Genomic DNA, 57671 nt, shown 5'->3' with positions numbered 1-57671 from the left:
AAATCATCTACACTCAAATCATCTAACGTGCCTATAACCGGGAATCTTCCAACAAATTCTGGCATCAATCCGTATTGGACAAGGTCATCTGGGGTAACGTGCTGTAAAATTTCACCTAATCTCATTTGTTCTTTGCTTTTGACAGGCGCGTTGAATCCTATTGTGCTTCCTTCAATTCTTCTTTTGATTATCTCATCAAGACCATCAAAAGCTCCACCAACAATAAATAATATGTTTGTTGTGTCAACTTTTATGAATTCTTGGTATGGGTGTTTTCTACCACCTTGTGGTGGAACGTTTGCGATAGTTCCCTCAACGATTTTTAGTAATCCTTTTTGCACGCCTTCACCACTTACATCCCTTGTAATAGATGGATTTGGTGATTTTCTGGCTATTTTATCTATTTCATCGATGTAAATGATTCCATACTGTGCCCTTTCAACGTCGAAATTTGTTACTTCGAGTAATCTAAGTACTACGTTTTCAACATCTTCACCGACATAGCCAGCTTCCGTTAATGGTGTTGCATCTGCTATCGCGAATGGAACATCAAGGATTTTAGCCAGAATTCTTGCCATAAGCGTTTTACCGCTTCCGGTAGGACCGATGAGTATTATATTTGATTTTTCGATTTCAACGTCATTGGTGTCCTTACCGAAGAATACTCTTTTGTAATGGTTGTACACAGCTACCGATAGTATTTTCTTTACTCTCTCTTGGCCTATAACGTATTTGTCCAATTCTTGCTTTATCTTTGATGGTGTTGGCAGTTCTCTTCGGTCTTTTGGTCCAAAACCCATCGGTTTTATTTTTTTGTCACTTTGTAATATGTCGTGAAATAGCTCAACACATTCACTACATATATACACATTTCCAGGCCCTGCTATAAGTTTTTCAACTTTGTCTGATGCTCTTCCACAGAATGAACAAAACTTTTGTGCCATGAAATACCTCCTTATTCAACCTTGCCCAATCTTTTTTATATTATTCAACTGTTACGCTTTTCGCAAGGTTTCTTGGTTTATCCGGGTCGTAACCACGCTTGTCAGCTATGTAGTATGCGAATAGTTGGATTACCGGTGCGATTATTAACGGATATAAATCTTCATGTGCTTCTGGGATGTATATCACGTCATGCGATATTTTTTTGATTTCTTCATCGCCTTCTGTTGCTATTGAAAGTATTCTTGCGTTTCTTGCCCTCGATTCTTCGATATTGCTTCTCATTTTTTCATACAAGCTGTCTTTTGGTGCAATCGCGAAGACTGGGAAAGTTGGATCAAGTAATGCTATTGGTCCGTGTTTTAATTCGCCTGCTGGGTACGCTACTGCGTTTATGTAACTTATCTCTTTTAGTTTCAATGCACCTTCCATTGCTGTTGCTGTATTTATTCCACGACCTATGTACATGAAATGATGGTAGTTTTTGTAATAATCAGCTAGTTGATTTATTTTTTCGTTGTTAATTATCTTTCTAACAATTTTTGGTGATTCATTCAATTGTTTTGATATTATATTATGTTCTTCTGACCAGATCCCTCTTTTTTTCATCATGTACAAACCTAGTGTGTATAGAATTATTAGTTGGTTAACGTAAGTTTTTGAAGCAGCAACTCCTATCTCTGGTCCTGCGTTCATGAACAATGTTATGTCACTTTCTCTTGTTATCGTTGAACCAACAACATTGGTTATTGCGATAACTTTACCACCTGCTTTTTTAACTGCTCTCACACTCTCAAGAGTATCCGCCGTTTCACCAGATTGGGAGATAGCTATTGTTAACGTATTATCATCTATCCTTATAGGTCTATATCTAAACTCTGATGCAACATCTATAAGTACATCAACATCGAGATATTTTTCCGCAAAGTATTTGAACACAAGACCCGCGTGATAACTTGTACCGCATGCAACAAGGAGTATCCTTTTAACTTTTTCTAGATTGAATTCATCAAGTTCTTTAAGATTTGGTTTTAAATCTTCATCAAATCTTCCGACAAGTGCGCTTTCTATAGCTTCTGGAACTTCGTGTATTTCTTTGAGCATAAAGTGTTTAAATCCGCCTTTTTCTGCAGCTGATTCGTCCCAAGAAATGTGCGTGTGTTTTCTGATGACAACATTTCCAGAAAAGTCTGTTACCTTTGCTTTATTCCCCTCTATGTAAACAACATCACCATCTTCAAGGAATATAACGTCACGAGTGTATTTAATTATAGGAGTAACGTCTGATGCAAGTATGCATCTCTCATCGTTGCAACCTAAAACGAGTGGACTACCTTTTCTTGCACCTACCATGATATTTGGAATATCCGAGTGTATTACTGCAATCGCGAATGCCCCTTTTAGTTTTTTCAATGCTTCCAAAACTGCTTTGTATAAATCGCCTTGAAAGTTTTCTTCGATGAGGTGACTTATAACTTCTGTATCTGTGTCTGATTTAAATTTGTGCCCCTTTTCTATTAATTCATTTTTCAATTCTTGGTAATTTTCTATTATTCCGTTGTGTACAACCGCGATTTTTCCACTACAATCGGTATGAGGATGAGCGTTTTTATCACTTGGTGCACCATGTGTTGCCCACCTTGTGTGCGCAATACCTCCATGGACTACTTTCTCAGTTTCAACAACGCTTTTCAAATTATCTATCCTACCGACACTTTTGCTAACGTAAAGACCATTTTGGTCTATAACAGCAACTCCTGCTGAATCATATCCACGGTACTCAAGTTTTTTAAGACCATCTATTAAATCACTTACTTTAAATTCATGACCAATTATTCCAACGATACCACACATTTTAAATCACTCCTTTAAAAATTGCTTTGAAGACATAGAAGAGCTTTATTTATTATACACTTTTAATCTTTCATTTAATTGTTCTACCAGTTTACCTTCCACACCTCTGACTGCTACGTCTATGGCGTTGTATATAGCTATTCTATCTGAATTCCCATGCGCTTTTACAACAATTCCATCTACTCCTAAGAAGAACGAACCACCGTATGTTCTTGGGTCGAGTTTTTTCTTTAATTTCTTTAAAGTTCTTGAGAATAGCAAAGCACCTAAAATTCCATCCAAGCTTTTTTTGGCTTCTTGCTTAATTGTATGTGAAATGAGTTTTGCAACTCCTTCCATTGTTTTCATAGCTATGTTACCAGAAAATCCGTTAGTTACAACAACGTCAACAGTACCAATATTTATATCGTTTCCTTCGACATTTCCATAAAAACTTTCATTGAAAGCTTGTTTTAGTAATTGGTACGCTTGTTTTTCTAATTCTGTACCCTTGTTTTCTTCAGTTCCAACGTTCAATAATCCAACTTTTGGATTTCTCTTGCCAAGTATTTTAGCGTACTCTATACCCATTGCGGCAAATTGGATTAACCATTCATGTTTGACTTCGGCATTTGCTCCAGCGTCTATGAGTATAGTAAAATCATTTAAACTCGGTACAGGTACTGCCAAAGCCGGTCTATCTACACCTGGTAATCTTCCAACAACGAGTGTTGCACAGGATAGTAAAGCACCTGTGTTACCAGCGCTGACGATAGCTTCTGCTTTCTTTTCTTTTACTAACTGAGATGCTATATACATCGAACTATTTTTTCTTCTTAATGCATCCGTTGGTTTTACATCCATTGGCAAGGCTTCTTGTGCTTCAACAAGTTCTACTAATCCTTCACTTTTAAAATGTTCAAATTCTTTTAGAGTATCAGCTAAACCAACAAGCACGAGTTGGACTTTTCGACCAGTTTTTTTCACATTTTGCAAATACATAAGAGCGCCGGCTTTTATTTCCTCCGGCGCCCTATCTCCGCCCATTAAGTCCAGCGCTATGCGAATCATTTCGCTACCTCAAACACCTGCTTCTTACCGTAATAGCCACATCTTAAGCAAACTCTATGTGGTTGTTTTGGTGCGCCACAGTTTGGACATGTGGTTACCGCAACGCTGAATGCTTTGTAAATCTTTGCTCTTTTGTGGTGTGTTCTGCTGCTTGAACGCTTCTGCTTTGGTACTGCCATAGTTATCCCTCCTGTGTATGCTTGATTTTAAGTAATATTTCGAATCTTGGATCAATTTTCTCTTCCATTTTATCACATTTATGGTCAGGCTCTTCATTTAAGTCCGCACCACAATATGGGCACAAACCTTTGCAGTCTTCACTACATACAAAAACATCTGGTGCACTGCTAACTATTCCTTCAATTATTCTTTCCTCAAGGTCTATTATATCATCTGTAATCAATATTTCATTCGATAAATCTTTAAGCTCTTCTGTTTTGTGAGTAATTTTCTTCTCAAAAGTATACACTGCTTCGACGATTCCGTCAATGTACATTTCTGAAATTTTTAAACACCTGTCACATGGACGTTCTACGTATCCTCTTGCGTATCCACCAAGTAGTATTTTATTATCGGCGTAAGTAAGTACTAATTTTACTTTGAAGCTACCATTAACAACCTTGTAAGTTCCTGTATGCAATTCTATCTCATCAATTGCATAAATATCTTCTATGATTTTTCTTTTTTCATTAATTAATTCCTTAACGCTAATTTTCCACATTGCAATCACCTCGGGACTTTGGTATTATAATTATAGTACTTTTTCGAAAAATGTTAACTTACAAAAAATTAATATAGTGTAAATTTTTGTATATTTGTATGGTATAATTTTTAAGTGAGCCCTTTTGCTGATTTTATCAAACTATTGCAATTTGGGGTGAATTGATGTGGATTGGTTTAGGAAATTTGTAGATTGGTTTGCAAAGTTTCCTGAAAAATGGAAAGCTTTGCAAAAAGGACAAAAATTAGTGATTATAATGATAATAGCATCTGTGATTTTGGCTATAATTCTTCTTGCCATTGTAAATGCACCAAAGTATGTTTTGCTTTTGACAACGCGAACAGAACAAGATGCTGGAAGTGTTATACAACAACTTGAAACATTGGGAATACCCTACAAAGTTGAAGCTGGTAACAGGATATTGATCCCATCGAGTTATAACGTTTACGAAGTTAGAATGAGATTGGCTTCTACTGGAATTCTTTCTGGTTCTTCAAGAGGATTTGAAATTCTTGATCAGACTTCACTTGGTGCAACAAGTTTTGATAAGCAGGTCAGATATCAAATAGCACTTCAAGGTGAATTAGAAAGAACTATTTCAACGATAAAAGGTGTACAAAGTTCAAGGGTTGTACTTACACTTCCGAAATATACTTACTATGTACGTGGTGAAATGTCGGAGCCGAGAGCTTCGGTTATGGTTGTTATGGATCCCGGTCAAAGTCTAAGTAAAGAACAAGTAAAGGGTATTGTTTCATTGATCCAGGGAGCTGTTGAAGGGATAAAGACTGAAAACATAAAGATTATCGATCAAACGGGACAAGACCTAACCGCTATGTTGAATTTGGATCAATCAACTGCGCTTGCCTCCACAAAAATGGAACTTAAAGTTAACCTTGAAAATTATTATAAGCAAAAGATAAAAGTTCCACTTGAAAATATTTTTGGGCCAGGTAGAGTGGAAGTTATACCAGACGTTAAATTAAATTGGGAAAAAGTTGAAAAACAGATAACCACATACACTGCTCCAAATAAAAAAGAGGGATTGGTAAGGAGTAAAGAAACGGAATCTGAGTATTCTACAACAAGTCAAGGAGCTGGCGGCCCCGTTGGTACAGAGTCTAATATTCCACCAACAACTTACGAATCAACTGAAGGAACAGGAGTAACTACCTATCAAAAAAGCCATGAGATAGTTAATTACGAACTTAATCAAGTTATTGAGAACATTGTTAAAAATACTGAAGGAGAAATAGAAAATATAACGGTATCTGTTGTTATAGATTCATCTTCCACAGTTCTTGAAAGGACCTCAAAGGATGAAGTGCAAAATTACATTAAAACCATCATCGAAAAGAGTATATCAGCTAATACTCCAAACGGTAGCGTAACTTATGCTGTTGCATTTTTGCCATTTAGTAGAGAAATCCAAGAACAGTTTTATAAAGAATTGCAAACTACTACTGAAATACAAAAACTTAGAACAAGGTTGATATTGGTATTACTTGCTTCTATACTTATATTCTTCGCTTCTTACCTTGGTCTTATTCAATTTAGAAAAATAAAAGCAAGGAAGATGATTCAAGAAAGGTACAAATTGTTACAAGAAGAAGCACAACGAGCATTGGAAGCCATTGAACAAGCAGAAGAGGTACAACCAGGCGGAGAGGAAGAGGCTATACTTGAGCAACTCAAAGAATACTTACAACAGGTTTCCGAAGTTTCTCCAGAAGAAGTTGCTACCGTGCTAAAGGTATGGATAAGTGAGAAATAAAGAGAAATTGATTAAGTGAGCATTTGAAGGAAGGAAGAGATTATGGCCGAAAGAAAAACACTTAATGGAAGGAGAAAAGCGGCGATATTGCTTGTAACTATGGGACCTGAGAGGGCTGCAAAGGTTCTCAAAAACCTCGAAGATTCGGAAGTTGAAGCATTGACAGTAGAGATAGCTAATCTTGGTAAGGTAAGCAATGAAGAAAGAAGAATAGTCTTAGAAGAATTTCAGAATCTTACTAAGGCACGTGAGCTTTTAATTACTGGTGGTATAGACTACGCAAAAGAGATGCTAATAAAAGCATTTGGGCCAGAAAAGGCTATGCAAATCATCGAAAGATTGGTATCGAACCTTGCTGTAAAACCTTTTGAATTTATGAGAACAGCCGATGTTGTTCAAATAGTGAACTTCCTTCAATCTGAGCATCCACAGACAATAGCGTTGGTACTTAGCTTTCTTGATCCAAGAACGGCTGCACAGGTTCTTGGAGCGTTACCTGAAAACTTACAAATTGAAGTTATAAAAAGGATATCACTACTTGAACGTGCTTCTCCAGATGTTGTAAAAGAAGTTGAGAAATTACTCGAAAAGAAATTTGCTGGTGTTGCGACACAGACAATGAGTGCTGTTGGCGGACTAGACACAGCTGCTGAAATTATGAACAGTTTAGATCGTTCAACTGAAAAGACAATTATGGAACGTCTTACTTATGAATCACCAGAACTTGCAGAAGAAATTAGAAGAAGAATGTTTGTCTTTGAAGATATCCTCAAAATTGACGATAGAGCTGTACAGCTTGTTCTTAGAGAAGTCAATATGCAAGATTTGGCGGTTGCGCTCAAAGGCGCTTCAGAAGAACTAAAGCAAAAGATTCTGAACAATATGTCAAAACGTGCCCAACAGTTACTCAAAGACGAAATGGAATTTATGGGACCTGTGAGAGTTAAAGATGTTGAGGAAGCTCAGCAGAAGATAATAAATATAATAAGAAGGCTAGAAGAAGCTGGAGAAATTGTTATCTCCCGTGGTGGTGGTGAAGAGCTTATCACATAGTAATATATAGTAATATTAATTTTAATATTAATTGTAGCGATTTGTCTCAGTATAACATTCAAAAATGTTATAATATCTAAGAAAGGAACATCGTACATGTGGGACGAGAATGTTTATTGTTGTGTTGATATAGAAACTACCGGTATTGACCCTTCAATAGGTGATAGGATCATTGAAATCGCAATAATACCGATTTATAAAGGGAAGATCGTTAAAGAATGGGTGTATACTTCGTTAGTTAATCCAAAAGTTAATATCCAAGCATATGCTCAAAGTGTTCACAAGATAAGTAACTCAGATATTGAAAACGCGCCAGAACTTGATGAAATAATTTCTGTTGTTAGGAAATACTCAAAAGACACAATTTTGGTATTTCATAATGCTAAGTTTGACCTCACTTTTCTTGACTATGCAGCAAAAGAAGTTGGACAATTGCCGTTAGATGTGTATTATATCGATACTCTTGATATATCAAAGGCGGTTTACGGCAGGAGAAGAAAACTTGAGAGTTTAGCTCAAGAGATGAAAATACAACATAAAGTTACTCATAGAGCTTACGACGACGCTTTTGTAACCGCAAATGTTTTTATTAGGTTTTTCGATATGTTGGGTTGGGAAGTTATCCATGAGTTCCTCAAACGTTGGATGGGAAGGGAGTATTGATAAAATGGTTAAAAATTTTATACTTGATACAAATGTGCTTATACACGATCCAGAAGCTATATATTCATTCGAAGATAACAATATATTTATACCGCTCCCTGTGATTGAAGAATTAGATAAGCTTAAGAGAGAACAAGGAAGAGTTGGTAAAAATGCTAGATTGGCGATACGTGTACTCGATGAAGTAAGAAAAACTGGCGATATACACCAAGGAGTAAAACTTAGGAGTGGTGGGACTTTAACGATACCTGTGTTAAACGAGTCTGACTTTGATAAGCATCAAGTAAAATTCCTTTTTGAAAAATATGTTGATAATTGGATAATCGCATATTCTATGTATCTGAAAAGTCATCGACCGGAACCAACAATTATAGTTTCAAAGGATATAAGTTTAAGAATTAAAGCTGCTGCTTTGGGAATACCTGCCGAAGATTATCTCACTGACAAAAATGACCTTTCTTTACTGTCGCCTGGTTATATTACCGTTAAAAATCTTAAGGGTGTTGATACGAGTAAAATTTTTCCAAACGAATATATTGAATGCGAGAATGGTTATTATAGATTTGATGGAGAGAATTTTGTTGAGGTTAATCCAAAAATTAAAGTTTTTAACGTTAGTCCAAGGAATAAAGAACAACTATTCAGCCTTGATGCACTTTTAAATGATGATATTAAGGTGGTTTCTCTGATAGGTATAGCAGGTACCGGTAAGACTTTCTTAGCATTAGCTGCTGCTTTGCAAAAGACATTACAAGAAGGGGTGTATGATAATATCGTTGTAGCAAGACCATTGGTGCCAATGGGTGGAAAGGATATTGGTTATCTACCCGGAGCGCTTGAAGAGAAGATTTCTCCATGGATGGGCGGTATTATGGATAATTTGGAGTATCTATGTAGATTAAATAATCTTAGTTTCAAAGAGATAATGAAGAAGGAAATAATCGAATTGGAAGCTTTGACTTACATAAGAGGGCGTTCCATTCCGAGACAGTATATAATAATTGACGAAGCTCAAAATCTAACGCCTCTTGAAGTAAAAACGATACTTACAAGAGCTGGCGAAGGAACAAAAGTCGTTTTAACAGGTGATCCATATCAGATAGATACACCATATCTTGACGAAAGTAGCAATGGTCTTGTCCATGCAGCTTCAAAATTCCGTGGGCAAAAAATATCATGCCATATTATACTAAGTAAAGGCGAAAGATCTGAATTGGCAACAATAGCCGCTGAAATTTTATAAATTTTACAAATTTTGTAATTAGGGGGAATCTTAGGTGATCGTAGAAGTAAATAATCTGGCTTTGTATGAACACTACAGCGGTTTTGAAAAGTTTAGAGATAATATTTTTAGGTGTAAGGTAAATTTACTTGCACACCTTTCTAAAACATTTACCGATGCGAAGTTTGTTTTTTACAACGCATTAGGTGAATTTGGACTTATTGAAGACCTTGAGGAGGTCTTGGAAGGTTTTTTTCACGAATTTGAAGTTATTTATAAGGAAATAGACCTAGATTTCAACTCTTCGCCTGTAAACAATGTTCCACAAATTAGGATGGATGGCGTGGTCAAAAAATTGGATGAAGCTGAAACGATAGGACTTTATAGACTGCCAATGGCAAGTAATCTAAAGTGTGACTACACGAATTGTTTCTACTTAATTGAAAATTTCTTAACTGAAGATATGGGAGAAAATACACTTAGTTATGTTGTTGATGTAAAACCGAGAAACTTTGCTGAATCTAATATTACAAGCAATCTTAATACTATTGCTGAAAAGTACGTAGTTTTGAAACTTATTAGAGGTGAAGAGTTATGTTTCTAAAAAAAGCTAAGATAAATGGATTTGGCAAGCTAATAGATAGGCAATTTAATTTTACGCCAGGAATGAATATAGTATTTGGTCCAAATGAGAGTGGCAAGACTACGCTTGCCAGATTTATACTTTACACACTTTCTAATCCAAGCAACGAGGCACTTAAATATAAACCTTGGAACGGTGAAGAATTTGGTGGATTGCTGGAAACTTCAGAGGGGACATTTGTCTTTGGTGAGACTTCGGAACAAAAGCAAGATAAAGATTTCTTAGAGAGTATAGCTTTCCTTATGGAAGACGACGAACTTGAGAGTTTGAAAATAGATAAAAGTATAATCGAAAGTTCTCTTAAGAAAAAGAGCGAGAAAACAGAGATGGGAAGAATTATAAAAGGGGTCATGAAAGGTCTTGAAGAATTTCAAATAGATAAGTGTGTAAATAAAATTTCCTCTGATTTGAATGACGTAAAAGCGGAAATTGAAAAAGTAAAATCAATTATAGTTGTTAGAAATAAGCTATATTTAGAGAAGAATGATATTTCAAAACGTTTAGAAAAAGCACATGACGAACTGGAAAACTTGCAAGTTGAGTTAGAAAATCTAAGAAAAAAGAAAAAAGAAGAATTGAAAAACGAAATAACCAAAGTTCAGATGAAAATCGATGAAATAAAATCGAAACTTTCAAAATTGTCTTGGGTGGAACGTATAGATCAGAATGTTGTGTTCGAAATCTATGGATTAATTAAAAAAATAGATAATGTGAAAGAAGAAATTGATAAATTGGAAGAAGAGGAAAAATCTCTTGTAGAGATTATTAATACCAAAGACAATGAGATAAATTCAAAGCTTAAATTGTTAGGAGCAACGTCTGAAAAGGATTTAGAAAGCATAAGTTTGAGGTTAAAACATCTTTCTCTACTTTCAAAGATGTATGGTGAGGGAATTAGTCAAACTGAAGAAGAAGAACCTCTTTGGCATATCTTTATTCAGGATCCATCTATAATTGAACGTGCTGAAGATGAAGAACAAAAATATCAAGAAATAAAAAATGCTATCGAGAAAGAAAAAATAGACATTCAAAATCAAATAGAAAAACTTGAGGGAAGCGCGAAATATTCAAAGGATTTATCTATACTATCAGGTATAGCAGGCGTAGTGTTGTTAGCGCTTGGTTTATTGTTTAATAAAATAGCTTTATTTATGTATTTGCCATCGGTTTTGTTTTTGGGCTTTGCTGTTTTGCTTTTACTAAAATCTAGGAATAATATTTCAAAGCTATCGGTTCTTCAAGAAAGACTTATGGAAATAATGATGCATCGAGTTGAGCAACCTCAAGTTTGGAAATTGCTCGGCCAATACGGTGTTAAGAATATTAGGGATTTGCGGAAGAAATATTCAGAATTTCTCGAATGGAAAGCAGCGAATGTTGAAAAGCAAAAGAAAATTATAGAATTGAAAGAGATAGAACAGGAGATTATAAAAGAGCTTTCCAAGTTTAATGTAAATGGTTACGCTCAAATGGTTGTTTCCGCAGTCGAGAATTTACAAAGGACATTTAATGAAGTTCAAGAACTTATTTATGAAAAAGAAACTCTCGAAAGGAAGCTTACACAGGTTCGTGGCGAATATGTTTCTAAACAGAAAGAACTTAATCTGTTGCATAATCATCTTGAAGAATCACTAAAGACAAATGGTGTTTCTAAACAAGATATAGAAAATTATCGTACCGATTTTGAAAATTATCTAAAACTTAAGTCAGAACTTTCAGAGAATATTACCACATTAAAAGATTTGGAAAACAATCTTGAAAACGAAGATTTAGATAGAGATATTCATTCATACAAATTGTCTGTCGAAAATCAAATTAAGATTATCAATGAACTTGAGCAAATGTATCAAGATATTTGTAAAAAAATTGAAGAAAATAGTGTCAACAAAGAACTTCTCTCTGAACTCTTAGTAAGGAAGGATGAATTAGAGTTTAAGTTATCACTGATAAATTTGATAGGGAGTTATATCCCAAGGCTTTTTGAACACCTGAAAGACAGTTATTCAAAATTTGTTGAAAGCTATTACAAAAATTTCAGTGATGAATTTATTAAATTTTTCAATTATGTTTCTGGACAAACTAAGAATTTCTTTGTAACCCCGGAACTTTCTGTGAAGATATTGGTTGAAGGGGATTTAAAAGATCCTTCTGAATACCTGAGTGGGTCCACTAAAGACCTTCTAATTTTTGGTATTAAGAACGCACTTTACAAATCATTTTATGATGGAAACATTCCTCTTGTTATAGATAACACGTTAATTCGTTTTGATGACGAGAGACTCAAAAGAATTTGTGAATATCTTAAGGAGGAGTCAAATTATAGGCAGATAATACTTTTAACGAGCGATAAGAGAATAATTAAACATTTTGATAAAAACACAAATGTATTATACTTGGAGGGGTAATAATGTACAAAAGAGTTCTCTTAAAATTAAGTGGCGAAGTTCTAAGCGGAGAGGATCAAAAAGGATTCAACGAAGAGCATGTTGAATATCTTATTAAGGAAATAAAGGGTATATCCGAATATGGAACAAAGCTTGGAATAGTTATAGGCGCTGGGAATATTTTCAGGGGAAGGGATTTTGAGGGTCTTAGGCCAACTATTTCTGATCAGATAGGGATGCTCGGTACTGTTATAAACGCGCTTTATCTTAAAGATAGATTTGAGAATGCTGGCATTAGGACTGTTATTGTGTCGCAGATAGTAACATTACCTTCAGTTAAATTAATCAATTATGACGATATTGACCTTTACTTTGACGCAGGTTACGTAGTTATATTTGCGGGTGGTACAAGCAATCCTTTCTTTACAACAGACACTGGTGCTGCACTAAGGGCAGTTGAGATGAAAGCAGAACTTTTGATTAAAGGTACGAAGGTCTGTGGTATATATGATAAGGATCCTAAAAAATACAGCGATGCAAAAAAATATAACGTTATAACTTACGACGAAGCCATAGAAAAGAATCTAAAGATAATGGATACAGAAGCTTTTTCTATATGTAAGAGATATAATATGAAGATACTTGTTATGAATTTCTTTGAAAATGGGAATCTTCTTAAAGCTATAAAAGGTGAAAATGTAGGTACACTTGTTGTTCCAAAAGTTTAAAAGTTTTTAAGGGATGTGTGGTAGATAAATGGATAACGATAAGGTAAGCGCATGGTATCCTGGGCATGTGCAGAAAGCGAAAAGACAGATAAGAGAAAATTTAAAGAAGATAGATATAGTTATTTTTGTCCTAGACGCAAGAGCACCAGTCACGACGACAAGTTTTGAGATGAATATTTTTAGGGATAAAGAAAAGATAATTGTTCTTAATAAATCTGACCTTGCCAATAAAGATTACAATATTTTGTGGAAAAACGAGATATCGAAATCTTTTCCTGTTTTGCTCATGAGTAAGGAAACGAGTGGGAAGAGCATAATAAATCTTGTAAAAACTTCTTCAAAAAAAGGGAATCCACATTTAGCGGTGGTCGGTGTTCCTAATGTTGGAAAATCTACAATTATAAATAAAATTATAGGAAGACACCGCGCGAAAACAGGTTCCCAGCCTGGTATTACCCGCGGAGTTCAGTGGGTTAGTGTTGATGGTATAGTGGTATTGGATTCGCCAGGTATTTTGTATTCTGAGATATATTCGAAAGAAATAGCTGCAAAATTATTACTTATTGGTTCTATACCTGTTGAAAACTTAAATGATGAGATATATGATATAGCTTTTAACATCTACAAAAACGTGGCAGGAATTGATAAGGATTTCTACACTTTCTTGGAGGAATTTGGTAAAAAAAGAGGTTTGTTAAAAAAGGGTGGAACCGTTGACTTTGAAAAAGCAAAAAATTTATTCTTCAAGGAATTGTCAGATGGCAAAATAGGACAGTTTACTTACGATACAGACTTTAATAAATTTTGGGAGGTTGTGAAAAATGGTTGATGTGAGGATTATAAACTCTGTTTTGGCATCAGCGCAAAATACTTACGAAATGGTACTTCAACTGAAAGCGAATTTTGGTAAACCACAAGCAGTAAAGGATGTTGTACCAAAATACAACATAGTAACGGTTATAGGCTTCACTGGAGATATTGAGGGAAATTTTATATACTCTTTTAGTGAAACAACAGCATTAAAAATAGTTTCAAGGATGATGGGAATGGAATATGGGGCATTGGATGATCTTGCTCTTAGCGCGATAGGTGAGCTTGGGAATATGACTTCTGGAAGTATTGCCATGAATCTTGAGAAACTTGGTTACAAAATAGATATAACACCTCCGACAGTTATAACTGGTGAAGGAATGAAAATAACAACTGAGGGAATGATTATAAGACTTCCAGTGAATCTTTTTGAAGAAGACGATTTGGAACTTCACATTGGTGTTCGTGGAGGCAAATAAATAGTTAAAAAATTGAGGTGGAGATAAGATGGTAGTTGTAACCGGTGTACTTAAGGAAGAAATAATAGGCGTTTTCAGGGAATTGCTCCCGCTTCTTGAAAACGGCGAATTGATTAAAAGAAATTTTTCAAGGGGAATCATTGGTGGGAATGAAGTTGTAACGATATATGGTTTTATAGGTAAAGTTGAAAGTGCGATGATAACTCAGGCGATAATAGATAAATTTAATCCTAAGTATATTATACATTGTGGTTCTGCTGGAGCGATAGACCCAAATTTAAAGATAGGTGATATTGTATGTGGTACCACCTATTACGAGCATGATTTTCAAGGTGGTAACATTATGCCGATAGAAGCTTCACACATACTTCTTGAGAAAATTGCTGATGTTTATAAATACGTTGCTTTTGGTCCAATGGTTAGTGGGGATCTTATTGTAAGTGATAAAAAAATGAAGGAGATGCTTTATGATAAATACAAAGCTTTAGCAGTCGATATGGATAGCGCTGCAATGTCAAAGGTATGTAAAGAAAATGGGGTAGAATTTTGCTCTCTAAAGGTTATCGTTGATACTAGTGAAGAACAGGCTCACATTGAATACGAACAAAATTTCAGAAAATTTTCAAGCCTTCCGTCGACAATAGTTTCTGAGCTTTTGGATAAACACATATTATAGTTTATGCATAGTGAAAGTAGGTGCTTTCCTTGAAAGAGAGGGATAATAGAAACGATTTACAAAATAATTCCAATGTAAAAGTTTGGACTGTAAATGAGAGCAATTACTTTTCAAGAGTAGATAAATTTTTAAGAAAAATGCTGAAGAATGTACCATTAAGTGCAATTTACAAGTTTTTACGTACAGGTAAGGTAAAAATAAACGGTAAAAAGGTAAAAGACCCTTCAACCAAGTTAAACATTGGTGATGTTATAGAATTAATTGAAGAGTCTTTAGATAATTACAGTCGAGAATACTTAGAGTTAAAGCCTGTAAAAATGGATTTAGATATTATTTACGAAGATGAGCTTATAATTGCTATAAATAAGCCTGCCGGGGTATCAGTACATCCAGGAAAGAATGTTAATAAACCTTCTATTATCGAAGGGCTTATGCATTACGGCAAGGAAAATGGCTTCGAGCCTTTCCTTGTACACAGGTTAGATAAAGAGACATCCGGTGTGTTAATTGTTGCAAAGGATAGAAATGTGGCAAGAGAGCTAAGTGAAATTATCTCTTCACGAAATGTTGAAAAAATATATAATGCTTTGGTTTTTGGTAAGGTGCAGAAAGTTACAATAAACACGCCTATAGATGGCCAAGATGCTGTAAGCCACATAATTCCAATCGAATATTTTAGAGTTAAATTGAATGGTATAAGTGTTGAGTTAAGTTTCCTTGAAGTTGAAATAGAAACGGGAAGGAAGCACCAAATTAGAAAACACCTTTCATCAGTAAATTGTCCAATAGTTGGCGATAAAGATTATGGAAATTTCAGATTAAACAGAGAATTTTCAAAGAATTTTGGTTTGAAAAGGCATTTTCTTCATTGTAAACAGATGAAATTTGTTTTCAATGGAAGAAATTATAATATCTTGGCCCAGCTTCCCAAAGATCTTACCACAGTTATTAAATATCTTAATGCGGAGAGTGGTAAAGATTGAAGATACACATCTTTCCAAAAAACGAGAAATATGTCGAAATACTGATTACAGTGTTTTCCGTTATTTTATTACTCTCTATATTCTTTCGAGTTCCAATAGATAAAGAAAACACCGCTGTTACTTTTTTCTTTGAAGATGATAGCCGCGTACTTTTTTACACGGGCAATGAAAAAATAGAAGATAACGTTGAGTTAGTAATTCCAGTTGGTAATATCAAAGAATCTCCGCAGGATTTCTTAAAGAAGGTAAACGGTAAATACGTTGGGAATATGGAATTTTACGGCACGACAGATTTTGTCAAAGAATTTTACAAAAAGACAGGTTACAAGAAAATTGTAAAGGTTCATTATATAAAGCCCGAAGAAATACCAAAGTATGATACTTACAGACTTTTCAAAAGATTTTGGAGGGCGGTTGTTGAAAGAAGTGTTGAGGTTATAGTTGTACCAAATTCTGAGACTTCTGTAGAAGCGTACAAAATCTTTAGTAATTTCTTTCAAGTGAGTATGCGAATACCTAAACCAGACGATACGACTTGGAATAATAAGATTTTTGGAATATTGTTAGGAATATACGTAACACTTCAAATGCCTTTTGCAGTTTTGTCTTTTCTTTTCTTTAAGGATTATTGGTTTTACGTTAGTTTAGTGAGTATACTTGGAACTATTGGTTGTTATTTTTCGGCAAAAAATAATTTCTTTAGAATAGTGAACTTTGCTTTATTAGGAATCCTTACTAACTTTTCTTTGTATTCATTTCAATATCTTAATGACCTTGAAATTTACCGTGGGGTAAAAATTTCACTTGTATTGTTACCATCGTTATTGGCTGTGATTATTTTTACGAAGTTAGGTAAAGAGAATATTTTCAAAAAAAGTCACATTATAACTTTTTCAATAATTGGCTTACTGAGTATTTCGTATATGATTTTAAGAAGTGGAAATTATGGTTTTGTAACAAAGTTTGAAGAAGATATTAGACTTCTACTGGAGAATATATTCATCGTAAGGCCGCGAACAAAAGAAATTATTTTCATTCCTATATTATTGTTATCAACGGAGTTTGAAAATGCATTTACAAAAGCACTATTCTCATTTTTTGGAACTTTTGCTCTTGTTTCAATTTTTAATTCGTTTTGTCACATAAAGGCGCCAATATATGTTTTGGCTTACCGTGAAACTATTACAATACTAATTGGCGTAACTATTTACTTTTTCGTAGTTACTTTTATAAAACTTATAAATATTTGGACAGGTAAAGAGTGAAAAAACTTAAGCTTGTTTAAAATTAAAAAGCCCGTAATTTTTTAATTACGGGCTTTTTATTTCAATTTGGTGGGTGTGGTAGGAATTGAACCTACGACCCCTTCCTCGTGAGGGAAGTGCTCTTCCACTGAGCTACACACCCGATGATTAAACACAAACAAAAAACTTCTTCTGAAAAACAAGGAAGCTTATATATTTTAACATATTATTTGGTTTATTTCAAGATAATTCTCTATTTTTTATTAAATATTTGCGAGCGCAAGTTTTTCTTCACTTGTTAGTAGATTATCAACCTCGAGAGTTAAAATCATTTCGTTCTCTAATTTTATAACTCCAGAGATAAATTTTACATTTGACATACCACCGATGTGCGCAGGAGGCTCATCTATTTTATCTTCTGTAACTGTTAGTACTTCTCTAACATCATCGACAAGAAAACCTACTTTCTTATTATTTTCCAATTTTACAACTATTATCTTAGTTTTTTCTTTATTTTCGAAATCCGGTAGCATAAATTTTTTGCGAAGGTTTATTATTGGAACAATCTCACCCATTAAGTTTATGATTCCTTCAACGTATTCAGCTATATTTGGCATTTTTGTTGTTTTTTCGTACTCTTTTACCCTTTCTACCTTCATTATGTTAATTGCAAAAATTTCTTTGCCTAAATGGAATGTTAGAAATTTAAGTTCCATACAATCACCCCCAGATTTTAATAAGTTCTGTAAAATATTTTATCATGTATTTGTGGTTTTTGTACATTTAAAATTTATAAATAAATACCTAAAATTTGAAAAAAGAAAATAATATTGAAAGAGTCAATAATCCTAATGATATTATTAACCACCTAAAACCAAGAGCATTGCTTTCTTTTGATTTTTTCTCGTTGCTTTTTCTGAAAGCTCTTAATCCTATTTCAAAAAATATTATCGTAATAGCAAGCGCTATAACAAAAGCTATGAAGAAGATATTTGAAATGACAAAAGATATCTTCATAAAAACCTCCTCGGTTGAATTAATTAACTAATGAAATTTAAAAGCTCAAATTAATTCTTGGCTTGTTAACATCTATCTGACTTGCGGTACTTCCAGCAAGTTTCATAGCCTCTCGCCAAGTGGAGAGTAAATCTGAGAGGAGCGTTTTTACATCATCAATCATATCTTTGTCTTTTTTTATATTAGCCTCTACGAGTGTTCTGTACATATAATTGTACAGAGCGCGAAGGCTTTTTGCGATATCTCCACCTTTTTCCAAATCGAGCGCCAAATTAAGTTCCATAACTATATCTTGTGCTCTAACGATTTTTTCGTTAGCCTTTACGTAATCTTTTTCATCAATAAAAACTTTTGCTTCTTCAAGCACACTTATAGCTTTTTCAATCAAAAGTTCTATAAGTTTAGCAGGGCTTGCTGTCATTACCATCTGTTCCAAATAATCCATGAAGTTGCCTCCTTCTTTCTTATAATTCAATCTTATAATTCAATTAACATTTTTGAGTGCTTCTAAGATTTTAGTGAAGTATTCTATGTAATAGTCTAAAACATCTGGTATTTTGTTTTCAACGATATCTGATATTTCAATGTTATCCCGGTTACTCAGAGAATTTAGTAGCTCTCTAAGAGTATTAGCTATTTCTTCTCTATTTTTTGATAAATTAAGTTCTTCTTCCGATAGTTTTGTTATCTGCTGTGTGGAATTTCTCAAATTTTCCATAGCTGCTAATCCGTCGGAAAGGTCTGTGATTGCCTTCCAACCACTTTCGTTTCCGACTATTAAGCTACTAGCAACTTGTGGGAGTAAAACTTTAACGTTGTTTATGTATCCAAGTACATCGTTAAGAGTCTCTTTGAGGAATTCCACAGTATTTACAAACTCCATTTCTATTTTTATGTCTTCATCTATTTTAGCTCCTTTTAGCTCTTCTACAAATGAAATTGGTATATCTTTATCATTTATTTTCAAACTCTTCAAAACCATACCGCTTGGCAACATTTTACTTAAAAACGCGCCAAAATTTTCAAAGTCATTAGAATTATAGACTTTTTCTTCTCCGTTGATGATAGCTCTTATCATTACTTCTCACCTCTTAATTTAAAATATGCTCTCATAATCCCTACTATTGTTTTGACATCGGTTATCTCTCCATTAATACATTTCTGTACTGTCTCATCGAAATCCTTAATGTGTACCTTTAAAATTTCATCCTCATCAGGATCCATAGTGCCTTTGTAAAGTTTTCTTGCTAAGTATAAATGAATAACTTCATTAGAGAAGCCTGGTGTTGTGTGTATATATCCGAGGTACGTGTATTCTTGAGCTCTGTAGCCCGTTTCTTCTTCCAATTCTCTCTTTGCGCATTCCAACGGATTTTCTCCAGGCTTATCAAATTTCCCTGCGGGAATCTCTAAGAGCATCTGTTTTATTGGGTATCTGTATTGCTCAACTAGTATTATCTTTCCATCGTCAGTTACCGGTACAACTGCTACTGCGCCAGGATGTTGAACGTATTCCCTTGTTGTTACAACGCCATTTTCGAGTACAACTTCATCTTTTAAAACCCTTAGTAACATACCGTTAAATATCACCGAAGTAGTTATCGTCTTTTCCATAGATTTCCTTACCCCCTAATAAAAAATATTTTGGAAATTTTATTTTACAACGATAATTCTTTCTCCATTTGTTGTTATTATCTCGCCGGTTAAATCTGAGATTGCTATTGAAAGAATTGATTGCCTAAAATTTGAATATTCCATAATAAGTTTGAAATCATTATTCCATATTTTAATCGTATTGTCAGACCCAGCCGTTACTATATTATTTCTAAAAATCATAATTTTAAATACCGTAGAATTATGACACTTATGTGTTTTAATTACTTCTAAATCTCTATTTAAAACATAAACATTTCCATCCCATCCAGCTGTGTAGATATTTACTATTTTACCACTAAAGCTATCTATAGACCATAGTGTATCTTTAGATATTTTTTTCTTAACGATACCATTTGGGGAAACTTTTGCAACGTAACCTTCTAATGAAGATACATATATTTCATCTTTAGAATTTGACCAAATATCGGTTATAGAAAACCCTGTTTCGTAAATTTTCACTGGTTTGTAACTATTGATATCCCATACTATGACCCTTCCGTCCCACCCTCCGCTAATTAAATAATCACCAGTAATATATAAGCTCCAAACATAGCCTTTATGACCAGCTAATGTGTTTAATAATTTCCCACTTTTTAGGTCCCATACTTTTATCGTCCTATCACTTGAGGCAGAGAATATCTTATCTTTGTATTTTACGATTTTCTTCACACTATCTAAATGGTCATCCAAAATTTTAGTGATAACGTAATTACCATCTTTATCCTTCTCCCATACGGCGATTTTACCATCCTCGTGACCAGATATAACTATTTCACCTGCAAATAGCGTGGAAATCTTACCAATTTGTGATGAGAACTGGCGAACCGGATTGTAATTTTGCATTTCTATAACTCTTCCATTTGATAAGCCAATGTATATTGAACTTTTACTAGCAACGATACTAACTATCTGTGATTCAAAATTTATTTCTTTGTTGTCAATTTTTAGGTTTTCACCTACTAAAACAAGTTTTGAATTTTCTAAAATGCCATCGTAAAGTGGGAGAACACTTGATTTGTAAGATTTAATATTGTCTTTATTTATTTCAGCAACAGTTCCATCAAGGTAAAGAGCAATTATTGAACTATTTTTATACATCAACTTGACTACAACACTTGGCAATTGGAATATTTCAGAAAGCTTTTTTGTTTTCAGATTGTATTCAAATATCTCGCCCGTATTTGTGCCAATAAATAACTTGTCTGAAATAGTTTTATCATAATCAAGAGCGGTTATCCATTTATTTTTCAACTCAAGGATTTTATCTAACTTACCAGCTGAATAGCTGTACAATATTTCATAACCGCCTATAATCAAATTATCGTTATACTGAATCATCGAGATACCGACGTTGTTTAGCTTAATTAACTGTGTGATTTTCCCGTTATTTAAAAGCGCTAACTCGCCGTTAGATGTTGTAACTGCGATATTTTGCTTGTAAACACAAATACTTCTTATTGGAGTACTGAACTGATAATTCCATATCTTCTTGCTTGTATTTCTCTCGTAGGATTCTAATAAACCATTCTCTCTTGCGACGTATAAATATTTTTCATCTAATGCTAATTTCATAGCGGAATAAAAGTGCCTTGAGGATTTTGAAATATACTTTCCTTCCGGTGTGTATGCGAAAATTTCGCCTTGACGGTTGGATAAGAAAAGAAGATTATCGAGGTAAGTGATTGAGGTTATTTCTGAAGGAGAAACGGAGAATTTTTTAATCTCTTTTAAGGTATTTAAATCAATTACCATAACGTCACCAAGCTGAGAAATGAATAGTTTATTATCTATTACGTGAATTGCGTATATATCATTCTCAAGTTTTTTCAGCAAACTTATTTTAAGATTTTTCAGTTCAACTTTGTACAGCTCTCCATTAGACGTTCCAATGAAGATATTATCATTAAATGAAATAAAAGATATTATCATACTTTTTAGTTCATACGTCTTAAGCAATTTAAAATTTTTAAAATCAACGATATTTAATCGGCCGTTCTCATCACCACTAATTAATTTATCGTTGATTACAGATACTTTCCTTACCCAACTATCGTGTATTTTCAAAATTTTCATTATTTTAAAATCTTTCCAAATAATTATACTGTTATCTGAACTACCTGATATCAAGTAATCTTTATAAAAAATTAGGCTAAAAATTGATGCACTGTGACCTGTGAGATTGTATAAAAGACTTCCAGAGATTTTATCAAATACCTTTATCGTATTGTCCGGCTTATACCCTCCAACCGCTATGTATTTATCATTAACAGCGACGCACCGAGCCCAAGAATCATGGGTGGAAAAACTTTGAATAATTCGCAATTTTTCATCCCAAACTTTCAACATTCCATCCGCGCCAACTGAATATATATTCTTACCATCTGAAACAATCTCCCAAATGGTATCTTTGTGCCCGTAAAGTACGTAATCAATGCTGAAGATTAGACTTTGAATTGATAATAGAATGATTAAAAGAGTAATTATCATTTTGGTTGATTCCATACTATCACCTTCTAAAAAAATATTATAGCACCAAGTTAAATTATATTTATTGTAAAAAGGAATGTTGATTCACTAGCCAAAAAGGATATAATTGAGAAGAACAGCCATATATACAAAATAATCTAAAAGGAGATTTTCAGGTATGAACGCAAATAGTGCAGCTAAACAGGTTGAAGTTAATAAAAAAATTTGGGCAAAATACTCACCGTTTCTGTATTTTCTTTTATTTGCATTGTTCGTTGTGAACATATTTTGGCTCAACAAGTACATTATTTTAGCTGACGCATTGGTAATTTATGTGTTTTATGATTACTTCAGAAAGAAAAGGGTAGTTGAGGAAATTGAAATATCTGTAGATGCCCGTGGTAGAGTATTTGCAAACGAAGAGTTTTACATTAAGTTCAAAATAAAATCACCATATTATGTAAAACTTACCTTAACTCCACCATTGATTATAAACAAGGAGCCGAAATTTATAGAACTATTTCCGAATAAAGAGGAAGAAGTAATTTACTCATCTAAACTTGGCACAAGGGGAACGAAAAAATTAGGAGCTTATTCCATAAAGATAAGCGGTTTTGGTAATTTATTTGCATTGATTAGGAACGAATTTATAGATTCTGACATAAAAGTACTTCCTGATATGGAAGAAGTTAGCGTTTTTTTGGAAAGAATACTTGAAGCTATACCTGTGATAAAGAGTAATTACAAACTATCAGAAGATGTATCTTACATAAAAGACTTAAGGGATTACAACAATGAACCTTTAAACAGAATCCATTGGAAAAACTCCGCTAAATACGATAAGCTTATAGTTAAAGATTACGAATACGCAGGAACGGCAAATTTATACATATTACTCGATCTAAACCTTCCCGGTGCGATATATTCGAAAAATGCTTGGCTTTACATACGCAAAAAATACGAAGAGGACGCCATAAAAGCTACAACAGGTTTGATACATTACTTCTCAACAAAACACGAAAAAATTAATTTGCTTTTATCCGATAAGAAAGGTTTTAGAAAAATAATAGAGAAAGATTACGTAATTTACTTCGATTATCTTTCCGATGCGGAAGGAACAATAGAAAACGAGAAAGACACAACGGATTTTGTAGCTGAGTTACTAACGACAGTTCAGCCCGTTGATACGGTGATAATCATAAGTATGTTTTTGACCAAGGAAGAAGTAAAAAAGATAATAGAACTTAGAGGGAGATGTGGAAGAGTTATAGTACTTGTGATGCCTTACGGATATCGAGACGAGAAAACCAAAAAATTTAAATCGTATTATGACGTACCGATAGAAATCAGAGAACTTTATAAATACGCGAAAGTTCTGAGAGACGAGAATGTGATAGTAGAGATATGGCACGAGAATGTAAGTCTAAATGAAGGTTTAATCAATATCCAAGAAGAATGGTGAAGAAATATAAAATACAAAAAGCAAGGAGTGGTCTTTATTTCCGTAATTTTAAAAAACTTAATAAACACCATAATAGTTTTACTCTCTGTCTTACCTGTTGAAAATCTAAAATTCACACCGCATTTAGTTTTTGTATTAAGTGCTTTTGTCATATCTACTCTTGTAAGGGAAGAAATAATCTCTCTCATAATACTTGGTTTTGGGTTACTTTACTCATTCACATTTACTAATGTTGGTATAGTTTTATTACTTGCATCTATTCTTATTTACATTATGAAAAAAAGAAATAGCAACGAGTTGATAAACCTCACATTTTACTTTATGACTATTGCTATTTTCAACAACATGATTACTCCGTTTATGGCTTTTGCATTCGTTCTATTTAACTTAAACAAATTTGGTGAATATATAAATACTAAAAAAAGGTTTGTTTTATTAACTTTATTGGCTATTTTACTATTATTACCCCTTCCACAACTTGGATTAAAGATAGAAAATTTATCTAAAAGTTTTCAAGCAAGTAAATCTGTCGAATACAACCAAAAAACTTCCATAAGTACTGAAAATCAAGCTAATATAGAAGAAAATAAAACACTTATAACTCAAGAAAATAAAGTTAATCAACAAAAAGCTCTAAGCAATTTTGATATTACAATTCAAGACAAACTTTCAAAAATGTCAAAAGCGTTAGCGATAATATTCTCTGGTTTACTAGCTTTGTACACAATTTTTCTTACATTCAAAGCTGACAAGAAAGATAGACCAAAAATCTGGACTGCATTTTTTATCACAAATATTATTTTGATATTATCTTTCGCTGTATTAAACGCTCTATTTACCGAAATGAGCAAGAATGTGCTGCCCATTTCTATAAACCAATATCAAGAAAAATCTTATAATAGTGAATCAAGTAATTCACTGAAAGAAGTATTTAAAGAAAGAAATAACGTGGAAAATCCAAGCGCATCGAATAGACTTAAAGAATCATTCAAAAATCCAAACGTGATATTAACTTTATCCATTATAGGATATTCAATAGTTGGTTTTTCAATGTTTATCGCTATATGGTATACGACTAAGAAATTCTTCAAAGCTATGATGGAAAAAGTCCAAGAAAATGAGGAAAATAATACAATAAGCGAAGCAACTGTTTATACTACGAATTACTCTTACGATGAGATACTCAAACTAAACGATAATGAATTTGTAGAACACAGTTATTTGTACGTAAGAAAGACTTTTTATCCAGAATACGATTATCTGACACCTTATGAACTGTATGAAATGCTCTTACAAAGGTCAGAGGCTCTAAGCGATGAGTTAAGAAAGATAACAAATGCGTACGTTAATCTCAAATACGCATTGAGAAAGACTTTTTCTTTAGATGAATTAGCTGAATTGAAAAATATATTCATAAAAATTTGTCAAAAAGCTAATTTTGAAAATTGAAAGATTTTGGGGGACTAAGATGAAAGGAAGCTACATTTTAGTTTTAGAGCTTTCCGAAGATAGGAAAATTTACAAGTGGGATTTAAAAAGAGGTTTGTATGTCTATGTAGGTTCAGCTATGAATAATATGGAAAAAAGGATACAAAGGCATCTTTCATCTAAAAAGAAGTTTCATTGGCATATTGATTATCTTTTAGAACATGCAACCGTGAAATATATTTTTATGATTTCATCGAACAAAAAAATTGAAGAAGAAATATCAAAACAATTTTCAAAAGAATTTTCTGGACCAAAAGGATTTGGTAGCACTGATTTAGATGTAGAAACAAACTTATACTACATAGACGATTTTGAAAAATTTATGAGATTGGTTTCAGAATATTTGAATTCTATATTACATTAATAACCTATAATAACCTATCAAAGAAGTAAATGATATGAATTATAAAAACTAAAAAACTGAGGCTCTTATCTTTATTAAAGCCTCAGTTTTTTAATTAGATATCAGATATTAGAGCTTATCTAAAAATTCCAAAATTTTTTCCAAAATTATACTTTGCTGTTCTTCCTTCGTTATTTTCGAAGGATTATCCTTTTTTTGAAAGCCGTAATATCCAAAATTTGAGTGATTCCCACCAAGAATCATAAAGTACTTTGTGTCTTTTGGAAGCAATTCTTTGTATTTTTCAATTTTTTCAACAGTGGCAAGCCCATCGAGTTCTCCAAATAATGATAAAACTTTAATATTTGAGTTGGACAGATTATTCTGCTTTGCTGGATAGGCTCCAAGCAAAATCAATCCAGTTACTTTATCTGGATTATCGTATGCGAATTTTGCGGCCATAGCACCGCCTAATGAATGACCAGCAAGAACCACTTTCTTCAAATTGTATTCTTTTACAATTTCACCCGCGATGTTTGGTTTTAATACAGCAAGGTTTAATGGCATTTTGGCTAAAAATACCCTGTAGCCATTTTCGGAAATTTTATAGCATAACGGTGAATAAGCTTCTGGGTATACAAAACCACCGGGGTAGAAGATTAAGTCTATCTTTGTTTTGTTTGTTGAATTTATTGGAGAAAATACGATGAATTCTCTCTCAATTTTTACATCAACGTTTTCATTTGAAACTAAGTAGTTTTTGACAATTTCTTCTGGTTTATAGTTCAAATAATCAAATAACCATATGCACAAAACAACCAAAGTTACTAACAAAGTTAAAGAACTGAACAATATTTTCACTCTTTTTGCTTTCAATTTGTTCATCTCCCAACTTTATATTGCCAAATTTCAAACGTTCTCTTTTTCAACGACAGGTACTTTTTTAAGAATAGATTCTATTATTTCTTCCTTTGTTTCTCTCAAGATTTTTGATTCGGTTGTTTGGATGATTCTGTGTGTTAGTACATACGGTGCAATTTCCTTAATATCATCCGGTAAGACAAAGTCTCTCTGATCCAGATAAGCCCATGCCATGCTCATGTGCATTAATGAAATGCTTGCTCTTGGGCTTGCACCGTATTTTAATGATTCATGATTTCGAGTTGCTTCGATGATATCTACTATGTACCTTTTCACGTCCTCACTTATTTTTACTTGCCTTACATTTTTCTTTTCTTGACTGAACTCTTCTGGAGTTCCAACTGGCTTTAAATCTTCTATTGGATGTTTTATCTTTTGAGTAGTCAGTATCTCCATTTCGCTTTCTTTGTCTGGATAACCGAGCGAAACTCTTGCCATAAACCTATCAAGTTGTGCTTCTGGAAGAGGAAATGTTCCTTCGTATTCAATAGGATTTTGTGTTGCGATAACAAAGAAATTGCTGGAAAGTTTGTGAGTGATACCATCAACTGTAACTTGTCCTTCCGCCATTGCTTCAAGGAGAGCAGATTGCGTTCGTGGAGTTGCTCGGTTAATTTCATCAGCCAATAAGATATCAGTAAATACAGGTCCAGGTCTAAATTTGAATGTATCTTCTTTTCTATCGTAAATGGATAAACCTGTTAAATCTGTTGGAAGCAAATCAGGTGTAAATTGAATTCTTTTAAAATCAAGCCCTAACGACACTGCAATTGCACGTGCTAAAATAGTTTTTCCAACTCCGGGCACATCTTCTAAAAGCACATGGCCTCCTGCATACATTGCCGCAAGAACTACCTTTATTTGTTTGTCTTTTCCTTTGATAACTTTTTTAACGTTTTCTATAATCTTTTCATTTAACAAAATTATCCCTCCAGGCATTTTTTATCTGTTCTTTGTTTTATCTCTTATAAAATTCTCTATTGACCTATCCCACGTGCGTTCTCCTTCCTTTGAAAAGAAACAACCAGGAATCTCACCTAAACTTCTGTGGTATGCAACACACTCGCAGCATTTTCCACGCTTATCACACGATGTGTATGTACATGTACAATTTTGCAGGTTTTTCTGTACATTTGGGCAAGATACCATAAACCATACCTCCCCTTAAATTTTTCAAATTTTTAAGTTCCTCACTTATAGATTATAACCTACAAAATATAAAAATCCAAGAAGGACTAAATGGATTTTGATAATAACTGAAAATTTCTATTATATAGCGAAAAATAAAGAAAGAAGAAAAAAACATCTTAGAACCAATGTTGGAATTAAAATACTTTAAAGTTTATAATCAAAGCAACAAGTTCAATAAATTAGGGGGAATGTATCTATGAAAAGGAGTAAAGATATTGAAGTTAGAAGGCTTTGCAGATTATTAGGTGAATTAGTACCATATTCTATAATTGAAAATTTTAATTTCTATGGTTGGATGTACGAGGGAAAGAATATCGATTTACCATTCACTTGGAATTACGATGGGATTAATCATGTGGTTTTTTCAAATAAGTTCAGTATTTTAAGGAAAAATGATTTCGAAGATGTTTATATCCAGGCATGGTTTGGCGGTGAGAGTTTAATCCTAATCGATGGAGAGCCTTATGGAGAAGTTAACACATACCATGAAGAATTGAATATAACACAATTCTGCGATGGTAAAGAACACAAGATAGAAGTTCAAACAGTTGCGCGCGGGCTTTTTGGGACACGTGAAGAAAGTGTTTTTAAGTATTCAAGGATAGTTGTTTACGACAATGAAATTCGAAAGGTTATATTTTTCGTAAAAAATGTCATTGATACCATAAAAGAAACAAATAATGAATCACTTGCGAATGCTCTTGTAAATTTAACGGATGAATTTCTTTCTAAATTGAATATCCCGCACGCGACAGAGAATTATATAAAAACTGTTAAAAATGATCCAGCGATTGTTGAACAGGTCAGTTCTGTTTGGTCGTCTGCGGAATTTCCATATTTTGAAAGCGTCTATGATAAAAAAATAAAAGAAAACATTTTAAGTGATTTTGAAATTTTTGGAGAAAAACTGAAATCATTAAGAAAGTTATTTCCGAAATTTGGAAAGGCTTATGTAGCCGGACATGCGCACATAGACTATGCGTGGCTTTGGCCTGTTCACGAAACAAAAAGGAAGATAGTCAGAACATTTGCAAATGCTGTTCAATTGGCAAAAAAGTATAAAAACTTTGTTTATATTCAATCTTCTGCGCAAATGTACGAAGATTTAAAAAGTCTCTATCCAGAACTTTTTGAGCAGATAAGGAATTTAGTAAAGAATGGTCAATGGGAACCTGTTGGCGGTATGTGGGTTGAGTCTGATTGTAATGTACCTGGCGTGGAATCTTTAATCAGGCAGTTTTATTACGGTCAGAAGTTCTTTGAAAAAGAGTTTGGAAAAATAAGCAAAGTGGCGTGGTTACCCGATGTATTTGGTTTTTCTTGGTTTTTACCACAGATACTTAAACAAACGGGAATAGATTATTTTGTAACCACAAAACTAAATTGGAATGAAGCAAATGACTTTCCTTATGATATATGCAAGTGGAGAGGTATAGATGGCTCTGAGGTTATTTATTACAACTTTAAAAATTTTGAAGAAGGTTACAACGGTAGAATTAGTGCAAAATCGTTGATTAATACATTTTCTAATTTCAGGCAAAAAGAACTTACCGACAAGTTTTTCATTTCCTTTGGATACGGTGATGGTGGCGGTGGCCCTTCGGAAGAAATGTGCGAAAGTTATAATCCGTTAAATGAGATACCAGGAGTGCCTGAAGTTGAATATTCAACTACCGAAAGATTTTTCTGTGATTTGACACAAGATTTGGCAAATTCTAAGTTGCCAACTTGGGATGGAGAGCTTTATCTTGAACTCCATAGAGGGACTCTGACTTCCCAAAGTAGGACAAAAATACTTCACAAAATCGCAGAAGATGAGCTAAGAACAACCGAAATTTTGAACGCGTTGTTTTTGGGAGATAAACAAGCGCAAATCGACGAGCTCTGGAAGGTGTTACTAAGGAACGAATTCCATGATATACTTCCAGGTTCTTCCATTAAAGAAGTTTACGAAGATACAGAAAAAGAGCTTAATTATGTTATAGAGCAATGTGATGTGATTCAAAAATCATTTTTCGACGGTAATGATGAAATTATTACTATTTTCAATCCATCTTCTTTTAAGCAACGCATTTCATTTGAATACAACAACTTTATAAAAACAAACGATTGCGATAAATCTTTAAAAACAATCAAAACGTACCGTGGAAATTATCTTTGCGTAAGTGAAAATGAACTAAAACCTTTCGAAATATTGTCGTTTAAAGTTCAAAGAGAAAAATCAGAATTCCATAACACTCAGAAATTCGTTGATGATTATACAATAGAGAATGGTTTATTACTTGTACACATTTATCGTGATGGAAGTATAAATATATTCAATAAAGTTTTAAAGAAGTGGGCGTTTAATGAAAAAGGGAATGTCTTAGTAACAGCGAAAGATATACCAGCCTATTGGGAAAATTGGGATATAGATTACAGAACGAGGAACCATTATATTGTTCTTAAAGCTGAAAAAATAAAGATTGTTGAAGATAATGAGATAAGAAAAGTGGTGGAAATATTCTACGATTACGAGGGAAGTAGAATTTGGCAATACTTGATTCTTGAAAATGAATCCGATGAATTAAAAGTTGAAACCAGAATTGATTGGCATCATAGAAGAAGTATACTTAAGGTACTCTTCCCAACAAATGTTTTATCAAGATATGCAAAATACGATTTAGATGGCGGATACATTCAAAGACCAACGCATGATAATACCAACTTTGAACAAGCGCGTTTTGAAGTACTCGGTCACAGATGGATTGATGTTTCACAGTACGACCATGGTGTATGCATTATAAACAATGGAAAATACGGACATATTGTGAAAGGTTCAACAATAGAAATGACTTTAGTTAAGGCAGGTATATATCCTGATTTCTTTGCTGACGAAGGAGAACAAAGTTTTATTTATTCAATATACCTACATGGTTCTGAGGATGTAAAAGAATTCTACGCAAGAGCTGATAAATTGAATAAGAAAATAAAGGCCTTCAACGGTAAACCATTAACAAAAGGTTGGAATTTAAATATTTCATCTGATTCATTGCGTGTGTTGTCTTTAAGAAAAGTTGATGAAAAGATATACTTAAGGATTTTAGAGACCGTTGGGAGCAGTGGAACAGCAACGATAAAGTTAGAAGGAATCAATTTTAAAGAAGTGAAATTCGTAGATATTTTAGAGAATAAAATTTCTGAAGTTGAATTCAAAGAAGGCAAAATAGAATTGACTTATAAACCTTTTAAAATTTACACCATTGAATTTGTACTGTGAAATTCGATAAAACTACTGATTAAAAAAGCTGATGAGAATTTTCTCATCAGCCTTTTTACTTTTTTATCGTTAGCTTGCAACTAATAATTCCAAGTTTTCAATATATTCAATTCGTTGTCTAATTGTACAAATTTCGCATCTTTACCTTCAGTTATTCTACCACAATCTAATCCTAAATCTTTACAGGCATTGTAAGAAGATACTTTAGCAAGTTCTTGCAATGTGCACTTTGTGAATTTTTGGAAATTTTTCAGTGCTTGTGAGAATCTTAAAGTGCTTCCAGCAATCGTTCCATTGCTCAATCTCGCAATACCATCAACAACCTTTACAGGTAAATCACCAAGTAGATAATCTCCATCTTTTAAACCTGTGGCTGATATACTATCTGTAACCAAGATTATTTTATCTGCACCTTTGATTTTGTAGACTAAATCCACGAATTCTGGAGCGGAATGTATACCATCAGCTATAATCTCAACTATAAAATCAAAGTAAAAAACCGCACCTACCATATTCAAGTCTCTGTGATGCATTGGGCTCAGTGCGTTTGGAAAATGGGTTATTCTTTTATAGCCTTTCTCGTATGCTACTTTAGCTGTCTCGAAGTTGGCATTTGAATGACCAAGTGAAATCCTTATCCCCTTTTCATTGCAACTATCAGCAAAATACAAAAAATTTTCTTTCTCAGGAGCTGTTGTAATTATTCCAATTTTTTCTATCGGAATATATTTTTCTAATTCACTGATATTTCTTGGTGGATTGATTATATACCTTTCGTTATGCGCACCTTTACGTTCTTCGGAGATGAAAGGTCCTTCGATGTGAAGCTTCAAATCATCTGGTAAGTTATTACCTATATCTTTCAATCTTTCCAAAGTGCAAGTAACCGTCGTTGAGAGGAATAAGAAAACCCCTTCGAGTGCTTCGTATTCCTTAAACTTTTGAAAGTCATTTGAAGAAGCTGTCATTGTGTCTATTCCCATTATTCCGTGGATATGTGGATCAACAAAAGCTGGCATAATTATAGAGTTGTAATGTGTTTTGTTTGAACGAACTGTCTTTTCCACTTTTTTGTCAAACTCTATAGTACCAACGTATTCACCATCGACTGGATCAACGATGAGAACGTCTTCTAGAAGCATTTAATCACCTCGCAACACAACCGATTTAACAAGATCTTTAGTACACTTGCGCTTTTTATTTTGGTAAACCGAAAGATGTCAGATAAAAATTCTCTAGAAGATAATTTTACATACTTGTTTTCTCGTAGTTAGTATGGAAATGGATATTTAATCTAGATAGTTTATTAAATTATACTATAAACGAACTTATTCTATATAAAACACTCCCTCAGTGGTTTCGACATACCACCTCGGGAGTGTTTTTCTTTGTTTTTTTAGATAATATCAAAATAATGAGTTTAATTCCGAATAAATTTCATCAGTTATCAAATTCTTTACTTCAACGGCCTTTATATTTTCTTTAAGTTGGTCTAATGAGCTTACACCGAGTATAACGCTACTTACGTGTGGATTCCTCAAGCACCATGCAATTGAAAGTTGAGCCATTGTTACGCCTAAACCTTCCGCGATTTCTTTTATTCTTTTTAATTTTTGAAGTGTTTCTTCTTGGAATATACCTCTTTCTTCCATTGTTTTCTTTAGCCATGGCCATCTATCTAATCTAGAACCTTCTGGAATACCTTCGAGGTATTTACCACTTAACACACCTGAAGCAAGTGGACTCCAAATTGTTGTTCCGATACCATATTTTTCGTATATTGGAGCGTATTCTTCTTCAACACGTTTTTTAAATATTAAATTGTACTGTGGTTGTTCGACTACAGGTGGCATCGCGTTCATTTTTTCCGCAACTTTGCAAGCTTGCTCAATTTCTTCCGCACTCCATTCGCTCGTTCCCCAATAAAATGCAAGTCCACTTTTTAGTATTTGGTCCATTGTATAGACTACTTCTTCCATGGGGACTTCTGGGTCTGGTCTGTGACAGTAAAGTATATCTACATAATCAAGTTGCAATCTCTTCAATGAATTCCATGTACCTTCGAGCAAGTGTTTTCTCGAAAGCCCTTTCTGGTTTGGACCATCTCCACCCCAGAAGATTTTTGTTGAAATTACCAAGTCTTCTCTTCTGTATTCTTTAAGCACCATGCCAAGCATTGCTTCTGCTATACCGTTTGCATAAGCTTCAGCGGTATCGATAAAATTAATACCATTTTCTACTGCGTATCGGACAACTTGTTTTGTTGAATTTAAGTCGAGTTGATTGCCAAATGTAAGCCATGAACCAAGCGATACTTCGCTGATTTTTAAGCCCCATTTACCTACTTTTCTGTATTCCATAAAGCCCACCTCCTTCGTTTTGGTTCGTACTGCGAATTATTATACCACAAAACAAAAGGGAGTGCAATTGTCTAATTTAATTTTACGCACTCCCTTTTATAAAATAAAAACTCTTATTGTTCTTTTGTCAATTGTTCAAGAAGTTTTTGCTCAATTACTCTGTTTGGACCGAATTCATCTATTTGGAGATACCACATGAATGTTTCTACTATTGCCTGTAATGGTACCATACCTATTATTTCGCTTCCAACTACTGGTACACCGTATCTTTCTGCCTCTCTTTTGATTGTTTCGAATACTCTAAATATAGGAGATTTTTTGTAGTTAGTGAGGTTCATCGATACTTGAACTATTCCTTTTTCTTTGAGTTCTACTCCCATTGCTTTTACGTATCGATAACCACCACTAATGTGCCTTACTGCTTTTGCTATTTTGTCTGCAATCTCTATGTTGTTTGTCCCCAAATTGACGTTGAAAGCTATAAGGAATTCGCGAGCGCCAACTGCTGTGACACCTGCTGTTTCATGTACTTTATCTGGACCAAAATCTGGTTTCCACTTTGGGTCTTTTATTTTTTCGAAAAATCCTTCAAATTCACCTTTTCTTATTTCAGACAAGTTTTCCCTCTCAGGAGAAGTTGCGCTTCTTTCGTAAAGGTATACTGGTATGTTTAATTCTCTTCCGATTCTTTCACCAAGTTTTTTTGACCATTCAACACATTCTTCCATCTTTGTACCAACTAACGGAACTAGTGGTATAACATCCGTTGCTCCCATTCTAGGGTGCTCACCTTTATGGTATCTTAAATCAATTAGTTCTGAAGCTTTTTTTGTCATATCAAATAAAGCTTCCAATACCTCTTCAGGCTCACCAACCAATGTAACAACTGATCTGTTGTGATCTCTATCCATTGACCAATCCAATACACGCACTTTTTTATATTTATTTGCTTCCTCAATAATTTGTCTGACGATTTCTTCACGTCTACCTTCGCTAAAATTTGGAACGCTCTCGATAAGTTTCATTTTAGCCCCTCCCATTTTAGAATGTTAGCAAATTATTTCTCTACTTTCCTTTTTATCATATACCATAGGTACAGGTCAAATTTGCCTATATGTTCCCCAAAGAGTTCTGCTACTTTTTTTAGCCGTTCTTCGTATTCTAGATATCTTTTTTTCGTCCATCCTTTTGGAAGCTCGTCTATTAACCCGTATTGTTTCATTATTCTTAGTACATGTTTGTCTAAAATGGCATAATTTGGGAAAGCGATATTTCTTAAAAAATGTGAACTTTCTTTCCACCCAAGACCTTTTATGTTATCAACAAAAAATTCTCTGGGGTCATCTTGCGATATGATTTCTCTTATTTTGCCAATTATCCATCTGTTTGAAACTATGTATTTTGCTCTTGCTTCTGGGTAACGATGTCCGACCTCTTTGAGTTTTTTGTAAAGTTCTTCTTCTGAAAGATAAGCAAAACCATTTCCTATTATTTTTTGAGCTTTTATACCACCTTGTGCACTCCAGTTTGCTGTGAGGATACAAAAACTTAACTCTGAAAATAAATCTTCTTCCGTACCATTCTTTCTTAAATTCTCAAATTCTTCCCATCTTGCTTCAACAGCAGGCTTTGCTTCTTCTCGTATTTCGTTTAATTTTTCTATAAACTCTTTTATTTTTTCCATATAACAGGGTTCTCCTTTATTTTCTGATTTTTAGAATGTCTTTCCAAATGTAAAGTAGAAATTCAGGTTAGTCGAAGGAATTGGAATTCCCCAACCTACTCTTATAAGTCCAAACATAGGTACAGTAAGTCCAAATTCTATACCGGCGGAACTAACAAGTTTATCTAACTTGTACTCACTATCTACAAAACCTAAATCGTAAAAAAGTGAAATATAGGACATTTGCTCAGGAATTTTAAATCTAATTTCATTATTGTTCAAGCCAATGACAGGACCTTTATCCGTTGATTTGACACCTCTTACTTGGTTAATACCTGCAAGCTCATAAGTTATAGGTTCACCAGAAATTTGGAATACCTGTCCTGCAACTAAGCGTGTAGCAAACGAAGCAAATGAATTAAACGGAATATGGAAAGTTAACTCAGTTAAATAACTAATGGCATTAGGATCATTTTGTGATATTGGGAAATATTTTGTACCATAGATTGAGAATGAATAACCTTTCATAGGTACGTAAATGTTATCAAGGGTTTCGTACAAATAACTTCCAGAAAGTGATAATGTTTTTGTATTTGTAGATTGAGGTGTATCATTTGCTGATATATTTGTATCATTATAGCCTACGCTTATACCAAATTGTCCTAGAGTTGTTTTAATTGTATTTACATTTATTGAGTAAGATAATTTTGATTCATTTCCATCGTTGGATGGCTGATTTTTGTAAGTTAATGAATTACTAAAAATAATTGGTAATTCAAACGGTTTCCTTATCCCAGCACTTAACGAAAAATCTGTTGTTGAAAAAGCTTTTTGTAAAGAAATAGAGAAATTTTCACCGTATCCGAATGGATTAGTAGAAGAAATAGAAAGCATTGCAGCAATTCCTTCCCACCATTCTTTACCGATTAATGGTCCCCATGTAATTCCTCCGTTGAAATCAAACTTTTTGTCTTTTTCCGTTAGTTTTATAACTACATCAACCTTAGTTTTATCATTTTCAACAGGCTCTATACCTATATCGATATTTTTGAAGAAATTTAATTTTGTAAGTTCGATATAGATATTTTGAAGTTCTGTGCGATTTAGAAAATCACCAGGTTTTATGCTTATGACATCGTCAAAAACATAATTTTTTGTTACGTCGTTTCCTGAAATTTTTACCTGTCCAACTTTGATTTCCGTTATCTTTATGTTAAGATATCCCTCTTCATCCATTCCTAAATTAAGATCAATAAAATAACCTTTACTATCGTATGTATTTTTTACTTGTTGAACTTTTGAAAGTATCTGGAAGTTTGTGTACGTTCCTTCAGTGGTATCACCTATTAACTCTTTTTGTGTGAAGAGTGTATTACCAACTGTTCTAATTCCTTTTATTTTTAAAGGTTGTTGTGTAATTGTGTTATCTGTAACTGTTATTAAAAGGGTTTTTGCTGGGAATTTGGATTGTGATTCTTCTACCGATAAATCTACAACTTTCACATATACGTATTTGGAGAGTGTTTGAAAAATCGTTTGAAGTACTTGCTGAGATGGCACGTAATCTTTTTCAGAATCAAAAATTCTCTCAAACCAATTTTTCTTTTCATAATCAGCGTACTTTTTTACTGATACATTTTTAACCACATCTTTAAATGCATTTTTGAATTCTTCATCATCACTTACAACGTTAAATTCAATGTTGTACAGTACGTATTCTTTTATTGAGAAAGTAACTTCATTGTCTTCTGAAATTGCACCACTAACGTAGATGAAGCCAAAATCTTTATTTTGGATTCTTGGAGTGGCAACCAAATATCCTTTATTTGAGTATAGATCTGCTATTTTGTTGATACTTTCCCAGAAATTTGAGAAACTAAGTGGTTTCCCTTCTTTTAGTTTTACTTCTTTTTTTACTGTTTCAATGTCAATTATTCCAGGACCTTTAATATCGTAATTTACCTTTTTTACAGGTGGGTATTCCACTACATTTATATTCAATATTTTTTTGTTTTCGTCATTTTCTACGTTGTTTAGTTTGTATTGAATTTCTTCAAAATATCCCGTTTCATCGATAGAGCTTATTATATCGTTTATAGCATTTTCATTCACATTTTTTCCAATATAGTCTTTATAGTAACTTTCAAGGTCTTGTTTGGTAACGTTGTTCAATCCTTCAAACTTTACATCTACGAGTACGAAAGAAAATGACAGAATCGAAATAACAAAAAGTAAAATCACTGAAAAAATGCTTTTTCTAATCATCTTTAGTCCCTCCTAAATATCAATGATTATGTTTTTATTGAATTTTCTAATTCTTCTATTAGTTCTTTTAGAACCATCATTTTTTGCGGAGAATCTATCTCTCCAAGATAAGTTTTAATGGATTCACTGGTTATAACATAGCATTCTTCGTTTAAACATCTTTCTATTTCCCAATTTAACGAATTGTTTAAGAGTAATGTAAAAAAAGTACCAGTTAAATCTCCAACAGGTTGGCAGTCTATGTTTGATTTGTAAAAAAGTGCCTCAACTTTTGTACCTTTGCCTATTTCTGAGTTAATTTTCGTATATCCGCCTGTTAATTCAGTTGCTTGTTTCAAAAATGGTAAACCAAGCCCAACCCTTCTTATCTCTTTTTTTCGAGTTGTAACGAATGGGTCAAATATTTTCTCAAGTATTTCTGGTCTTATCCCGCCAGCATCATCTTCTACAGAAAAATAAAATTTGTCATCTGTTTCTTTTATTGTTATTTTTACATTTTTTGCTTTTGCATTTATAGAGTTTTCAGCAATGTCGTGTATGTGGTCAGATATCGTAATCAATCCCAAATGGTCTTAAACCTCCTTTCTAAAATCATATCTATAACTTCTTGCGAATTTTTTGGTTTGTCCTCCATAAAGATTTTCCTTATGCCTACTTCATCTGGCAAATGTGCATCGGATGATGTGAGTGCGATATAACCATTTTTCTTCAGTTCCTCATAAGTTTCACGCTTTTTAACCTCAACCACGTTAGTCCCTTCCGGTAATAAACCAAGTTGATAAATAGCCCCAAATTTCCTATCAACATGTGCGAAAACTGGCAAACCGTGATTGGATAGTATTATTTCAATTGCGTCTTCTATAGTTAGATTAGTAGGGAAGCCAAGGTACTCATCGATTGTATTTACAAATTCTTCGTTTTCGTTTATAACTATTTGATATCCGAATTTTTCTGGGTCGTATGGAAATTTCGGAAGATTTTCTTCAACAATTTTTGAAACTTTTAAACAATGTTCTAATTCTGGAAAATAACCTAATATGTGTACATCCTCGACTGTGTGTATCTCTATTCCAGGAACAACTATTTTGTCTTTACATAAACTAATAAAAACCGCTACGTTTCGAGCGGAATTATGGTCAGTTATTGATATTACATCCAACTGTTTCTCACAAATTACGGAGGGGAGCATACTTATATCCCCGCACGGTGAAAGACAAGAATGAATATGTAAATCGGCTTTATATAATTTACCATTTGATACCAAGTTCGTATATTCTCCCTGCGGTTATATATGAATTTTCCTTCGATACAAATAAATTTATGTTTTCTTCTTTTGCTTTCTGAATAGTTTCGTCAGGAAATTCAAGATCTTCACAGAGAACTATGGCTTTGATACCTGTAAGTGACGCGACAGCGATAATATTCACATGGCTTTGTACAGTTAACCATATTGAATTTTGTTGGGCGGATCTCATAACAATGCTAAGTAAATCGCCAACGTAACCATGTTCAATTTCATAATCGTTGCAAAAATAAACGGTTTTTAAACCCAATGCATTTGCAATTTCAGAAATTTTCACACCCTATCCCTCCAAGATGTTTTTATTTGTTCTTGTTTTTATATTTAAACAGTTGTATTGAGTAACATCCCCACAAGTAATTCAGGTATTTTCATTCCAAACATAAGGGCATTCATAGCCATTGTAAGCATAAGTATTTGTTGTTGTAATTTTTCGGCTTCCAAAGGATCGTTTGTTGTTGAGAGCTTCCTGTATAACTCATCTATTTTTTGTTCTATCTTTGACTTTTTTAAATCGCTTTCAAAATCAATTGTATCAAATTGGTTATTTTGTTGTTCAGGTTTACCGTTTGCTTGATTTTTTTCACCAGGGATGTACATTAATACTCTTGTTTTCCCTGCAACGGCAGCGAGGAATGAACCTCTCTTTTGCATATCGAGAAATATTCCCCCGGCTATTATAAAGCCGCCTTTTTCCATTGCTTGCTTTTTGAAATCCATATAATTGGCGAGTTCTTGACCAAGTACCCTGAGAACGCTTTTACTTGCAGGTGCACCTGAAGGTATTCCAGGTTCACCTGGATCAAGTTTGTAACCTAATGTTGGATTTACTATAACAGGCCCTTGCGAATTGTTAATACTAATGGTACTTGCCATAAACACCGCTCCTAACCCATATTTGTGGACAAGTTGGAGCTGAAATTGATTTTTTATTTAAATCTTTGCAAGTATCTTTAAAGCTTCTTTTATTATTTTCGAAACGTTGCTTATATTCGGACTTTCTTTGAGAACCTTGGAAACAGCATTTCTTGCTTGCGTTTTTGAGTAACCTAAAGATACAAGAGCTTCTATTGCTTCAAGCATCTCTTCATTTACTTCAACAACCTCGAATTCATCTTTTAGTTCTGTAATCATTCTTTCGGCTGTTTTTCTACCTATTCCTGGAATAGATGAAAGTTTTTCGACATCTCCAGTTGCGATTGCGTTTGATAAAAAATCAACAGTTGTTGATGAAAGAATTTTGATTGCTGTTTTTGGACCGAGTTTTGAAACTTTTATCAATTTTTCGAAAGTTTCTTTCTTTACTTTTGAATCAAATCCGTATATTGTCATATCTTCTTGAGACACGATAAGTTTTGTGTAAACTAAAATTTTATCCCCTTCGTTAAATTCGGAAAAACTTTCCGCATCTGTTATTATTCCGAATACTACTCCGTTAATTGAAACAAGTATTTTACCTTCGCTTCTACCTTTATATATGCCTTCTATTATTTCAATCATCGTTATCACCAACTGATGAATTAGCCAAATCTTCGTTTATTTTTAGTATTTCCTTTGTGTTTTTCCAAATTATATCATATATATCTATGTCAAGACCAAAAATTTCGTTTAACTGCTCGAAGACGTAATATACATAAATAGGTTCATTTCTCTTTCCACGATACTGTTGTGGAGGTAAGTAAGGACAATCTGTTTCTGTAACGACATTTTCCACACCTATTATTTTGACTACGTTTCTAAGTAAATCGTTCTTTGGATATGTTATTGGTCCACCGATTCCTATTTTAAAACCAAGTTTTACAAACTTTTTAGCCCAATTCTCATCTCCGCTGAACGCGTGAACAATTCCTCCATTTTCTGGGCCTATGAGTTTTATTATTTCGTAGACATCTTCGTAAGCGTCTCTGATATGCAAAATTACAGGTTTACCAAGTTTATTTGCAAGCATTAACTGTTCTGCGAAGACTCTTTTTTGAGTATCTATAGGTGAGAAATTTCTAAAATAATCTAACCCAATTTCACCTATCGCTAAAACTTTCTTGTTTTTGAGTGCTAAATTTTCTAAGATTTCAATATAATCATTTGGAACATTTCCAGAATCGTGCGGATGTATTCCAAGAGCTAAAAATACGTTTGGCAAAATATTTGCTATCTTAATTGTGTCATTCAAGTCTTCAATACTTGTTGAGACGTTTAGTACGAATTTCATTTGTGTTACTCTTTTAAAGACATCATCTCTATCCTTTTCAAAGTGTTTCATATGCAAGTGTGCGTGAGTATCTATAAGATTTTGAAGTTTCTGATTTTCCGTTTTCATCTGTACATACCCTCCCTTTTATGTTATAATTATACCAGATTTTTGATGAAATTTGAATTTAATATATTTCGGGGGTGTGTTGGTTTGAGTAATAAGATAGGAAAACTCACGGTAATAGTTGGGCCAATGTATTCTGGAAAAACTACAGAACTTCTTAACTATGCTGAGATATATGAGCTTGGTCGGAAAAAAATACTTATACTTAAACCACAAATTGATACAAGGTACAGTAAAGATGATGTTGTAACACATAAATTTTTTAAAATGCCGGCACGAGCAATTAAAGATGTTCAAGAGATGGAAGAATATTATAAATCTTTAAATGAAAAGCCAGATGCAATTTTTATAGATGAAGTACATTTTTTTGATTCTTCACTTACAAAATTAGTAAAAGAAATAACTAAAGATGGCGTAGATGTTTACTGTGCGGGCTTGGATATGAATTATCTTTGGGATCCTTTTGAAACTACTGCAATGCTTATGGCTGTTGCTGACGAAGTTATTAAAAAAAGGGCCGTGTGCGAAGTTTGTGGGGAGTATAAAGGGACTTTGTCTTATAAGAAAAAGTCAAATGGTGGGATATTTGATGTTGGTGGTAAAGAAAAATACATTGCTGTATGTAAAGAATGTTATGAAGAATTAAAAAGTAAAGAGGAGGGAAAATTAATATGAGTAAGAAATTTATCACACTGTTTATGTTCGTACTTTTCGCTCTTTCAACATTTGTTTTAGCGTCGCAAATTATTATACTCCACACATCTAACATTTATGGAAATGTTTTGCCATATGATTATTTCAGCAATATGTATCAGCCAAAAGGTTTAGCTATTCTTAAGACATATGTTGACAATTTAAGAAGTTCAAATCCAGACACTATTTTAATAGATACAGGTAATTTGCTCTATGGTTCACCATTTGGTGATTATTCCAGTTTGCAAGAAGATAATCCTGTTATAAACGCTTTTAATCTTCTTAATTACGATGCATTTGTTCCGGGGACATTTGAGGTGAACTATTCTCCCGAAAGGCTTATAGGTGTTTTTAAAAATTTGAAAACAAGTGTTTTGGCTGCTAACTTGGCTAATGTATTTCCAAGTAACGTTGTAAGCTTCAAAGTGAAAACTATGAGTAACGGATTCAAGGTTGCAATGATCGGTGTTGTTGTTCCCTACGATTCACAAAAGTATGTTGATTATATAGAAAGTGTTAGGAATACGCTGAATACAGCAAAGAAAATGAATCCAGATTTGATTATTCTTGCAACAAGTGGTGGTATAACAAATGATCCAATCACTGGAAAACAAATAGCAATTAGAAGTGAGTTAAATATAGGTGATGAACTTGTAAGAGAATTTTCGAAAGATGTTGACATATTCTTGTTTGGTAATCAGGATTTCGTATATACAGGTTCAAAATCGAACAAGATATATTCTGTAACTGGCAGTGAAGCTAAGGGAGTTAATAAGATTACATTAAATGTAGAAAAAGATAAATCTTTTAAGATAAAAAGCGTAAAGATAGAAAGAGTTTTACTTTCAAATGTGGAACCGTCTGAAATGGTCTTAAATCAAGTAAAAAAATTTGAAGGTGATTTTAATAAGTGGTTAGACGAAGTAATTGCGCAATCTAACATCTCTGTTGGATTTAACAAATACATGGCAATGTTAGATGATAATTTTGTAACAGAATTCGTTAATAAGTTGATAATTAATTACACAAATTCAAACCTAGGAATATGGAATGTATTTAATGCCAATTGTCCAGGTATACCACAAGGTGAAATTACAAGAAGAGATTTGTATTCACTTGTTGGAAAAACGACATCTGTAAAACTAGTTAAAATGACAGGCGCAGATATAAAGAATTACATTTTGACTTCAGCAAAACTTTTGAAATATAACGGTGTAAGAATTTTGTTTGATGAAAGTTTGACTAATAAACCTTGGCTTTATGATTTGTTTGAAAACATAAACTACAGCGTCGTTTTGAACGAGAATAAAATAAGAAGCATAAAATACCTGGGCAGAGATTTAGATGACAATTCAGAAGTAATTGTATCAGTACCATCTGTAAGAACATACGGTACCAATCCAATTTTAAGAGGAGAGGTAATTGAAGATTTTGAAATTCCTGTTCAGCAGATTATATTTGAGAATTTAAAAGGCAGAGTTATAGATGGTGCAATGGACTCGAATTACTCTGTTTACGTGAAACTTGAGTATGAAGTGAAACCTGGGGATACATTTAACCAAATCTTACAAAGACTTGCCGTGACAGATTCTGAGTTACTTGAGTTAAATCCAATAATAAAGAATATCAATCTAATAAGACCAGGTTGGAAACTTGTTTATTACAAGAAATACCTAAACTTAATACCACCAATCAGAGAATTCTTTGAAGTAAAATAAACTAAACCAAACAAAAAGGTGGCTTTTTTGAAGCCACCTTTTTTGTTTTGAGATTTATGATATAATTTTAGTAAAAAGTTGATAAATTAATTAAATACTTGTAGGTATATTTGGAGGTGTTTATAGTGAAGAAATTTTATATTACGACTCCTATTTATTATGTTAATGCTGAGCCACATATCGGTAGTTCCTATACTACTATCATAGGAGATATTTTAGCCAGATATAAGAGATTAATGGGCTATGAAGTGTTTTATTTGACGGGTACAGATGAACATGGGCAAAAAATAGCTCAGGCCGCGAGAGAAAAAGGACTCGAACCAAAAGAATTATGTGATACACTTGCAGAGAAGTTTAAAGAATTGTGGAAGGATCTCGGAATAACGAATGATTACTTCATTCGAACAACGGATGAAAATCATGAGAAAACAGTTCAATATTTTGTTTCTAAGATGATGGAAAACGGGGATATTTATAAAGGTATATATGAAGGTTGGTATTGTGTACCGTGTGAAACTTATTGGAACGAGGAAGAACTTGAACACGATGAACATGGTCATAACATCTGTCCTTCTTGTAAAAGAGAAGTTAACCTCATAAGAGAAGAAAATTATTTTTTCAGGTTATCGAAGTACAACGACGCATTGTTAAAACATTTCCAAGAAAATCCAGATTTTGTTGAGCCAGATTTCAGGCGCAATGAAATGCTTAAAATCCTCGAATCTGGATTGAAAGATTTGTCAATAACAAGAACAACATTAAAGTGGGGCATACCGATGCCAAATGACCCAGAACATGTAATTTATGTCTGGGTTGATGCTTTGATAAATTATGTTTCAGCAATTGGTTATCCTAATGACATGGATAAATTTAACAAATGGTGGCCTGCGGATGTGCACCTTATAGGTAAAGAAATAAATAGATTCCACAGCCTCATTTGGCCTGCTATGCTTATGTCAGTTGGTTTACCATTGCCAAAGAAAGTATTTGCTCATGGATGGTTAACTGTAAACGGTCAAAAAATTAGTAAATCACTTGGCAACGCAATAGATCCAAGAGAGTACGTAAGAAAATATGGAAATGATGTTGTCAGATATTACCTTGTAAGGGACATAGTTTTTGGTAAAGATGGAGATTTTTCCGAAGAGAACCTAATTAAAAGACTCAATTCTGACCTTGCTAACGATTATGGAAACCTTTTACACAGAACACTTGCTATGATTCAGAAACATTTTGATTCTGTTATACCCGGTGTAGGTAATCTTGAAGAAATAGATAAGAAATTAATAGAAGACTATGATTTAGTGAAAAATAAATTTATAGAACTTATGGATTCTTACAAGATAACAGATGCACTTGAAGTATTATGGCAATTCATTTCGCAACTTAACAAATACTTTGATGAAACAAAACCTTGGGTACTAGCAAAAGAAGGGAATAAGGAAAGACTTGGCACGGTTCTAAGTCTTGTAACTGAGAGTATTTTCAAGGTAGCAACCCTTGTTTCACCAGTCATGCCAGATTCTTCATTGGAAGTTTATAAAAGGCTCTCAGTTAATGAAAAGTTTGATGAAAAATTCCTCTCTGGTTGGAATATAATTAAAGGAAATAAGATAATTCATGGCGAGCCTCTATTCAAAAAATTTGAGAAATCTGAGAGAAAAGAAGAAGAGAAGACTGATAAGAAACAGGAGGTAAAAGGTATGGACCAGAAAGTTACAGAAAAACAAGAAAATGTTGTTACTATGGAAGAATTAATAGATATTGATACATTCAAAAAAATTGATTTAAGAGTTGCTAAGGTAATTGAAGCGGAGAGAGTAGAAAAGTCAGAAAAGCTTGTAAAATTACAACTTGATCTTGGCGAACTTGGACATAGGCAAATTGTCGCTGGAATTGCGAAATACTACACACCAGAACAATTGGTTGGTAGGTTAATAGTAGTTGTCGCAAATCTCAAACCAGCAAAATTGATGGGGATTGAATCAAGAGGTATGCTCCTTGCTGCCAAAAAAGATGATAAGTTAACACTTTTAACGGTGTCTTCTGAAATAGAACCTGGAGCAAAGATTTCATAAAAGATTTCATAATATACTTATGAAATATTTGAAATTTAATTTAGTTGTTTAATTATTCGATTAACACAAGGAGGTTTTCGTAAGTGGATAAGAACTTTGAAAGTGAAATTAACAATGAAATAAAATCGAATGAACAAAATAACGTCTTTGAGCGCGTTCTTGAGGATGAGCTTGTAAAATCATATTTAAGCTATTCCATGAGCGTTATAATTGGTCGTGCCATTCCAGATGTCAGGGATGGTTTAAAACCTGTTCAAAGAAGAATTATTTATTCGATGTATGAACTAGGCTTATTCCACAATAAACCATTTAAAAAGACAGCACGTATTGTTGGTGAGGTTATGGGTAAGTACCATCCTCACGGTGATTCTTCTATATATGAAGCGTTAGTTAGAATGGCACAACCATGGTTGATGAGATATTCATTAGTTGAAGGTCAAGGTAACTTTGGTTCTATTGACCGTGACCCACCAGCTGCTATGCGTTACACGGAAGCAAGATTACACAAAATAGCCGAAGAAATGGTCGAGGATATTGATAAACAAACAGTTAAAATGCTCGATAACTTCGATGGAAGTTTGCAAGAACCGGACGTATTACCGGCGAAGGTACCTAACCTTCTTTTGAATGGTGCTAGTGGAATTGCAGTTGGTATGGCCACGAACATACCGACTCATAACTTAAATGATGTAGTTGATGCCACGATTGCTTATATAAAGAATCGTGATATATCTGTGGAAGAGTTAATTGATATAATAAAAGGTCCTGATTTTCCAACAGGTGGAATAATAATAGGAAAATCTGGAATAAGGGAAATGTATATCACCGGTAAAGGTGGATTCACAATCAGAGGTAAAGCAGAAATAAAACATGAAAAGAAGAAAAAAAGCATTATTATAACAGAAATACCTTACGGTATTAGTAAGGCGGAACTGATAAAACAAATCGCTGATTACTTGCAAGAAGAAGAAATACCCGTAAAAGATTTAAGAGATGAGAGCGACAAAGATGGTTTAAGAGTTGTTATTGAATTTCCAGAAGATGTGAAAGAAGAAGTTATACTGAATAATCTTTACCAAAAGACGAACTTGCAAACAAGATTTAATGCGAATTTCTTAGTCATAGATGGCGACAAGCAACCAAGGTTAATGAACCTAAAACAACTTATAGAAGCTTACGTTAAGCACAGATTTGAAGTAGTCAGGAAGCGAACTCAATATGCATATCAACAAGATTCTAAACGTGCGCATATAGTTGAAGGATTAATAAAGGCTTCTAAAGCCATAGATACTGTTGTAAGTATAATTCGAAGCTCAAAAGACTCTTCTGAAGCACTTTCACAACTTGTCGATATACTACAAATGAGTGAAGAGCAAGCAAAGGCTGTTCTTGACATGAGACTTGGAAGATTAACTAACTTAGAAACTCAAAACTTACAACAAGAATACAGAGACCTTCTAGTTAGACTTGAGAAAGAAAAAGAACTTCTTATGAACGACGATAAAGTATACGAAGTAATAATTGAGGAGCTTGAAGAAATTAAGAAAAAATATGGTGACCCAAGAAAAACTGAAATTACAGATCTCGAAGAGACCGCGACAAAATTTGATAAGAAAGATCTCATACCAAACAAGGATATCGTTATAACACTTACGAAAAAAGGGTTCCTAAAACTTATGGATATAGATGCTTTCAGAACTCAAAGGAGAAATGGGAAAGGTGTAATTGGAGCAAATTTAATGGAAGATGATATAATATCGCAAATAATTTACAGTAAACTCCATAGTAAGACACTATTTTTCACTTCTCTTGGTAAAGTGTACGAGATAGAAAATCTAGATATTGAAGAAAGCAACAGAGGAACCAAAGGTAAACCGATAAATAAATACATAAAACTTGAAAATGGAGAAAGAGTATTAGCTATGGTCGATATAACCGATTACGTTGGAGAACTATTCTTTGTAACCAAAAAAGGTGTTGTTAAACGTACAAGTCTTGAGGATTTTAAAAACATAACATCGAAAGGTATCAGAGCAATTACATTTAAAGACGGTGACGAACTTGTCTCTGTTTTAAGAATAAATTCCGAAAGTAACACTGTGCTTATTTCAACGAAGCTTGGTATGAGTATAAGATTTGGAATAGAAGAAGTCAGAACTATGGGAAGAAATGCTGCAGGTGTGAGGGGTATAAGATTACGTGAAGGTGATGAAGTTATATCATCAACTGTGCTTGAAAATGATAATGGTTATATTTTAACGATTACAGAAAACGGGTACGGAAAACTTACAGAAGTTAGTGATTACAGAAAACAATCAAGAGACGGTCTTGGAATTAAAAACATAGGTGAGATAGAAAAAACAGGTCCAATAGTAGGAGTAGCTTATGTAAATGGCGATGAAGAAATTGTGCTATTCACAAAAGATGGTGCAAGTATAAAGTTCAAGGTATCCGATATACCAACCAGGAGTAGAACTGCGCAGGGAGTAAAGGTTATGAATTTAGCTGATGGTGATATTGTTGCAGATTTCGCCGTAATTGGTGGTGAGGAATAATTTGTACAGAGAAATAGACCACAAGGCGGATTTATTTTACGAAATTGTGGCAGAAAATGTTGACGAGCTTTTAAGTGATATTGTAAAGATACTTCTTGAAAACAGCTCGGAAAAATATTCTGAAAATAAAAATATATTATTAATAGAATGTTTGAAAAATTTTACTAAAAAATGTTATAATATAGACGTAACTAATGTAAACACTAACAACGAATTTTTAGATTGGTTATTTGATACCGTGAATGAGATAATATCTCTTATTGATAGTGGATTTTATCCATTCAAAACTGAGCAAGGTTGTGTTTATTTTTGTGAAAGAAGAATAAATCTTGCCATAAAGGCTTTAACTTATCATAATCTCAGTATGAAATACCATGAAGGTAAATTATACGTTAGGATGGTGTTTGATGTATGAGGGAATTAACTGAAAGGCAGAAACTCATATATGATTTTATAAAAGACTATATGATAATGAAGGGGTATGCTCCATCAATACGTGATATATCTCGTCATTTTAAAATGACACCACGCGGTGCGCAGTTACATCTTATCGCGCTTGAAAAAAAAGGTTACATAAAACGCGGTAAAGGTCCAAGGACTATTTCACTTTTGGATAGGAAGGAAAGTATAGTTGTTCCCGTGAAGGGGAAAATAGCAGCTGGGCAAGCTATCGAAATGTTTGAACAAATTGATGAAGAAATAGAAGTGCCATTGGCTATGCTTAAAGGTTATGGTGAGTATTTTGCTTTAAAAGTACAAGGTGATAGTATGATAAATGCTCACATTTTAGATGGTGATTATGTGGTAATAAAAAGACAGTATAGTGCGGAAAATAATTCCATAGTCGCAGCTGTTGTAGAAGATAAAATAACACTTAAAAGATTGGTATTAAAAGATGATCATATAGAACTGATTCCAGAAAACGATGCATATCAACCTATTGTATGTGAGCCAAAGAAAGTAAGAATCATCGGAAAAATGGTAGGACTTATAAGAATTTTTAGATAGATTAAAATTATGGAGGGCAGATTATGAAAAAATCATTATTAGAAAACGACATAATTAAATTTGAAATGCCTGAAGAAATTGACTTAGTGAACTCACAAGAGATTAAAAAAACTGTTTACGAGGAATCTATTGAAAAAGGGTATAAAAAAGTTATCCTTGACTTTTCTAAAACCAGATACATAGATAGTACAGGTCTTGGAATAATCGTTGCAATTCATAAGCAGACACTTATGAATGCAGGCGCTTTGGTTTTAATTAACTTTGATTCGAATATAAGAAACCTTTTAAAAATGACTTCGCTTGACAGAATATTCAATATCTTTGACAGCGAAAAAGAGGCAATTGAATTTCTAAATAAATAGAAACTCTTACATTAAAAATGGGAGGTATGTTTTATGTACGCATTTACTGAGCAATTTGGTGTTGTTGTAGTATCTCTCAATAGCGATGTTTCAATGCAGAATGCTGTTGCTATTCGCAACTGGGTTGTTGATAATTTAATAAAGAAAGGAAAAGCAAAGATTGTTTTTGACTTAACAAATGTTCCTTTAGTTGATAGTTTTGGACTTGGTACATTTGTCAGTCTCCACAAAACGGCTTTATCTTCTGGTGGGGCTATTGCGTTTGCTTGCGCGAATGAAAATGTAAAAAAATTGCTTTCTATGACTGCACTTGATAAGGTTATTAAAAATTATAATTCCGTTATGGAAGCGGTAAATAGTTTAAAATAAGTTGGTGATTGATTGATGAAGGTAGCAATAGGAAGTGACCATGCGGCTTTTGAACTCAAAGAAAAGGTTAAAGAGTACCTTAGAAACAAAGGAATAGAAGTTATAGACTGTGGTACATATTCAATAGAAAGTGTTGATTATCCTGATTACGCTAAGAAAGTTGCCGAAAAAGTGAAAAGCAAAGAATGTCACTTTGGAATATTGATGTGTGGTACAGGCATTGGAATGTCTATTGCTGCAAACAAAATAAAAGGAATAAGAGCAGCTCTGTGTCTATTCCCAGATATGGCGACTTATGCTCGAAAACACAACGATGCGAATGTTTTAGTTTTGCCAGGTCGTTTGATGGGTATAGAGCTAGCAAAGTGGACAGTTGATGCCTTTTTAGACTCTTCATTTGAAGGCGGAAGACATGAAAGAAGGGTAAAAAAGATTGAAGAACTTGAAGAGTGATATGTTTTTCTGTGCACAGTTGAATGATGCTTTCGTACCAAAAAAAGAGATAGACAACGGAAAATTTATAAGAAATCCAGAAAGGCCTTCAAGATTGAAACTTGTGTATGAATTTTTGAAAAAAAATTATCCGGAAGTTCAACCGTTGGGATTTTCGGAAAGTGTTCTTTACCTTGCTCATGAGGAAGATTACATTGAATATATTAAACGAAAGTCTTCAGAGGTAACCCAAGAATATATTCCAGAAGTATTTTTTGTTGATAAGATATTTGACACAGGTACACCTATTAATAAAGAAACCTACAAAGCGGCTTTTGGGGCGGTTGAGACAGTTTTAAGCGCATTAGAATATTCTTTATCGAATAAAGTGATTGTATATGCTCTTACAAGACCTCCAGGTCATCATGCTATGAAAAAGTATGGTGGTGGTTATTGTTACTTCAATAACGTGGCTATCGCTGCAAAATATCTTGAAGAAAAAGGTATGCGTGTCGCGATTTTAGATTTAGATTTTCATCATGGAAATGGGACTCAAGATATTTTTTACGACGATCCAAACGTCTTGTATGTTTCAATTCACGGTGATCCGAGACAATTTTATCCATGGTACAGCGGTTATGAAAACGAAATAGGTATTGGAAATGCTGAAGGTACAAACTTGAATATTCCACTTCCTGGAGGAACAACTTTTGAAGTATATAAAAAAGCTTTGGATTTGGCATATAATAAAATTCTTGACTATAAGCCAGACTTCTTTATACTTTCGTTAGGAACGGACACGCACATCAATGATCCTGTTGGACATTTTTCTCTTGTTGATAAGGACTATAAAGAAATAGGATTAAGAATATCTAAATTAATTGAAAAGATTGGTAATGGGATAATAGTACACGAAGGTGGTTACAATAGATTATCGAACCTTTCCGCGGTGAAAAATTTTCTTGAGGGATTGAAATAAGAATTAAGAAATAAGAACAAAGACAGGAGGTTTCACTATGTCCTTAAAAGAAAAAATTCTAAGTGATATGAAAGAAGCTATGAAAAATAAAGATGAACTTCGATTGAGAGTCTTAAGATCTATAAAAACTGCCATAGGTTACTTTGAAGTTGAGGGGGAGAAAAGAGAAGCTACAGACGAAGACATACAAAAGATTATACTTAAAGAAATCAAAAAAAGGCAAGAATCTATAGAAGCGTACAGACAAGCAGGAAGAGAAGACCTTGCAAATTCTGAGCAAGAAGAATTAAACGTGCTTCAAGAGTATGCTCCAAAAATGCTTTCGAAAGAAGAAATTCAAGAAATAGTTAAACAAATAATTCAAGAGCTTGGAGCAACAAAAAATGACTTCGGAAAAGTAATGAAAGAAGCAATGACAAGATTAAAAGGTTCCGCAGATGGGAAAATTGTTAATGAGGTTGTCAAGGAGATGCTTTCGTGAGTCTTTTGAAAAAAAATAAGATAAAAATTTACCCCATTTTTTTACCGAACGCTGGTTGCAGAACACGTTGCGTGTTCTGTAATCAGTATGTTATGACTGGTGAAAAAAACCCAAATTTGGAATTTATTGAGAATTTAAACATAGAAGAAAAAATTGATGAGATAGCTTTTTATGGTGGGACTTTTACTGGATTACCAAAAGAAACGATGATAAAACTTCTTTCTATAAAACCTGACATACCAAAAAGAATCTCTACAAGGCCGGATTGTATAAGCGATGAGATTATTCATCTGTTGAAACAAATGAATGTGAAAGTGATTGAATTAGGAATTGAAAGTCTTGATGACGAAGTGCTAAACGTTTCGAAACGTGGTTATAATTCAGAAGATGCTATAAATGCAGTAAAGTTAATCAACAACCAATTTTTATTGATAGCCCATTTAATGGTTGGTTTGCCACAAGACAACAAAGAGAAAGACTTGGATACTATTAAAAATTTATTGAATATAGGTGTAAAAATTTTTAGAATTCATCCAACGATAGTTTTTAAAAATACCGAACTTGAGCGAATGTTCTTATCTGGGGAATACGAGCCGATAAGTTTAGAAGATGCTGTTGATATTGTAAGCGAGATGGTTATGTTGGTTGAAGCAAATGGTGGTCAAGTTGTCAGAATAGGTTATCACATACCTGAAAGTCAAAAAAAATTTATTGTTGCTGGACCATATCACCCGTCTTTTGGTGATATGGTAAGATCAAGAATAGTTAGAAAAATAATAGAAAAACTTGATGTTAAATCTGTAGAATACAATAAAAAGTATGAAGCTTGGTTCAATTCACATGGAAATAAATTTTTGAGTGTATATAGAAAAATTGTTGATGAAGATAGAATAACTTTCGATGGAATTGATTATAAAGTTGCGATTGAAAGATACCTAACCAGTAAATGAACTAACTAAACGTTGGGTTAGAAACAGAGGTGATAATGTGGAAATTAAGGAAATTGTATTTTGGAGTATTTTTTTAACAATAGCGATTTTACTGTTTACTGGTCAAGTGGTTTTGAACGTGCAGGAGAATGTTAAGCCAAGTACTATATCTGAAAAAATCGAATATCTTCCAGATATAACCAAGAAAAATGAAAAAGCCATTTTGGTTTATGAAAACATAGGTTTTTCAGAAAAGCTTAGGGAATTATCCAAAAAAGGCATAACTTATGGGCTGGGTGAATACTCAGGTCCATCATTTAACGAAGATGCATTAAAAGATAGTGCTATTCAAATAGCATATCAAGAAATAATAAAAAAACTTGATGAAAGAAAAGAAAAAATTAAGCAATCAATTAAAATGGAAGATAAAACTAATGAAGAAGAGTTATTAAAAATCGTTGACGAGATTTTCTCTCGGCTCTATCAGTTTATACCCGAAGATAATTCTCTTGCGATTATCTATAGAATTTGGAAAGAAGATAAAAAAGAAGTCTTATCATATTATGTTTTAGCTATATTTGATACTGAATATGCTTTTTCACTTATTAATTCAATCTTTCAAGACGAGATCTCAAAATTTGAAGAGTATGGTATAAAGTTTGAAAAGCTTTGGAGTTTGATGTATGGGGAAAGCAAGGAAAAGTGAGTAACAAAAAACTAAAATTGGCGGAGGCGGTGGGACTCGAACCCACAAGGGCTGTGAAGCCCACCGATTTTCGAGACCGGCTCCTTAGCCATTCGGACACGCCTCCGACCAAAGTGTTAAGATAAAATATTCAGAAATTCAAAAATTTTCAAAATGATTATAGCATAAGCTGTACATTTTTCAAGAGATGAGGCGATTCAATTATGGGTGAAAATATGGAAAATAAGGTTAAATTAATGGTTGTTGAGGACGATAAAAAACTTAGAAGACTTCTTGAGATAGAACTCGAACATGTGGGGTACTCTGTAGTATCCTTTGAAAGTGGTCTTGATGCAATAGAAGAGTTTAAAAATGAAAACCCTGAGCTTGTAATACTCGACATCATGCTTCCAGATATGGATGGCTACGAAGTAGCACAAAACCTTAGGAAATTGAAACCAGATGTGCTTATACTAATGTTAACAGCTTTGGGGATGAAAAAAGACAAGCTCGCTGGATTTGAAGCTGGTGCGGATGATTATTTAACAAAACCTTTTGACAACGAAGAACTGTTAGCAAGGATAAAAGCATTACTTAGGAGAAAAAATATTTCGATTTCACAGCCTATAAAATTTGGAAGCCTTGAGATATACGAAAATCAAAGAACAGTAATTTACAACGGGAAAAACGTTGATTTAAGCAAAACTGAATTTGATTTATTGCTGTACTTGGCAAAAAATAAAGATAGAGTTGTTAGTAAAGAAGAGATACTAGATGCAGTTTGGGGAATAGATTACTACGGTTCCGACAATACTGTTGAAGTCTATGTCAATTATATTAGGAAAAAATTATCTCCGGAACTTATTAAAACAATACGTGGTGTTGGGTATAAATTGGTTGGTGAAAAAATTGAAACTAACGACTAAGCTCTCATTTTTTAACACATTAGCGACTATTATAATTGTTGGTACAGTACTTTTGGGAATATACAGGTATTTTACATTTGTTGCTACAAGAAACATAATAAACGATATGGGTAATGTTGAACGCTCTGTTGTAATCATGTATTCACCATTTGGACCACATTACGTTGTTACAAGATGGGATTTATATGTGGCAGAAACTGAAGAAAAATCAGTAATTAACGATCCATATGGTATAGGTTTTATAGATGCTGAAGGTTTTCAAAAAATTTTTGATAGGTATTTTTATTTTGTAAAATACAAAAATCTCGTTTTAGGAAGAGATGTAACATCAACTATGAAATTTCTTTATTCAATAAGAAGTATATTTATATTCGCAGTAATTTTTATAGCTATCTCTGTGTTTATGTCAACTTATTTTCTTTCAAGAAGAAATGTAAAAGATTTAAAAGATTTTATATCTGAAATTGAAAAACTTGGTGGTACAGATTTAGCTTATAGAGTGCAAGTTAAACCAAAAAGTTTTGAGGTTGAAGAATTAGTTGAGAAGTTCAACGATTTAATGGAAAGAATAGAGCGGGAATATAAGGCACAAGAAACCTTTGTATCTGCTGTGTCACATGAGTTGAGAACACCTATTGCGAATCTGCTTGGATACGTAAGTATGTTAAAACGTTGGGGAACTGATGATAAAGAAATACTCGAAGAAGCCATAGGAGCAATAGAAGAAAGTAGTAAAGAGATAAAAGAAATAATAGAGAATATGCTTTTACTTGCTAAGGTAAGTACCTTAACGCAAGAAAAGATTATTTTAGAAGATTTTGTGAGTGATATTATTACTCATCGATTTAAGGGGAAAAATGTAAGTGTTGAAGGCAGAGGAGTAATTGTTTCTAACAGAGAAGGGCTTGGAATAATATTAACAATACTTCTTAACAATGCTTTTACTCATGGTGCGCCACCTGTTGTGGTTAGTATTTCGAACGATAGAATAGATATCAAAAATCATGGTGAAAAAATTCCAGAAGAAGAGATTCATAAAATCTTTGACAGATTTTACAAAGGCAAAAACTCAAATGGTACGGGTCTTGGACTGTACATAGCGAAAGAAATTGCGATAAAACTTGGGTTGAAAATAGAGGTTGTAAGTAACGATGAATTTACCGTATTTTCAATAGTAAAGAATCGAGGTGATGAAAAATGAGAATAGAAGGCTTAGGTGGAATAGGCGTGAATCCTTATGTTTATCAAAATGCAAATGTTAAAAGGTCGGAAGCAAATCCACAAATTCAGCAAGCGCAGGCACAAGTTCAGCATTCAAGTGATATGATGCTTAAACTATTAGAGTTTGCGTTCTACAAGCAAAATGCGATGAACCTAAAACTTGTAAGAATCGCAGGCGAACTTTACCAAGGGAAGAATTTTGATGCATTAGCTTAAATTACTTGAATTACTTGAAAAAACAAAGCACCGTGTGGTTTAACCCACACGGTGCTTTTTTATTCATTGAAGGGTAATTATTTCAATAATCCTTTTTGCTTAAGAAAGTCTGTCAATATTTGGTCAAGTGTTGGTTCACCAATTTCCTGGAGTTCGTATCTTACTCTAACTGCTGGTTTGTTGATGTGCATAACTCTTCTAAGGTCAATAGGTGTTCCTATGATAACAACTTCCGCGTCTGATTTATTGATAGTCTCTTCAAGTTCTTTGATTTGTTTTTCGCCGTATCCCATTGCTGGAAGGATAACATCAAGGTGGCTGTATTTCTTGTATGTTTCAACAATTGAGCCAACTGCAAATGGTCTTGGGTCAATTATTTCTCTTGCTCCAAATCTCTTTGCGGCAACGTAACCTGCTCCGTACCTCATTTCACCGTGTGTTAGGGTTGGACCATCTTCGACAACAAGAACTTTTTTACCTCTAATCATTGCTGGGTCGTCGACAAATATTGGCGATGCTGCATCAACAACGATAGCATTTGGATTCCATTTGGCGATATTCTTTCTGACAGTTTCTATATCTTCTCTGTTAGCTGTTTCTTCTTTGTTTATTACTATAACATCTGCCATGAGTAAGTTTGCCATACCTGGATAATAGGAAATTTCATGACCTGGTCTGTGAGGATCAACAACAACAATTTGTAAATCGGACTTATAGAATGGGAAGTCGTTATTTCCACCATCCCAGAGAATTACATCTGGATTTTCAGCTTCAGCGGATCTTAAGATTGCTTCGTAATCTACACCGGCGTAAATAACACTCTTTCTGTCGATATGTGGTTCGTATTCTTCACGTTCTTCGATTGTACAGTTGTGTTTGTCCAAATCGGAGTAATCAGCAAATCTTTGGACTTTTTGTGCAACTAAATCACCGTATGGCATTGGATGTCTTATTGATATAACTTTTAAACCTTTACTTCTAAGTATGTCAAGTACTCTTCTCGTTGTTTGGCTCTTTCCACAACCTGTTCTAATTGCACAAACTGAGACAACTGGTTTTGTTGATTCAACAGTTGTCGCTTTTGGTCCCATAAGTTTGAAGTCTGCACCTGTTGCAAGCGCTATTGCTGCTCTTTCCATAACATATTGATGTGGCAAATCGCTATAGGCAAGAATAACTTCATCTACATCGTATTTCTTAACAAGTTCTGGAAGTTTTGCTTCGTCTTCGATAGGAATTCCATTTGGATAAAGTGGACCAGCAAGTTCAGCTGGATATACTCTCCCTGCTATATCTGGTATTTGTGTTGCTGTAAAAGCGACAACTTCGTAATCTTCGTTGTTTCTAAAGAATGTGTTGAAGTTGTGAAAATCTCTTCCGGCGGCTCCCAAAATAATAACTCTTCTCCTTCTTTTTTCCATCTCTTACACCTCCTAATGTTTATAACGTCAAGCAGTTTTGGCCTAAAATTTTACCTAGAATAATATACAACAACTTCTCTTACATTTCAATCTTTACAATATCTAGAAAATAAAAAGTAAGAATAATAACGATAAACATATCATTTTTTGCTTTAGTATGCTTAAGTATGGTAGTTTTTGCATTTTTATGGAAACTATTCCAAAGTATTGTTTACTTTGAATAAATTTGTAGTATAATAATACTGGTTTGAAAATGCGGCTTTTCTGATTTAGAATACGAAGTTGAAACCACTAAAAGATGCTGTTAACTAGTAGTGATGATGGAAGCTAAAGCTGTAATCATCTCATTTTCGTTCTCATATAACTTGCATAGGTTCCTTACTACACAAAAACCATTTACATAGTACCGTATGTTGCTAAATTTCTTGAAGCTCCTTTTCGCCCTAACAAACATCTTAAATAACGAAAATTTCGATTCACATTCGTTGTTTTTACCTAGTCTTACTTCTCTGTGCTCAACATTATCAAAATTTAGTTTTACTGCTATCTCGTACGCTTTTAGTCCATCGGTTATTAACTCTATTTGTGTGTTTTGTTTTCTTTGACTAAAGTATTTATCTAACAATATCTTAACTTGTGACATATCACGATATCTTGATACATGCCA

The 57671-nt window shown here is 33.5% G+C and carries 59 protein-coding genes and 2 tRNA genes (1 of these 61 running past the window's edge); 32 read left to right on the top strand and 29 right to left on the bottom strand.

What is annotated here, in order from left to right; translation table 11 throughout:
- The 5 genes in view from clpX to AS161_RS05225 are tightly spaced (at most 45 nt apart) and all read right to left on the bottom strand, a layout consistent with a single transcriptional unit that may run on beyond the window.
- Positions 1 to 944, bottom strand: partial view of an ATP-dependent Clp protease ATP-binding subunit ClpX gene (gene clpX / locus AS161_RS05245; RefSeq protein WP_011994008.1) — the 5' portion only. It extends 289 nt beyond the left edge of the window; 944 of the gene's 1233 nt are visible here — the first part of the coding sequence; its start codon is at positions 942 to 944; its stop codon lies beyond the left edge, outside the window.
- A gap of 40 nt (positions 945 to 984) precedes the next feature.
- A complete protein-coding gene (gene glmS / locus AS161_RS05240; RefSeq protein WP_011994007.1) occupies positions 985 to 2796 on the bottom strand; it encodes a glutamine--fructose-6-phosphate transaminase (isomerizing) in 1812 nt (603 codons plus the stop codon).
- 45 nt (positions 2797 to 2841) lie between these two features.
- Positions 2842 to 3846, bottom strand: coding sequence for a phosphate acyltransferase PlsX (gene plsX, locus AS161_RS05235; RefSeq protein WP_011994006.1), 1005 nt, complete (start codon positions 3844 to 3846; stop codon positions 2842 to 2844).
- The gene (gene rpmF / locus AS161_RS05230) at positions 3843 to 4025 is read right to left on the bottom strand and encodes a 50S ribosomal protein L32 (RefSeq protein WP_011994005.1); all 183 of its coding nucleotides are present in this window, start codon (positions 4023 to 4025) and stop codon (positions 3843 to 3845) included. Before rpmF ends, plsX begins: the two co-directional genes overlap by 4 nt.
- A 2-nt stretch (positions 4026 to 4027) precedes the next feature.
- Complete coding sequence (locus tag AS161_RS05225) at positions 4028 to 4567, bottom strand: DUF177 domain-containing protein (protein WP_164542046.1); 540 nt, start codon at positions 4565 to 4567, stop codon at positions 4028 to 4030.
- A gap of 166 nt (positions 4568 to 4733) precedes the next feature.
- Here AS161_RS05225 and fliF point away from each other — a divergent pair, with 166 nt between their 5' ends.
- From fliF to AS161_RS05165, 12 genes are all read left to right on the top strand, one after another.
- Positions 4734 to 6341, top strand: coding sequence for a flagellar basal-body MS-ring/collar protein FliF (gene fliF, locus AS161_RS05220; protein WP_164542045.1), 1608 nt, complete (start codon positions 4734 to 4736; stop codon positions 6339 to 6341).
- A gap of 42 nt (positions 6342 to 6383) precedes the next feature.
- Positions 6384 to 7394 (top strand): flagellar motor switch protein FliG, encoded by a 1011-nt coding sequence (fliG, locus tag AS161_RS05215; protein WP_164542044.1) that lies wholly within the window; start codon positions 6384 to 6386, stop codon positions 7392 to 7394.
- A 96-nt stretch (positions 7395 to 7490) separates the two neighbouring features.
- A complete protein-coding gene (locus AS161_RS05210; protein ID WP_164542043.1) occupies positions 7491 to 8057 on the top strand; it encodes a 3'-5' exonuclease in 567 nt (188 codons plus the stop codon).
- A 4-nt stretch (positions 8058 to 8061) separates the two neighbouring features.
- On the top strand, positions 8062 to 9300 hold the full coding sequence (locus tag AS161_RS05205) for a PhoH family protein (RefSeq protein WP_164542064.1): 1239 nt from the start codon (positions 8062 to 8064) through the stop codon (positions 9298 to 9300).
- A 34-nt stretch (positions 9301 to 9334) separates the two neighbouring features.
- Positions 9335 to 9883, top strand: coding sequence for a hypothetical protein (locus tag AS161_RS05200; RefSeq protein WP_164542042.1), 549 nt, complete (start codon positions 9335 to 9337; stop codon positions 9881 to 9883).
- On the top strand, positions 9874 to 12327 hold the full coding sequence (locus AS161_RS05195; RefSeq protein ID WP_164542041.1) for an AAA family ATPase: 2454 nt from the start codon (positions 9874 to 9876) through the stop codon (positions 12325 to 12327). The genes AS161_RS05200 and AS161_RS05195 overlap by 10 nt, the downstream gene beginning before the upstream one ends.
- A gap of 2 nt (positions 12328 to 12329) precedes the next feature.
- The gene (gene pyrH, locus AS161_RS05190; protein ID WP_011993997.1) at positions 12330 to 13034 is read left to right on the top strand and encodes a UMP kinase; all 705 of its coding nucleotides are present in this window, start codon (positions 12330 to 12332) and stop codon (positions 13032 to 13034) included.
- Positions 13035 to 13062: 28 nt separating this feature from the next.
- Positions 13063 to 13863 carry a GTPase gene (locus AS161_RS05185; protein ID WP_164542040.1) on the top strand — a complete coding sequence of 267 codons (801 nt, stop codon included), beginning with the start codon at positions 13063 to 13065 and terminating at the stop codon, positions 13861 to 13863.
- Positions 13856 to 14323: a chemotaxis protein CheX gene (locus AS161_RS05180; RefSeq protein ID WP_164542039.1), complete on the top strand. Its 468-nt coding sequence runs from the start codon at positions 13856 to 13858 to the stop codon at positions 14321 to 14323. The genes AS161_RS05185 and AS161_RS05180 overlap by 8 nt, the downstream gene beginning before the upstream one ends.
- Positions 14324 to 14351: 28 nt before the next feature.
- Positions 14352 to 14999, top strand: a complete 648-nt coding sequence (locus AS161_RS05175; protein ID WP_164542038.1) for a 5'-methylthioadenosine/S-adenosylhomocysteine nucleosidase — start codon at positions 14352 to 14354, stop codon at positions 14997 to 14999.
- Between the two features lie 29 nt (positions 15000 to 15028).
- Positions 15029 to 15982, top strand: a complete 954-nt coding sequence (locus tag AS161_RS05170; RefSeq protein WP_164542037.1) for an RluA family pseudouridine synthase — start codon at positions 15029 to 15031, stop codon at positions 15980 to 15982.
- The gene (locus tag AS161_RS05165) at positions 15979 to 17247 is read left to right on the top strand and encodes a DUF5693 family protein (protein ID WP_164542036.1); all 1269 of its coding nucleotides are present in this window, start codon (positions 15979 to 15981) and stop codon (positions 17245 to 17247) included. Before AS161_RS05170 ends, AS161_RS05165 begins: the two co-directional genes overlap by 4 nt.
- Before the next feature lie 67 nt (positions 17248 to 17314).
- Here the strand turns inward: AS161_RS05165 and AS161_RS05160 are convergent.
- From AS161_RS05160 to AS161_RS05130, 7 genes are all read right to left on the bottom strand, one after another.
- Positions 17315 to 17389, bottom strand: a tRNA-Val gene (locus AS161_RS05160).
- Positions 17390 to 17489: 100 nt separating this feature from the next.
- Positions 17490 to 17942 carry a chemotaxis protein CheW gene (locus AS161_RS05155; protein WP_164542035.1) on the bottom strand — a complete coding sequence of 151 codons (453 nt, stop codon included), beginning with the start codon at positions 17940 to 17942 and terminating at the stop codon, positions 17490 to 17492.
- Positions 17943 to 18030: 88 nt separating this feature from the next.
- Entirely contained in the window at positions 18031 to 18243 is a 213-nt protein-coding gene (locus AS161_RS05150; RefSeq protein WP_164542034.1) for a hypothetical protein, read from the bottom strand.
- A gap of 37 nt (positions 18244 to 18280) precedes the next feature.
- Positions 18281 to 18688 carry a flagellar export chaperone FliS gene (gene fliS / locus AS161_RS05145; RefSeq protein ID WP_011993990.1) on the bottom strand — a complete coding sequence of 136 codons (408 nt, stop codon included), beginning with the start codon at positions 18686 to 18688 and terminating at the stop codon, positions 18281 to 18283.
- A gap of 39 nt (positions 18689 to 18727) precedes the next feature.
- Positions 18728 to 19321 carry a hypothetical protein gene (locus AS161_RS05140; RefSeq protein ID WP_164542033.1) on the bottom strand — a complete coding sequence of 198 codons (594 nt, stop codon included), beginning with the start codon at positions 19319 to 19321 and terminating at the stop codon, positions 18728 to 18730.
- Entirely contained in the window at positions 19321 to 19857 is a 537-nt protein-coding gene (locus AS161_RS05135) for an NUDIX hydrolase (protein ID WP_164542032.1), read from the bottom strand. The genes AS161_RS05140 and AS161_RS05135 overlap by 1 nt, the downstream gene beginning before the upstream one ends.
- A 39-nt stretch (positions 19858 to 19896) precedes the next feature.
- Entirely contained in the window at positions 19897 to 22401 is a 2505-nt protein-coding gene (locus tag AS161_RS05130) for a hypothetical protein (RefSeq protein ID WP_164542031.1), read from the bottom strand.
- A 142-nt stretch (positions 22402 to 22543) separates the two neighbouring features.
- Here AS161_RS05130 and AS161_RS05125 point away from each other — a divergent pair, with 142 nt between their 5' ends.
- The 3 genes from AS161_RS05125 to AS161_RS05115 are packed head-to-tail and all read left to right on the top strand — an operon-like array spanning position 22544 to position 25679.
- Complete coding sequence (locus AS161_RS05125; RefSeq protein WP_164542030.1) at positions 22544 to 23827, top strand: DUF58 domain-containing protein; 1284 nt, start codon at positions 22544 to 22546, stop codon at positions 23825 to 23827.
- Positions 23828 to 23854: 27 nt separating this feature from the next.
- On the top strand, positions 23855 to 25276 hold the full coding sequence (locus AS161_RS05120) for a hypothetical protein (RefSeq protein WP_164542029.1): 1422 nt from the start codon (positions 23855 to 23857) through the stop codon (positions 25274 to 25276).
- 19 nt (positions 25277 to 25295) lie between these two features.
- Positions 25296 to 25679, top strand: a complete 384-nt coding sequence (locus tag AS161_RS05115; protein ID WP_011993984.1) for a DUF123 domain-containing protein — start codon at positions 25296 to 25298, stop codon at positions 25677 to 25679.
- A 108-nt stretch (positions 25680 to 25787) separates the two neighbouring features.
- Here AS161_RS05115 and AS161_RS05110 read toward each other — a convergent pair whose 3' ends face one another.
- From AS161_RS05110 to AS161_RS05100, 3 genes are read right to left on the bottom strand one after another with little or no spacing between them, the layout of a single operon-like run.
- Positions 25788 to 26534 carry an alpha/beta fold hydrolase gene (locus AS161_RS05110; protein WP_164542028.1) on the bottom strand — a complete coding sequence of 249 codons (747 nt, stop codon included), beginning with the start codon at positions 26532 to 26534 and terminating at the stop codon, positions 25788 to 25790.
- 33 nt (positions 26535 to 26567) lie between these two features.
- A complete protein-coding gene (locus AS161_RS05105) occupies positions 26568 to 27518 on the bottom strand; it encodes a MoxR family ATPase (RefSeq protein WP_164542027.1) in 951 nt (316 codons plus the stop codon).
- Positions 27519 to 27521: 3 nt separating this feature from the next.
- Positions 27522 to 27728, bottom strand: coding sequence for a DUF6485 family protein (locus AS161_RS05100; RefSeq protein WP_011993981.1), 207 nt, complete (start codon positions 27726 to 27728; stop codon positions 27522 to 27524).
- Positions 27729 to 27966: 238 nt separating this feature from the next.
- Here AS161_RS05100 and AS161_RS05095 point away from each other — a divergent pair, with 238 nt between their 5' ends.
- Positions 27967 to 31029, top strand: coding sequence for an alpha-mannosidase (locus AS161_RS05095; RefSeq protein WP_164542026.1), 3063 nt, complete (start codon positions 27967 to 27969; stop codon positions 31027 to 31029).
- Positions 31030 to 31109: 80 nt separating this feature from the next.
- Here the strand turns inward: AS161_RS05095 and nagA are convergent, their stop codons facing one another.
- The 11 genes from nagA to AS161_RS05040 all read right to left on the bottom strand — a co-directional run bounded on the left by nagA (position 31110) and on the right by AS161_RS05040 (position 40934).
- Positions 31110 to 32171, bottom strand: a complete 1062-nt coding sequence (gene nagA / locus AS161_RS05090; RefSeq protein WP_164542025.1) for an N-acetylglucosamine-6-phosphate deacetylase — start codon at positions 32169 to 32171, stop codon at positions 31110 to 31112.
- 264 nt (positions 32172 to 32435) lie between these two features.
- Positions 32436 to 33389: an aldo/keto reductase gene (locus tag AS161_RS05085; protein WP_164542024.1), complete on the bottom strand. Its 954-nt coding sequence runs from the start codon at positions 33387 to 33389 to the stop codon at positions 32436 to 32438.
- A gap of 113 nt (positions 33390 to 33502) precedes the next feature.
- Positions 33503 to 34414, bottom strand: coding sequence for a glutamate formimidoyltransferase (ftcD, locus tag AS161_RS05080; RefSeq protein ID WP_164542023.1), 912 nt, complete (start codon positions 34412 to 34414; stop codon positions 33503 to 33505).
- 32 nt (positions 34415 to 34446) lie between these two features.
- Positions 34447 to 35064 carry an N-glycosylase/DNA lyase gene (locus AS161_RS05075; protein WP_041257126.1) on the bottom strand — a complete coding sequence of 206 codons (618 nt, stop codon included), beginning with the start codon at positions 35062 to 35064 and terminating at the stop codon, positions 34447 to 34449.
- A 39-nt stretch (positions 35065 to 35103) separates the two neighbouring features.
- Positions 35104 to 37317 carry a POTRA domain-containing protein gene (locus tag AS161_RS05070; protein ID WP_164542022.1) on the bottom strand — a complete coding sequence of 738 codons (2214 nt, stop codon included), beginning with the start codon at positions 37315 to 37317 and terminating at the stop codon, positions 35104 to 35106.
- 26 nt (positions 37318 to 37343) lie between these two features.
- Entirely contained in the window at positions 37344 to 37883 is a 540-nt protein-coding gene (locus tag AS161_RS05065; protein WP_164542021.1) for an ATP-binding protein, read from the bottom strand.
- Positions 37874 to 38506 (bottom strand): phosphotransferase, encoded by a 633-nt coding sequence (locus AS161_RS05060; RefSeq protein WP_164542020.1) that lies wholly within the window; start codon positions 38504 to 38506, stop codon positions 37874 to 37876. Before AS161_RS05060 ends, AS161_RS05065 begins: the two co-directional genes overlap by 10 nt.
- A gap of 58 nt (positions 38507 to 38564) precedes the next feature.
- Positions 38565 to 38897: an iron-sulfur binding hydrogenase gene (locus AS161_RS05055; protein ID WP_164542019.1), complete on the bottom strand. Its 333-nt coding sequence runs from the start codon at positions 38895 to 38897 to the stop codon at positions 38565 to 38567.
- Positions 38898 to 38941: 44 nt separating this feature from the next.
- The gene (locus AS161_RS05050; RefSeq protein WP_164542018.1) at positions 38942 to 39493 is read right to left on the bottom strand and encodes a hypothetical protein; all 552 of its coding nucleotides are present in this window, start codon (positions 39491 to 39493) and stop codon (positions 38942 to 38944) included.
- Between the two features lie 57 nt (positions 39494 to 39550).
- Positions 39551 to 40117, bottom strand: a complete 567-nt coding sequence (ruvA, locus tag AS161_RS05045; RefSeq protein WP_011993970.1) for a Holliday junction branch migration protein RuvA — start codon at positions 40115 to 40117, stop codon at positions 39551 to 39553.
- A complete protein-coding gene (locus tag AS161_RS05040; protein WP_164542017.1) occupies positions 40110 to 40934 on the bottom strand; it encodes a TatD family hydrolase in 825 nt (274 codons plus the stop codon). Before AS161_RS05040 ends, ruvA begins: the two co-directional genes overlap by 8 nt.
- 84 nt (positions 40935 to 41018) lie before the next feature.
- Here AS161_RS05040 and AS161_RS05035 point away from each other — a divergent pair, with 84 nt between their 5' ends.
- The 13 genes from AS161_RS05035 to AS161_RS04975 all read left to right on the top strand — a co-directional run bounded on the left by AS161_RS05035 (position 41019) and on the right by AS161_RS04975 (position 53241).
- Positions 41019 to 41606 (top strand): thymidine kinase, encoded by a 588-nt coding sequence (locus AS161_RS05035; protein WP_011993968.1) that lies wholly within the window; start codon positions 41019 to 41021, stop codon positions 41604 to 41606.
- A complete protein-coding gene (locus AS161_RS05030) occupies positions 41603 to 43342 on the top strand; it encodes a 5'-nucleotidase C-terminal domain-containing protein (RefSeq protein ID WP_164542015.1) in 1740 nt (579 codons plus the stop codon). The genes AS161_RS05035 and AS161_RS05030 overlap by 4 nt, the downstream gene beginning before the upstream one ends.
- A 125-nt stretch (positions 43343 to 43467) precedes the next feature.
- On the top strand, positions 43468 to 45420 hold the full coding sequence (gene metG, locus AS161_RS05025) for a methionine--tRNA ligase (RefSeq protein ID WP_011993966.1): 1953 nt from the start codon (positions 43468 to 43470) through the stop codon (positions 45418 to 45420).
- 107 nt (positions 45421 to 45527) lie between these two features.
- The gene (gene gyrA, locus AS161_RS05020) at positions 45528 to 47975 is read left to right on the top strand and encodes a DNA gyrase subunit A (RefSeq protein WP_274376826.1); all 2448 of its coding nucleotides are present in this window, start codon (positions 45528 to 45530) and stop codon (positions 47973 to 47975) included.
- A 1-nt stretch (position 47976) separates the two neighbouring features.
- Complete coding sequence (locus AS161_RS05015; RefSeq protein WP_011993964.1) at positions 47977 to 48390, top strand: archease; 414 nt, start codon at positions 47977 to 47979, stop codon at positions 48388 to 48390.
- The gene (gene lexA / locus AS161_RS05010) at positions 48387 to 48983 is read left to right on the top strand and encodes a transcriptional repressor LexA (RefSeq protein ID WP_011993963.1); all 597 of its coding nucleotides are present in this window, start codon (positions 48387 to 48389) and stop codon (positions 48981 to 48983) included. The genes AS161_RS05015 and lexA overlap by 4 nt, the downstream gene beginning before the upstream one ends.
- A gap of 23 nt (positions 48984 to 49006) precedes the next feature.
- Positions 49007 to 49345, top strand: coding sequence for an STAS domain-containing protein (locus tag AS161_RS05005; protein ID WP_011993962.1), 339 nt, complete (start codon positions 49007 to 49009; stop codon positions 49343 to 49345).
- A gap of 33 nt (positions 49346 to 49378) precedes the next feature.
- Entirely contained in the window at positions 49379 to 49714 is a 336-nt protein-coding gene (locus tag AS161_RS05000; RefSeq protein WP_164542014.1) for an STAS domain-containing protein, read from the top strand.
- Positions 49715 to 49729: 15 nt separating this feature from the next.
- Positions 49730 to 50167 carry a ribose 5-phosphate isomerase B gene (gene rpiB / locus AS161_RS04995; RefSeq protein ID WP_011993960.1) on the top strand — a complete coding sequence of 146 codons (438 nt, stop codon included), beginning with the start codon at positions 49730 to 49732 and terminating at the stop codon, positions 50165 to 50167.
- On the top strand, positions 50148 to 51125 hold the full coding sequence (locus AS161_RS04990; protein WP_011993959.1) for a histone deacetylase family protein: 978 nt from the start codon (positions 50148 to 50150) through the stop codon (positions 51123 to 51125). The genes rpiB and AS161_RS04990 overlap by 20 nt, the downstream gene beginning before the upstream one ends.
- A gap of 37 nt (positions 51126 to 51162) precedes the next feature.
- A complete protein-coding gene (locus tag AS161_RS04985; protein WP_164542013.1) occupies positions 51163 to 51606 on the top strand; it encodes a GatB/YqeY domain-containing protein in 444 nt (147 codons plus the stop codon).
- Positions 51603 to 52556 carry a radical SAM protein gene (locus AS161_RS04980; protein ID WP_164542012.1) on the top strand — a complete coding sequence of 318 codons (954 nt, stop codon included), beginning with the start codon at positions 51603 to 51605 and terminating at the stop codon, positions 52554 to 52556. Before AS161_RS04985 ends, AS161_RS04980 begins: the two co-directional genes overlap by 4 nt.
- Before the next feature lie 37 nt (positions 52557 to 52593).
- Entirely contained in the window at positions 52594 to 53241 is a 648-nt protein-coding gene (locus AS161_RS04975; RefSeq protein ID WP_164542011.1) for a hypothetical protein, read from the top strand.
- A gap of 18 nt (positions 53242 to 53259) precedes the next feature.
- Here the strand turns inward: AS161_RS04975 and AS161_RS04970 are convergent.
- A tRNA-Ser gene (locus AS161_RS04970) sits at positions 53260 to 53347 on the bottom strand.
- A 97-nt stretch (positions 53348 to 53444) separates the two neighbouring features.
- Here AS161_RS04970 and AS161_RS04965 point away from each other — a divergent pair.
- Genes AS161_RS04965 through AS161_RS04955 form a run of 3 tightly spaced genes read left to right on the top strand, consistent with a single transcriptional unit; the run spans position 53445 to position 55583 of the window.
- The gene (locus tag AS161_RS04965; protein WP_238374616.1) at positions 53445 to 54146 is read left to right on the top strand and encodes a response regulator transcription factor; all 702 of its coding nucleotides are present in this window, start codon (positions 53445 to 53447) and stop codon (positions 54144 to 54146) included.
- On the top strand, positions 54121 to 55347 hold the full coding sequence (locus AS161_RS04960) for a HAMP domain-containing sensor histidine kinase (RefSeq protein WP_164542063.1): 1227 nt from the start codon (positions 54121 to 54123) through the stop codon (positions 55345 to 55347). The genes AS161_RS04965 and AS161_RS04960 overlap by 26 nt, the downstream gene beginning before the upstream one ends.
- A complete protein-coding gene (locus tag AS161_RS04955; RefSeq protein ID WP_164542010.1) occupies positions 55344 to 55583 on the top strand; it encodes a hypothetical protein in 240 nt (79 codons plus the stop codon). Before AS161_RS04960 ends, AS161_RS04955 begins: the two co-directional genes overlap by 4 nt.
- A gap of 77 nt (positions 55584 to 55660) precedes the next feature.
- Here AS161_RS04955 and AS161_RS04950 read toward each other — a convergent pair whose 3' ends face one another.
- On the bottom strand, positions 55661 to 57004 hold the full coding sequence (locus tag AS161_RS04950; RefSeq protein ID WP_164542009.1) for a cyclic 2,3-diphosphoglycerate synthase: 1344 nt from the start codon (positions 57002 to 57004) through the stop codon (positions 55661 to 55663).
- Between the two features lie 304 nt (positions 57005 to 57308).
- The coding region (locus AS161_RS09230) for a DDE-type integrase/transposase/recombinase (RefSeq protein ID WP_206518780.1) at positions 57309 to 57671 on the bottom strand (363 nt) is incomplete at its 5' end.

Source organism: Fervidobacterium sp. 2310opik-2 (assembly GCF_011057735.1).
GTDB classification, from domain to species: Bacteria; Thermotogota; Thermotogae; order Thermotogales; family Fervidobacteriaceae; genus Fervidobacterium; species Fervidobacterium nodosum.
Note: the sequence above shows the minus strand (reverse complement) of the source record. Positions and strands in the feature narration are given on the sequence as shown.

What these genes read in the sequence shown, in the direction of transcription:
- AS161_RS05060 (WP_164542020.1), bottom strand. Translation starts at nt 38,506, where the DNA reads ATGCTCCCCTCCGTAATTTGTGAGAAACAGTTGGATGTAATATCAATA.
- lexA (WP_011993963.1), top strand. Translation starts at nt 48,387, where the DNA reads ATGAGGGAATTAACTGAAAGGCAGAAACTCATATATGATTTTATAAAA.
- AS161_RS05150 (WP_164542034.1), bottom strand. Translation starts at nt 18,243, where the DNA reads ATGAAGATATCTTTTGTCATTTCAAATATCTTCTTCATAGCTTTTGTT.
- AS161_RS05085 (WP_164542024.1), bottom strand. Translation starts at nt 33,389, where the DNA reads ATGGAATACAGAAAAGTAGGTAAATGGGGCTTAAAAATCAGCGAAGTA.
- AS161_RS05155 (WP_164542035.1), bottom strand. Translation starts at nt 17,942, where the DNA reads ATGGAACTTAAATTTCTAACATTCCATTTAGGCAAAGAAATTTTTGCA.
- AS161_RS05030 (WP_164542015.1), top strand. Translation starts at nt 41,603, where the DNA reads ATGAGTAAGAAATTTATCACACTGTTTATGTTCGTACTTTTCGCTCTT.
- AS161_RS05070 (WP_164542022.1), bottom strand. Translation starts at nt 37,317, where the DNA reads ATGATTAGAAAAAGCATTTTTTCAGTGATTTTACTTTTTGTTATTTCG.
- plsX (WP_011994006.1), bottom strand. Translation starts at nt 3,846, where the DNA reads ATGATTCGCATAGCGCTGGACTTAATGGGCGGAGATAGGGCGCCGGAG.
- ftcD (WP_164542023.1), bottom strand. Translation starts at nt 34,414, where the DNA reads ATGAAACTTATCGAGAGCGTTCCAAATTTTAGCGAAGGTAGACGTGAA.
- AS161_RS05225 (WP_164542046.1), bottom strand. Translation starts at nt 4,567, where the DNA reads ATGTGGAAAATTAGCGTTAAGGAATTAATTAATGAAAAAAGAAAAATC.
- fliS (WP_011993990.1), bottom strand. Translation starts at nt 18,688, where the DNA reads ATGGATTATTTGGAACAGATGGTAATGACAGCAAGCCCTGCTAAACTT.
- AS161_RS04965 (WP_238374616.1), top strand. Translation starts at nt 53,445, where the DNA reads ATGGGTGAAAATATGGAAAATAAGGTTAAATTAATGGTTGTTGAGGAC.
- AS161_RS04955 (WP_164542010.1), top strand. Translation starts at nt 55,344, where the DNA reads ATGAGAATAGAAGGCTTAGGTGGAATAGGCGTGAATCCTTATGTTTAT.
- AS161_RS05185 (WP_164542040.1), top strand. Translation starts at nt 13,063, where the DNA reads ATGGATAACGATAAGGTAAGCGCATGGTATCCTGGGCATGTGCAGAAA.
- pyrH (WP_011993997.1), top strand. Translation starts at nt 12,330, where the DNA reads ATGTACAAAAGAGTTCTCTTAAAATTAAGTGGCGAAGTTCTAAGCGGA.
- AS161_RS05040 (WP_164542017.1), bottom strand. Translation starts at nt 40,934, where the DNA reads ATGAAAACGGAAAATCAGAAACTTCAAAATCTTATAGATACTCACGCA.
- AS161_RS05205 (WP_164542064.1), top strand. Translation starts at nt 8,062, where the DNA reads ATGGTTAAAAATTTTATACTTGATACAAATGTGCTTATACACGATCCA.
- rpmF (WP_011994005.1), bottom strand. Translation starts at nt 4,025, where the DNA reads ATGGCAGTACCAAAGCAGAAGCGTTCAAGCAGCAGAACACACCACAAA.
- rpiB (WP_011993960.1), top strand. Translation starts at nt 49,730, where the DNA reads ATGAAGGTAGCAATAGGAAGTGACCATGCGGCTTTTGAACTCAAAGAA.
- AS161_RS05095 (WP_164542026.1), top strand. Translation starts at nt 27,967, where the DNA reads ATGAAAAGGAGTAAAGATATTGAAGTTAGAAGGCTTTGCAGATTATTA.
- AS161_RS05125 (WP_164542030.1), top strand. Translation starts at nt 22,544, where the DNA reads ATGAACGCAAATAGTGCAGCTAAACAGGTTGAAGTTAATAAAAAAATT.
- AS161_RS05130 (WP_164542031.1), bottom strand. Translation starts at nt 22,401, where the DNA reads ATGGAATCAACCAAAATGATAATTACTCTTTTAATCATTCTATTATCA.
- AS161_RS05100 (WP_011993981.1), bottom strand. Translation starts at nt 27,728, where the DNA reads ATGGTATCTTGCCCAAATGTACAGAAAAACCTGCAAAATTGTACATGT.
- AS161_RS05050 (WP_164542018.1), bottom strand. Translation starts at nt 39,493, where the DNA reads ATGGCAAGTACCATTAGTATTAACAATTCGCAAGGGCCTGTTATAGTA.
- fliG (WP_164542044.1), top strand. Translation starts at nt 6,384, where the DNA reads ATGGCCGAAAGAAAAACACTTAATGGAAGGAGAAAAGCGGCGATATTG.
- glmS (WP_011994007.1), bottom strand. Translation starts at nt 2,796, where the DNA reads ATGTGTGGTATCGTTGGAATAATTGGTCATGAATTTAAAGTAAGTGAT.
- AS161_RS05175 (WP_164542038.1), top strand. Translation starts at nt 14,352, where the DNA reads ATGGTAGTTGTAACCGGTGTACTTAAGGAAGAAATAATAGGCGTTTTC.
- AS161_RS05135 (WP_164542032.1), bottom strand. Translation starts at nt 19,857, where the DNA reads ATGGAAAAGACGATAACTACTTCGGTGATATTTAACGGTATGTTACTA.
- AS161_RS05105 (WP_164542027.1), bottom strand. Translation starts at nt 27,518, where the DNA reads ATGCCTGGAGGGATAATTTTGTTAAATGAAAAGATTATAGAAAACGTT.
- AS161_RS05000 (WP_164542014.1), top strand. Translation starts at nt 49,379, where the DNA reads ATGTACGCATTTACTGAGCAATTTGGTGTTGTTGTAGTATCTCTCAAT.
- AS161_RS05005 (WP_011993962.1), top strand. Translation starts at nt 49,007, where the DNA reads ATGAAAAAATCATTATTAGAAAACGACATAATTAAATTTGAAATGCCT.
- ruvA (WP_011993970.1), bottom strand. Translation starts at nt 40,117, where the DNA reads ATGATTGAAATAATAGAAGGCATATATAAAGGTAGAAGCGAAGGTAAA.
- AS161_RS04950 (WP_164542009.1), bottom strand. Translation starts at nt 57,004, where the DNA reads ATGGAAAAAAGAAGGAGAAGAGTTATTATTTTGGGAGCCGCCGGAAGA.
- AS161_RS04985 (WP_164542013.1), top strand. Translation starts at nt 51,163, where the DNA reads ATGTCCTTAAAAGAAAAAATTCTAAGTGATATGAAAGAAGCTATGAAA.
- AS161_RS05115 (WP_011993984.1), top strand. Translation starts at nt 25,296, where the DNA reads ATGAAAGGAAGCTACATTTTAGTTTTAGAGCTTTCCGAAGATAGGAAA.
- AS161_RS05195 (WP_164542041.1), top strand. Translation starts at nt 9,874, where the DNA reads ATGTTTCTAAAAAAAGCTAAGATAAATGGATTTGGCAAGCTAATAGAT.
- nagA (WP_164542025.1), bottom strand. Translation starts at nt 32,171, where the DNA reads ATGCTTCTAGAAGACGTTCTCATCGTTGATCCAGTCGATGGTGAATAC.
- AS161_RS05210 (WP_164542043.1), top strand. Translation starts at nt 7,491, where the DNA reads ATGTGGGACGAGAATGTTTATTGTTGTGTTGATATAGAAACTACCGGT.
- AS161_RS05140 (WP_164542033.1), bottom strand. Translation starts at nt 19,321, where the DNA reads ATGATAAGAGCTATCATCAACGGAGAAGAAAAAGTCTATAATTCTAAT.
- AS161_RS05180 (WP_164542039.1), top strand. Translation starts at nt 13,856, where the DNA reads ATGGTTGATGTGAGGATTATAAACTCTGTTTTGGCATCAGCGCAAAAT.